At 36.4% G+C, this 57,671-nt stretch carries 60 protein-coding genes (1 of these 60 running past the window's edge); 23 read left to right on the top strand and 37 right to left on the bottom strand.

The window, feature by feature from the left end; genetic code table 11:
* Positions 1 to 537, bottom strand: the 5' portion of a protein-coding gene (locus C8N37_RS22170) for an alpha-L-fucosidase (protein ID WP_108160958.1). The gene continues 1,236 nt to the left of window position 1, outside the view; the window shows 537 of its 1,773 coding nt (coding positions 1–537); the start codon lies at positions 535 to 537; the stop codon falls past the left edge of the window.
* 304 nt (positions 538 to 841) lie between these two features.
* Between C8N37_RS22170 and C8N37_RS23015 the strand changes: the two genes are divergently transcribed.
* Both C8N37_RS23015 and C8N37_RS22160 read left to right on the top strand, forming a co-directional pair.
* Positions 842 to 1,516, top strand: coding sequence for a hypothetical protein (locus tag C8N37_RS23015; protein WP_186812869.1), 675 nt, complete (start codon positions 842 to 844; stop codon positions 1,514 to 1,516).
* A gap of 148 nt (positions 1,517 to 1,664) precedes the next feature.
* Positions 1,665 to 1,964 carry a hypothetical protein gene (locus C8N37_RS22160; protein ID WP_108160957.1) on the top strand — a complete coding sequence of 100 codons (300 nt, stop codon included), beginning with the start codon at positions 1,665 to 1,667 and terminating at the stop codon, positions 1,962 to 1,964.
* Between the two features lie 347 nt (positions 1,965 to 2,311).
* On the opposite strand, the gene C8N37_RS22150 is transcribed toward C8N37_RS22160, so the two are convergent.
* From C8N37_RS22150 to C8N37_RS22135, 4 genes are read right to left on the bottom strand one after another with little or no spacing between them, the layout of a single operon-like run.
* The gene (locus C8N37_RS22150; RefSeq protein ID WP_108160955.1) at positions 2,312 to 2,680 is read right to left on the bottom strand and encodes a rhodanese-like domain-containing protein; all 369 of its coding nucleotides are present in this window, start codon (positions 2,678 to 2,680) and stop codon (positions 2,312 to 2,314) included.
* A complete protein-coding gene (locus tag C8N37_RS22145) occupies positions 2,677 to 2,979 on the bottom strand; it encodes a DUF3817 domain-containing protein (RefSeq protein WP_108160954.1) in 303 nt (100 codons plus the stop codon). The genes C8N37_RS22150 and C8N37_RS22145 overlap by 4 nt, the downstream gene beginning before the upstream one ends.
* Before the next feature lies 1 nt (position 2,980).
* Complete coding sequence (locus tag C8N37_RS22140; protein ID WP_237682711.1) at positions 2,981 to 3,478, bottom strand: hypothetical protein; 498 nt, start codon at positions 3,476 to 3,478, stop codon at positions 2,981 to 2,983.
* Positions 3,479 to 3,508: 30 nt separating this feature from the next.
* The gene (locus tag C8N37_RS22135) at positions 3,509 to 4,099 is read right to left on the bottom strand and encodes a TetR/AcrR family transcriptional regulator (protein ID WP_108160953.1); all 591 of its coding nucleotides are present in this window, start codon (positions 4,097 to 4,099) and stop codon (positions 3,509 to 3,511) included.
* A 194-nt stretch (positions 4,100 to 4,293) separates the two neighbouring features.
* On the opposite strand from C8N37_RS22135, the gene C8N37_RS22130 reads away from it, so the two are divergent.
* The 3 genes from C8N37_RS22130 (at position 4,294) to C8N37_RS22120 (ending at position 7,590) form a co-directional block, all read left to right on the top strand.
* On the top strand, positions 4,294 to 5,415 hold the full coding sequence (locus tag C8N37_RS22130) for an LLM class flavin-dependent oxidoreductase (RefSeq protein ID WP_108160952.1): 1,122 nt from the start codon (positions 4,294 to 4,296) through the stop codon (positions 5,413 to 5,415).
* 293 nt (positions 5,416 to 5,708) lie between these two features.
* Positions 5,709 to 6,500, top strand: a complete 792-nt coding sequence (locus C8N37_RS22125; protein WP_211322330.1) for an MBL fold metallo-hydrolase — start codon at positions 5,709 to 5,711, stop codon at positions 6,498 to 6,500.
* Between the two features lie 217 nt (positions 6,501 to 6,717).
* Positions 6,718 to 7,590, top strand: coding sequence for a helix-turn-helix domain-containing protein (locus tag C8N37_RS22120; protein WP_108160950.1), 873 nt, complete (start codon positions 6,718 to 6,720; stop codon positions 7,588 to 7,590).
* A 365-nt stretch (positions 7,591 to 7,955) separates the two neighbouring features.
* On the opposite strand, the gene C8N37_RS22115 is transcribed toward C8N37_RS22120, so the two are convergent.
* The 4 genes from C8N37_RS22115 to C8N37_RS22100 are packed head-to-tail and all read right to left on the bottom strand — an operon-like array spanning position 7,956 to position 10,776.
* Complete coding sequence (locus C8N37_RS22115; protein ID WP_244914509.1) at positions 7,956 to 8,894, bottom strand: DUF5777 family beta-barrel protein; 939 nt, start codon at positions 8,892 to 8,894, stop codon at positions 7,956 to 7,958.
* Positions 8,895 to 8,914: 20 nt separating this feature from the next.
* A complete protein-coding gene (locus tag C8N37_RS22110; protein ID WP_108160948.1) occupies positions 8,915 to 9,466 on the bottom strand; it encodes a YceI family protein in 552 nt (183 codons plus the stop codon).
* Between the two features lie 12 nt (positions 9,467 to 9,478).
* Positions 9,479 to 9,889, bottom strand: coding sequence for a c-type cytochrome (locus C8N37_RS22105; protein ID WP_108160947.1), 411 nt, complete (start codon positions 9,887 to 9,889; stop codon positions 9,479 to 9,481).
* A 38-nt stretch (positions 9,890 to 9,927) separates the two neighbouring features.
* Positions 9,928 to 10,776 (bottom strand): hypothetical protein, encoded by an 849-nt coding sequence (locus C8N37_RS22100; RefSeq protein ID WP_211322329.1) that lies wholly within the window; start codon positions 10,774 to 10,776, stop codon positions 9,928 to 9,930.
* Positions 10,777 to 10,933: 157 nt separating this feature from the next.
* Between C8N37_RS22100 and C8N37_RS22095 the strand changes: the two genes are divergently transcribed.
* Together C8N37_RS22095 and C8N37_RS22090 are read left to right on the top strand one after the other, a co-directional pair.
* A complete protein-coding gene (locus C8N37_RS22095) occupies positions 10,934 to 11,497 on the top strand; it encodes an RNA polymerase sigma factor (RefSeq protein WP_206368227.1) in 564 nt (187 codons plus the stop codon).
* An 11-nt stretch (positions 11,498 to 11,508) separates the two neighbouring features.
* Positions 11,509 to 12,684 (top strand): porin family protein, encoded by a 1,176-nt coding sequence (locus C8N37_RS22090; RefSeq protein ID WP_108160946.1) that lies wholly within the window; start codon positions 11,509 to 11,511, stop codon positions 12,682 to 12,684.
* A 75-nt stretch (positions 12,685 to 12,759) separates the two neighbouring features.
* Here C8N37_RS22090 and C8N37_RS22085 read toward each other — a convergent pair whose 3' ends face one another.
* Positions 12,760 to 12,993 carry a hypothetical protein gene (locus tag C8N37_RS22085; RefSeq protein WP_108160945.1) on the bottom strand — a complete coding sequence of 78 codons (234 nt, stop codon included), beginning with the start codon at positions 12,991 to 12,993 and terminating at the stop codon, positions 12,760 to 12,762.
* A 5-nt stretch (positions 12,994 to 12,998) separates the two neighbouring features.
* Positions 12,999 to 13,640, bottom strand: coding sequence for a class I SAM-dependent methyltransferase (locus C8N37_RS22080; protein ID WP_108160944.1), 642 nt, complete (start codon positions 13,638 to 13,640; stop codon positions 12,999 to 13,001).
* Positions 13,641 to 14,406: 766 nt separating this feature from the next.
* Here C8N37_RS22080 and C8N37_RS22075 point away from each other — a divergent pair.
* Complete coding sequence (locus tag C8N37_RS22075; protein ID WP_108160943.1) at positions 14,407 to 15,252, top strand: helix-turn-helix domain-containing protein; 846 nt, start codon at positions 14,407 to 14,409, stop codon at positions 15,250 to 15,252.
* 48 nt (positions 15,253 to 15,300) lie between these two features.
* On the opposite strand, the gene C8N37_RS22070 is transcribed toward C8N37_RS22075, so the two are convergent.
* Positions 15,301 to 16,017 carry a DJ-1/PfpI family protein gene (locus C8N37_RS22070; protein ID WP_108160942.1) on the bottom strand — a complete coding sequence of 239 codons (717 nt, stop codon included), beginning with the start codon at positions 16,015 to 16,017 and terminating at the stop codon, positions 15,301 to 15,303.
* Positions 16,018 to 16,986: 969 nt separating this feature from the next.
* On the opposite strand from C8N37_RS22070, the gene C8N37_RS22065 reads away from it, so the two are divergent.
* A complete protein-coding gene (locus tag C8N37_RS22065; protein ID WP_108160941.1) occupies positions 16,987 to 17,526 on the top strand; it encodes a hypothetical protein in 540 nt (179 codons plus the stop codon).
* Between the two features lie 124 nt (positions 17,527 to 17,650).
* Here C8N37_RS22065 and C8N37_RS22060 read toward each other — a convergent pair whose 3' ends face one another.
* Positions 17,651 to 17,923 carry a hypothetical protein gene (locus tag C8N37_RS22060; RefSeq protein WP_108160940.1) on the bottom strand — a complete coding sequence of 91 codons (273 nt, stop codon included), beginning with the start codon at positions 17,921 to 17,923 and terminating at the stop codon, positions 17,651 to 17,653.
* Positions 17,924 to 18,003: 80 nt separating this feature from the next.
* Positions 18,004 to 18,336, bottom strand: coding sequence for a winged helix-turn-helix transcriptional regulator (locus tag C8N37_RS22055; RefSeq protein WP_108160939.1), 333 nt, complete (start codon positions 18,334 to 18,336; stop codon positions 18,004 to 18,006).
* 113 nt (positions 18,337 to 18,449) lie between these two features.
* Here C8N37_RS22055 and C8N37_RS22050 point away from each other — a divergent pair, with 113 nt between their 5' ends.
* From C8N37_RS22050 to C8N37_RS22010, 9 genes are all read left to right on the top strand, one after another.
* Entirely contained in the window at positions 18,450 to 19,346 is an 897-nt protein-coding gene (locus C8N37_RS22050) for an SDR family oxidoreductase (protein WP_108160938.1), read from the top strand.
* A gap of 17 nt (positions 19,347 to 19,363) precedes the next feature.
* On the top strand, positions 19,364 to 19,753 hold the full coding sequence (locus C8N37_RS22045; RefSeq protein WP_108160937.1) for a nuclear transport factor 2 family protein: 390 nt from the start codon (positions 19,364 to 19,366) through the stop codon (positions 19,751 to 19,753).
* Between the two features lie 36 nt (positions 19,754 to 19,789).
* Positions 19,790 to 20,044, top strand: coding sequence for a helix-turn-helix domain-containing protein (locus C8N37_RS22040; RefSeq protein ID WP_108160936.1), 255 nt, complete (start codon positions 19,790 to 19,792; stop codon positions 20,042 to 20,044).
* Positions 20,045 to 20,065: 21 nt separating this feature from the next.
* A complete protein-coding gene (locus tag C8N37_RS22035) occupies positions 20,066 to 20,479 on the top strand; it encodes an OsmC family peroxiredoxin (RefSeq protein WP_108160935.1) in 414 nt (137 codons plus the stop codon).
* A 196-nt stretch (positions 20,480 to 20,675) separates the two neighbouring features.
* On the top strand, positions 20,676 to 21,218 hold the full coding sequence (locus tag C8N37_RS22030) for a cysteine hydrolase family protein (protein ID WP_108160934.1): 543 nt from the start codon (positions 20,676 to 20,678) through the stop codon (positions 21,216 to 21,218).
* 509 nt (positions 21,219 to 21,727) lie between these two features.
* The gene (locus tag C8N37_RS22025) at positions 21,728 to 22,837 is read left to right on the top strand and encodes a hypothetical protein (RefSeq protein WP_108160933.1); all 1,110 of its coding nucleotides are present in this window, start codon (positions 21,728 to 21,730) and stop codon (positions 22,835 to 22,837) included.
* Positions 22,838 to 22,975: 138 nt separating this feature from the next.
* A complete protein-coding gene (locus tag C8N37_RS22020) occupies positions 22,976 to 23,350 on the top strand; it encodes a hypothetical protein (protein WP_146171126.1) in 375 nt (124 codons plus the stop codon).
* A gap of 144 nt (positions 23,351 to 23,494) precedes the next feature.
* Entirely contained in the window at positions 23,495 to 23,875 is a 381-nt protein-coding gene (locus tag C8N37_RS22015) for a hypothetical protein (protein ID WP_108160931.1), read from the top strand.
* 31 nt (positions 23,876 to 23,906) lie between these two features.
* Positions 23,907 to 24,776: a helix-turn-helix domain-containing protein gene (locus tag C8N37_RS22010; protein WP_108160930.1), complete on the top strand. Its 870-nt coding sequence runs from the start codon at positions 23,907 to 23,909 to the stop codon at positions 24,774 to 24,776.
* A 112-nt stretch (positions 24,777 to 24,888) separates the two neighbouring features.
* Here C8N37_RS22010 and C8N37_RS22005 read toward each other — a convergent pair whose 3' ends face one another.
* The 9 genes from C8N37_RS22005 to C8N37_RS21965 form a co-directional block, all read right to left on the bottom strand.
* On the bottom strand, positions 24,889 to 25,383 hold the full coding sequence (locus tag C8N37_RS22005; RefSeq protein WP_244914508.1) for a c-type cytochrome: 495 nt from the start codon (positions 25,381 to 25,383) through the stop codon (positions 24,889 to 24,891).
* 43 nt (positions 25,384 to 25,426) lie between these two features.
* Positions 25,427 to 26,392, bottom strand: a complete 966-nt coding sequence (locus C8N37_RS22000) for a transporter family protein (protein WP_307724988.1) — start codon at positions 26,390 to 26,392, stop codon at positions 25,427 to 25,429.
* Positions 26,393 to 26,521: 129 nt separating this feature from the next.
* Positions 26,522 to 27,445, bottom strand: a complete 924-nt coding sequence (locus C8N37_RS21995) for a cytochrome-c peroxidase (RefSeq protein WP_244914507.1) — start codon at positions 27,443 to 27,445, stop codon at positions 26,522 to 26,524.
* 144 nt (positions 27,446 to 27,589) lie between these two features.
* Positions 27,590 to 28,471 (bottom strand): MbnP family protein, encoded by an 882-nt coding sequence (locus C8N37_RS21990; protein ID WP_108160927.1) that lies wholly within the window; start codon positions 28,469 to 28,471, stop codon positions 27,590 to 27,592.
* On the bottom strand, positions 28,468 to 29,565 hold the full coding sequence (locus C8N37_RS21985; RefSeq protein WP_108160926.1) for a cytochrome-c peroxidase: 1,098 nt from the start codon (positions 29,563 to 29,565) through the stop codon (positions 28,468 to 28,470). Before C8N37_RS21985 ends, C8N37_RS21990 begins: the two co-directional genes overlap by 4 nt.
* Position 29,566: 1 nt before the next feature.
* The gene (locus C8N37_RS21980) at positions 29,567 to 30,433 is read right to left on the bottom strand and encodes an MbnP family protein (RefSeq protein WP_108160925.1); all 867 of its coding nucleotides are present in this window, start codon (positions 30,431 to 30,433) and stop codon (positions 29,567 to 29,569) included.
* Positions 30,434 to 30,475: 42 nt separating this feature from the next.
* A complete protein-coding gene (locus C8N37_RS21975) occupies positions 30,476 to 31,321 on the bottom strand; it encodes a FixH family protein (RefSeq protein WP_108160924.1) in 846 nt (281 codons plus the stop codon).
* A gap of 30 nt (positions 31,322 to 31,351) precedes the next feature.
* Positions 31,352 to 32,011, bottom strand: a complete 660-nt coding sequence (locus tag C8N37_RS21970) for an SCO family protein (protein ID WP_211322328.1) — start codon at positions 32,009 to 32,011, stop codon at positions 31,352 to 31,354.
* Positions 32,012 to 32,203: 192 nt separating this feature from the next.
* Complete coding sequence (locus tag C8N37_RS21965; protein ID WP_108160923.1) at positions 32,204 to 32,509, bottom strand: hypothetical protein; 306 nt, start codon at positions 32,507 to 32,509, stop codon at positions 32,204 to 32,206.
* Between the two features lie 273 nt (positions 32,510 to 32,782).
* Between C8N37_RS21965 and C8N37_RS21960 the strand changes: the two genes are divergently transcribed.
* Positions 32,783 to 33,409, top strand: coding sequence for a hypothetical protein (locus tag C8N37_RS21960; protein WP_108160922.1), 627 nt, complete (start codon positions 32,783 to 32,785; stop codon positions 33,407 to 33,409).
* Between the two features lie 54 nt (positions 33,410 to 33,463).
* Here C8N37_RS21960 and C8N37_RS21955 read toward each other — a convergent pair whose 3' ends face one another.
* The 6 genes from C8N37_RS21955 to C8N37_RS21930 all read right to left on the bottom strand — a co-directional run bounded on the left by C8N37_RS21955 (position 33,464) and on the right by C8N37_RS21930 (position 44,506).
* The gene (locus tag C8N37_RS21955) at positions 33,464 to 35,689 is read right to left on the bottom strand and encodes a HEAT repeat domain-containing protein (protein ID WP_244914506.1); all 2,226 of its coding nucleotides are present in this window, start codon (positions 35,687 to 35,689) and stop codon (positions 33,464 to 33,466) included.
* A 32-nt stretch (positions 35,690 to 35,721) separates the two neighbouring features.
* Entirely contained in the window at positions 35,722 to 37,284 is a 1,563-nt protein-coding gene (locus C8N37_RS21950; protein ID WP_108160920.1) for a DUF6850 family outer membrane beta-barrel protein, read from the bottom strand.
* Positions 37,285 to 37,286: 2 nt separating this feature from the next.
* A complete protein-coding gene (locus tag C8N37_RS21945) occupies positions 37,287 to 38,492 on the bottom strand; it encodes a DUF4876 domain-containing protein (protein ID WP_108160919.1) in 1,206 nt (401 codons plus the stop codon).
* Between the two features lie 6 nt (positions 38,493 to 38,498).
* Positions 38,499 to 41,270, bottom strand: coding sequence for a TonB-dependent receptor (locus tag C8N37_RS21940; protein ID WP_108160918.1), 2,772 nt, complete (start codon positions 41,268 to 41,270; stop codon positions 38,499 to 38,501).
* A gap of 775 nt (positions 41,271 to 42,045) precedes the next feature.
* Positions 42,046 to 42,747 (bottom strand): hypothetical protein, encoded by a 702-nt coding sequence (locus tag C8N37_RS21935; protein WP_146171124.1) that lies wholly within the window; start codon positions 42,745 to 42,747, stop codon positions 42,046 to 42,048.
* A gap of 10 nt (positions 42,748 to 42,757) precedes the next feature.
* On the bottom strand, positions 42,758 to 44,506 hold the full coding sequence (locus tag C8N37_RS21930; RefSeq protein ID WP_146171123.1) for a hypothetical protein: 1,749 nt from the start codon (positions 44,504 to 44,506) through the stop codon (positions 42,758 to 42,760).
* A gap of 648 nt (positions 44,507 to 45,154) precedes the next feature.
* Here C8N37_RS21930 and C8N37_RS21925 point away from each other — a divergent pair.
* Positions 45,155 to 45,577: an organic hydroperoxide resistance protein gene (locus tag C8N37_RS21925; protein ID WP_108160915.1), complete on the top strand. Its 423-nt coding sequence runs from the start codon at positions 45,155 to 45,157 to the stop codon at positions 45,575 to 45,577.
* Between the two features lie 501 nt (positions 45,578 to 46,078).
* On the opposite strand, the gene C8N37_RS21920 is transcribed toward C8N37_RS21925, so the two are convergent.
* Positions 46,079 to 46,354, bottom strand: coding sequence for a hypothetical protein (locus C8N37_RS21920; protein WP_108160914.1), 276 nt, complete (start codon positions 46,352 to 46,354; stop codon positions 46,079 to 46,081).
* 105 nt (positions 46,355 to 46,459) lie between these two features.
* Complete coding sequence (locus C8N37_RS21915; protein WP_108160913.1) at positions 46,460 to 47,008, bottom strand: hypothetical protein; 549 nt, start codon at positions 47,006 to 47,008, stop codon at positions 46,460 to 46,462.
* 589 nt (positions 47,009 to 47,597) lie between these two features.
* On the opposite strand from C8N37_RS21915, the gene C8N37_RS21905 reads away from it, so the two are divergent.
* Positions 47,598 to 48,740 carry an aldo/keto reductase gene (locus C8N37_RS21905; RefSeq protein WP_108160911.1) on the top strand — a complete coding sequence of 381 codons (1,143 nt, stop codon included), beginning with the start codon at positions 47,598 to 47,600 and terminating at the stop codon, positions 48,738 to 48,740.
* Positions 48,741 to 48,982: 242 nt separating this feature from the next.
* Here the strand turns inward: C8N37_RS21905 and C8N37_RS21900 are convergent, their stop codons facing one another.
* Positions 48,983 to 49,756, bottom strand: coding sequence for a beta-1,6-N-acetylglucosaminyltransferase (locus tag C8N37_RS21900; RefSeq protein ID WP_170114581.1), 774 nt, complete (start codon positions 49,754 to 49,756; stop codon positions 48,983 to 48,985).
* A gap of 398 nt (positions 49,757 to 50,154) precedes the next feature.
* Here C8N37_RS21900 and glf point away from each other — a divergent pair, with 398 nt between their 5' ends.
* The gene (gene glf, locus C8N37_RS21895) at positions 50,155 to 51,258 is read left to right on the top strand and encodes a UDP-galactopyranose mutase (protein ID WP_108160909.1); all 1,104 of its coding nucleotides are present in this window, start codon (positions 50,155 to 50,157) and stop codon (positions 51,256 to 51,258) included.
* Positions 51,259 to 51,496: 238 nt separating this feature from the next.
* Here glf and C8N37_RS21890 read toward each other — a convergent pair whose 3' ends face one another.
* From C8N37_RS21890 to C8N37_RS21870, 5 genes are all read right to left on the bottom strand, one after another.
* On the bottom strand, positions 51,497 to 52,153 hold the full coding sequence (locus C8N37_RS21890) for a hypothetical protein (protein WP_108160908.1): 657 nt from the start codon (positions 52,151 to 52,153) through the stop codon (positions 51,497 to 51,499).
* Positions 52,154 to 52,158: 5 nt separating this feature from the next.
* Positions 52,159 to 52,806, bottom strand: a complete 648-nt coding sequence (locus C8N37_RS21885) for a glycosyltransferase family 25 protein (RefSeq protein WP_108160907.1) — start codon at positions 52,804 to 52,806, stop codon at positions 52,159 to 52,161.
* A gap of 123 nt (positions 52,807 to 52,929) precedes the next feature.
* The gene (locus C8N37_RS21880) at positions 52,930 to 54,402 is read right to left on the bottom strand and encodes a TlpA family protein disulfide reductase (protein ID WP_170114580.1); all 1,473 of its coding nucleotides are present in this window, start codon (positions 54,400 to 54,402) and stop codon (positions 52,930 to 52,932) included.
* 114 nt (positions 54,403 to 54,516) lie between these two features.
* Positions 54,517 to 54,759: a hypothetical protein gene (locus C8N37_RS21875; RefSeq protein WP_108160905.1), complete on the bottom strand. Its 243-nt coding sequence runs from the start codon at positions 54,757 to 54,759 to the stop codon at positions 54,517 to 54,519.
* Positions 54,760 to 54,869: 110 nt separating this feature from the next.
* Positions 54,870 to 56,504 carry a vitamin K epoxide reductase family protein gene (locus C8N37_RS21870; protein WP_108160904.1) on the bottom strand — a complete coding sequence of 545 codons (1,635 nt, stop codon included), beginning with the start codon at positions 56,502 to 56,504 and terminating at the stop codon, positions 54,870 to 54,872.
* A 595-nt stretch (positions 56,505 to 57,099) separates the two neighbouring features.
* Between C8N37_RS21870 and C8N37_RS21865 the strand changes: the two genes are divergently transcribed.
* The coding region (locus C8N37_RS21865) for a cysteine peptidase family C39 domain-containing protein (RefSeq protein WP_244914505.1) at positions 57,100 to 57,671 on the top strand (572 nt) is incomplete at its 3' end.

The following is a 57,671-nucleotide window of genomic DNA, read 5'->3' as shown; positions in this document are numbered from 1 at the left end:
ATAATTATCATGGTGTACGCCTTGGATCATTAAGAATCTTGCTCCGGCATCCTTATATATTTTAGCAAGTCTAGCAGGATCAAGTTTGGTGGGATTCCATTTGTTAAGTATTTCCTTATAACCAAATTCGGAAGGGTGACCATAATTTTTAAGGTGATTTTTATATGCAGGCGTACCAGGTGTATATAGCTTTCTCGCATACCAATCACCACTTTCTCCCGATGCTTGAGGGCCAAAGTGAACCCATATACCAAACTTCGCTTCCCTGAGCCAATCAGGATCTCCAGGATAATTAGCCTCTATCGATTCCCATGTTGGTTTGAATGGACCTGGGAAAATAGGAATATCGAGTTTAACTTCTTCGAAAGACTTCCAATCTCCCATAGGCAAACTATCTACCGGTCCTGTTGGAGGTATTTGAGGTATAGGAAGTACTGCTGTTGCTGAGCTAACTCGAGTTTGTGCATTTGATTGATGACAAATGTAGGTTAGAAGAGCGAAAGAGAAACCAACACTTATCTTTAAAATTTTTATCATTGATCTATAATTTAAATGGTTTTATACTGCTTTTTACTAACGGCCATAACATCTATTTTTTTTAATACATGTAATGTGAGTAAATAAATAAGTGTTAAAATAACATTTATTTATTTGCTTCAGTAATATTTTGAATTATTGGTACGTTTTTGTAAACTTTCTGCCTGATTATTTATAGTTTAAGAGTTTAAATTAGTTCAAATTTGCATTACCAAGGAGCATAGTAAGAACTAATTTCTTATTGAACTAAGCCTGATATTGGGGGTAAAATTCTTTCACACTTCATACAAGCCAAGAGTACAAAATGAACGATGTAACAAAAATAAAGTATGTTTTTATAGCACTGTTTTCCGTAATGATCGGAAATGCTATTGCACAAGAAAAATCTCAAATTTCAGTCATAAATCCACCAATAAATACAGAAATTTTGGGTAGCAACAGAGGATTGGCCCTTCAAATGATCATCGATAAAAAATTTAAGACTATTCCCAAGCTAGGCTTTTTTAGTGTAACGTCTCTCGTGGGAGAATGGGACAGTAATCAGATCAACGATTACATGACGCAAGCCAGTCTGACCTATGATATCGCAAAGGGTTTCAAACTAGCAGGCGGTCTGCACGTAACCCCAGTGAAAGGTATGCGACCTATAGCAGGTATAATCTATACCGTAGCTAATCCAACTTGGTTGTTTGTGGCTAATTCTAGAATAGATTATTCTAAAGACACGAATGTCGAAGGAATGTTTTTAGTTGAATATAAACCACAGATAAATGATAATTGGCGCCTTTATTCGCGAATTCAGGCTTTGTATGAATACAGTACTGTCATCAATTTGCAAACAAGAAGTTACCTCATGGCTCGAGCTGGTTTAAGTTATAGAGAAATAACTTTTGGTGTGGGTGCCAATATCGATTATTACGGTCCAGAGAAACACAATGAAAACAGCATCGGTGGCTTCTTAAGTTTCTTGTTATTATAAGCGTAATAAAAGATACATTTTACACTAAATTAAAAATGGAGAAGTATATTATCAAAACCGCATTATTACTTTTGTCTTTTTGCGTTAATGCCCAAGGTTTTAAGTCAGATCATGTTCGGTATGCAGGTCATCAGAACTTTTTTCTGTAATGGCATTTGCACCTGTATACAGTTACCTGCTGTACCGTTATCAGTTGCAGAGTATTGTAGATCTTGTAGTATACCTGGATATGAATACTTTCGGAATGCTAAATTCACAAAAATATTCGCAGATGGAGCAACAAGCTATCTTGGTGTCTCTTAAAAAGATCTTCGGTTGGGTGATTATTTTCAGATTGCCTATTCTGTCTTTTGTACTATGGTATAATTTTGGGAAGGTAAATCTGCGCAGATTGGTATACCTCAAAAGCAGGTTTTTGAAAATCAAATCTAAAAATTATATCAGATAATCTCTAGTCAATAAAGCAGTACAGTACAAATTTTGATTTGTACTGTATTGCTAGTTACTCTTAATGGAAGTAGAGAAAGAGTTGTGAAAATTTGAAGTTTTATGACAGGCTACTTTTGACTGTATCACCTACAGGTGAGCCTTCAAGTTCTTGGCAGTCAAAACCATAGTCGCTCAAAATTTTAATTGTACGTTCAGTAATTTCGTTTATACTGTCAATACGCAAAATATTGTCGCAGTCTTCAAGGTCAAAATTCCACTTTGAAATTCCGAGATGTGTGTCAAGAAACGGTTTTAGTGTCTCTATTTCTCTTATACTTATCACACTTGTTTTAAACACTGAAATCATCAATTATCTTTTAGTTTGATTACTATTTTTTCAAGGTCAGACCAAGCACCCCCATTAAAAACATTTTTAAAACCTTTGTCTTTTAAAATGTTTTCCACTTTCACACTCCTTAAACCGTGAGAACAGGTTGTAATGTATGTTTTGCTCTTATCCAGTTCAATGTATCTCTCATTAATAGTGCCTAGTGAAATATTTATTGAACCATCAATATGTCCCATATTATATTCTTTTTCGGTTCGAACATCTAAAATTACCGCTCCATTCTCTATTTTATGAGCGAGCCCATTATCAAGTGTTGCGAAACGATAGGTTCGATACGAGATGTAAATCAATATAACTATAGCACCAATAATATATATCGTCTTCATAGTTTGCTTAATATTTTATGGTCAATGTAAAATGTTCCGAATGGAATAATGCAGGCCAAAATAACTTTCCAAGTTGTCGTTTTAAATTTCCAATTCTGCTCTACAGCAACACTTAACGTATTAAACAGGAAAAGTAAAAAAATTGCTCCATGAATCGGTCCTAATATTTCGCTTAAACTAGGATTGTGAAAATAATGTTTCAGAGGTACAGCTACGAAAATGAGCACTAATAATGATACGCCTTCAAGAAACCCAATAATGCGCAATCTTCCGATTTTTGTTTTGAATAAATTTATCATACTATCTAAAATAAGGTCTGGTAGCAAATGGTGAAAACGGCCAAGGAATGGCTATGAAAATAATGATGAGTGAAATTGAAAACCAAATCAACATTGTTTTGAATTTTTCTTTGTCGGTTGTTTTTCTTTTTGCTTTAGCAGAACCAATGGTAATTAAAATGATCGCTATTAACATTAAAATTAGGTGAAGTAGACCAAAAAAGGCAAGATCAAAATTTTCAATGGCCTCATTAAAATTATTCCAGAAGTATTTGATGATGGGGCTTTGAGTGTACAATACAATTCCAACTAGAAGCTGAATGTGTGCAATTGTTGCTGTCCAATGACGTGTAGCATTGTCTCTTTTGGAGAATACAGCGTTAGAAGAATAACCTTTATATGCCCGATAAATAGCATAAACTATACTTGCTAGCACTAGCCAGCGTATTAAGGAATGATAAAAAGTAAGTGTTTGATACATCGCAAATTTTGTTTGTCGATGTAAATATAATAAAAACATACTAAGTAGTATGTTTTTATTAAAGAATATTTAAGCTAAATTGTTTAGGTAAATTTTCAGTTCTTTTAAATAGGAGTGATAGCATGCTGTACTGTTATACACTTTTCCGAAATTTCTAATTCCCCAATACCCTGACATAATAAAATACGCGACTTGCTGCGGATCCACATTTTCCCTTATGGTTCCATTTTCTTTGGCACTTTTTATACTATTTTCAATTGTTTGCTGCCATTCTAGAATCAGCTCAGATAGTGCCTTTCCAAAAGCTGCATTCCAAGGTGTCATTTCCTGTGTTAAATTTCCTGCGGGACATCCATATTCTAACTTCAAAAGAGGATTTTCCAGAAGTAGCGCTTTTGTCATATCATAAATTTCCTGAGTAGGATTTTTTGCATTTTGTAAAGGTTTAATGAAATCATTTTGCATTGTTGGTTTTAAAATTTCATTAATTATAGCCAAACCCATTTCATCTTTGGTCTTAAAATGATAGTAAAATGCTCCTTTTGTAACTTTTGTTGTCGCAATAATTTCATCAATACTTGTCGTTTGATAACCTTTGGTATAGATAATTTCAAATGCTTTTTCAAGAATTGTATGCCGAGTTGCTGATGACTTTTTCATAAAAAATACTAATTAGTATGAATACAAAGAACGTAATTCTTTATTGGTTTGACAAGTTGTGGTGAAGGCTGTTGGCTACTGACAAGGTTGCCTCTTTATTTTCAGTTATCAAAAAGATAGTATTCAGATTATTTTTGGTACCCTATGCTTTTTTTCTGTTTGTAATTTTGCATCATATTCTAAATTAATAGTTTATGAAAAATAAAAATAAAGACAATCCCAATAATATACCCGTTTCTTTTCATTCGGTTAAAAAGCAAGGAAGCGCTCCGGTGCCCTTGTCCATCCTTGATGTGGCTACAACGGGAAAAGGTTATTCAAGTATGGAAGCAATTAATAACAGTATTCAGCTTGCTAAACTTGCAGATAAACGGGGCTTTGCCCGCTATTGGGTAGCTGAGCACCACGGCATGCCCGCTGTTTCTACCTCTTCACCCGCGATGTTGCTCTCCCGACTGATCGGCGAAACACAACAAATAAGATTAGGATCTGGTGGCATGATGCTACCAAACTTTCCGCCTTTGGTCGTTGCCGAGCAATTTGGTATGCTGGAGGCGATGGCTCCAGGGCGTATCGATCTTGGAATAGGACGTGCACCGGGGACCAATGAGCTTACAGCCTCAGCACTCCGTCGTGAGCAGATCGGAGCTGAAAATTTTCCAGAACAGTTGACGGAGTTACTCCATTTTCTTGAAGACGATTTTCCTGTAGGACATCCTTACAAAGGCAAGGTATTTGCAGTTCCTGGGCCCGGTCAAGATCTTGAAAACGGTATTGCACGATCTTTTGAAAGTCCATTAGTTTGGTTATTGGGATCTAGTGGTTATTCTGCGCAATTGGCAGGGAAGTTAGGACTACCATTTGCCTTTGCTGCGCAATTGGCACCTGAAAACATGTTGGCCGCATTTGAACTTTATAGAAAGTACTTCAGACCTTCAAAAGTACTTGACAGTCCTTACACCATTGCTTGCTTTTCAGTTTATGCAGCAGACAATGAAGAAGAGGCCAAATCACAGTCATATTCGCTATCACATAGTATGCTCCGAATGATGAACAGGCAATCATATATAATTCCATCTCCGCAAGAATTAAAAAATTATAAGTACAGTGATTCCGAAAGGTATATATTGGACGGTTGGAACCATAAAATGATCTATGGAACTGCAGACCAGGTCGTAAGTAAGCTAAATTACTTTCAGCAGATTTCAGGGGCAGATGAATTGATGATAGCCAATTTAGGTCATTCTCTCGAAGGGATACTGCATTCTGCAAAACTGATAGCAGATGCATACCATATGCCCAATCTGAGTCTGTAGCAATCATTAGTTTTAGCGTAATGCCATCTAGAAAAATGAAATCTATAGAGTGGGTTATTTTTGCTGAAATCTTTTTGAAAATTGAAGTTATAAAAAATACAGTAAAGAGAACGGTATCAAAATGGTAGTAACCAGTGAGATTATGGTAGCAGATCAATAATATAATATAGTGACTTTTGTAATAACATTACTACACGAACAAGTCAATTAGTGTGGTGTCTTAAATAATAATAAAGAAAGAAAATATGAAAAAAATATTTCTGGCAGTTACGTTTACGTTATTAGCCGCAATAGTGTTTGGACAATCCAACGTAGGCACGAAGCCAACAATTCAGTTAGTTAGAAATGCCACTTTACTTATAGAGTATGGTGGGCAGAGAATTCTTGTTGATCCGATGTTATCTCCAAAAGGAGCTATCGATTCTTGGGCGGGAATCCAGCGCAATCCAACGATTGAGCTGAAAATGCCAGTTGAGAAGATTGTTAAAGATGTTAATTTAGTGCTTGTTTCCCACAGCCATGAAGATCATTTTGATAAAGTGGCGAGTAAAACCCTTAACAAATCGATTGAATTGATGATCCAACCTGCGGATAAAGATTTCTTTGAAAAGGAAGGTTTTAGTAATGCAACCGTTCTCAATGACACTAAACTATGGAATGGGATTAACATCCATCGTCTAGAAGGCCAACACGGAAGTGGTGAGGTATTGAAGATGATGGGCAAGACTTCTGGATTTATACTAGAAGCTAAAAACCAACCTACGGTATATATTGTCGGAGATGCAATCTGGACAGATGATATCAAGCAAAATATTAAAAAATATAAGCCAGATTACATCGTTGTTAATTCCGGAGGAGCACTTATAAAAGGATTTGAAAATGTTCCGATTATTATGAACGAAGAACAGACAATGGCTCTCATCCGTGAAAGTGGTCATGCAAAAGTTATTGCAGTACACATGGACGCATTGGACCATTGCCGTACAACAAGAAGTTCTTTAATTCAGAAAGCTTCCGAGTTGAAGATCGGCAAGGATAAATTGATAGTCCCTCAAGATACAGAAGTTATTACGTTGTCACTTTAGGTGACATAGCATTTTGTTAAAAAAGAATCAGAGTCTTATCAAAAGGCGTAAAGCCCAAACCCACTCAATAATGTGGGTTTGGGGTTTAAATATATTTTTTTTAAAGGTGTTCTTCACCGGTCTTTTTTTACACTACATTATACCATGTTGTCAATTCTGCAATGTGTGAAAAAAATTGGAAAAGAACTTTTAGTACATTTGTTTAAAAGAAAATAAATTGAGAACCGTAAAATTTCATAAAACAGAATGTGGCGTTGATTTTCTCATTAATGTTTTGCCTTCAGATGAAGTTAAAGAAAGCTATCTTAATAGTGGAATATACGACACCGATTATCTTGAAATCGCTTTTATTAAAAAGGGAAGTGGTCATGTTATTTTGAATCATCATAAAATAGAGATCAGCGACAACAGTATTATATTTCTGTCTCCTTTTCAAAAACGGGAATGGAACCTAAATCCAGAAGGTTTAGATTTTGTAATTTTAGTTTTTCAAGAGGACTTTTTGAATGATTTTTTTTCAGACAAGTTATTTGCCTATCGTTTATTATACTTTTATCAGTTGGAATGTCCCCTGAATATGCAGATCGATGATGCACTTATGGAAAGGTATTTCTCTCTTCTTGCTGAAATAAAATCAGAATTGGTAAGGACTAGAATTGACAGTGTACATATTATCCGTTCATTGATTTATTATCTGCTTCAAAAACTAAACCGAGAATATAGTCAAATAAATCATTTGGCAGCAGAAAAAAATGAGCAAAATGATGCTTTTGCGTTTAAGCAATTAATAGAAATTCACATCAAAGAAAAGCAACGTATAAGTGATTATACCGAACTTCTTCATATTAATCGGATTGCTCTTAATAAAGCGGTTAAAAATCAATTTAATGTTACAGCGACTCATTTGCTGAAGCAACGTTTATTGATAGAAATCAAAGATTACCTAATTCATTCCAATCTTACCGTTGCAGAGATTGCCTATCAGCTTAATTTTTCAGAACCCAACCATTTAATGCGTTTCTTTAAAAAACAGACTGGACTTACAACAAGTGATTTTTTACATGAGTATCAAAATGGTATCAGTTCATAGTTTTTTTTGTATTCGCCATGTTATTGTACTTTTCTTCATTCAAGAGCAGCAATAAAATAATGAGGAAAGCATTATTATAGACATGCAGCATGAAAACATTTTGAGACTGGTGACCAAGAACCCAAAAGGCGGTAAGAGCTGGTTAGCAAGTAAAAAGTTCTTGACTTATTTTTTTACAAATTGCAGTTATATTCAGCACTGCGTTATTTGTGTTTTGATATTATAATTTTCCCAAAAAGTATCTGACTTTTCGGGAAAATTATAATAACGGTAAGCGCCTTTCGTATTTATGAGGCTTATATTATAAGCAAATTACCTATTTTATTCACTGCAAAGGCTGCCTACAAGATGTAATAGATTAAAGCCTATTCTTTAGGTTTTTTATCAAAACTAAAACGTCTTGCAATACTAAATCCCCATCTGAATTGTCCTTTACCCCAAGAACTGATTGTTTCACTAATAAACTGAGATTCCTGCATAGCTGTTGCATTTGTAAAGTTTAAATGGAAGATATGGCCACCTGTATCCATTTCCAGTCCCACACCTAAAGCATTATAGTAGCGTTGACCCGTTATGTTTTCTCGATATTGCTTTTTAGACGACTGACGAAAAGGAAGAAAATAATCTGCAACGACCGCGATTCTGTTACTAACCTTTGCCCGACCTCCGATTCCGATAGCAAACATATTATTCTGTTCATTAAAAGCTGTAAAATTGCGATGAAGATAGGTGGGGACCAATGCAAAAGAAATACCTGAACTAAACTTCCTAGCTATGATCAATTGACTTACATAACTCATACGGTCACTGAAATCATCAAAATTAGCTGCCGAATTTTTATCTTCCGAGGCTTCCATCGCCGATACGGTCGTACTTCCAAAAAAAGCGATGGATACAGGTACACTGTTATCGACAGTTTGTTCCAAAAAGCGGTATTTTAGATTAGCCTCATAAAGCTGTCTGATTTCTGTTGCTCCTTTTGCTCTAGCAATTCCAATTGTTAGGTTATCCAATAAACCATAATCAAGACCAATTCTGATATCCGAAGAGTTGTCTAGACCAAAGAAATTTTTGGACCCACCAGCACTTCCTGCGATATCTCCAAAACGATGATCCACCTTAAAATCCAGTTCATTTCGATGAATGGTCTCCGTAGTTTTAAGATTAATCAAGCTGCCCGACTTAAATGTTGCAGTAACTTTTTCATTCTTAGGGTTTCCTAGATCGATCAGTTTATCAAGATCCTCCTGTGCAAATGCACCTGTCGTGATACCACATAGAAGTGTACATATTATACTTTTCATATTTCCTTGCATGCTTTAGATTAATGTTTATATGTGGCATTTATTTTTACCTTGACAACTTCTGCAATTTTTTTCCCAACCACAGATGGAATGGTGATCTTATGATCTGCTAGTCTGACGTCGAAACTAGCTGCAGCAGTTATAATTGAGTTTTTGACTATAAATGTCGCCATGGTAGCGTAAGCTTTGGTGACACCATGAATTTGTAATGTACCCGAAACCTTTGCGGTATAATTCCCATCTTTGGTTAATTGTCCACTATTTTCAATTTTCCCTTTAAACTCTGAAATAGGATACTTGTCACTTTCCATATAATTTTCATTGAAATGTTCTTGCATCAGTTTCTTATCAAATTGGAAAGACGTATTCTTTACCCGAAATAAGATATCTCCAGTTTTTATATCCAAAGCTGATCCCGCTAAGTTGCTCTTAGCCTCGATGTCCTCGAGCATTGCACTACTGAAAAAGCTGATGGATGCACCTTTTGAAATAAAGGAACTGCTCTGTTGTGCAAAACCCTCAAGGCTCAGAAGCAGAAACAGGAATACACTATAAATAGTAATTTTTTTCATAAAAGTTTACGTTTAATTTTCAGGTGTATTACGTTTAAACCAAGCATCTAACAATTCTATCTCTTTCGCGGACAATGTTGAACCGATCGGCATTGTTTTGGTGACCAATACCACATTATTAATTCGGGCAGCATGATCTTTAACAGAACTAAACCCGTTAAAAGTCCAACGTGCGCTCGCCGATCTGCCAGTGGCATGACATGAATTACATTTTGTTTCGAAAAGTGCCTTCGCAAAATTAATGTAGGTCACGTTTTGTACGGTTACGGTTTCAGTCTCATTAGGTAGCTCAGGAGAAATCTCCTGAGCCTGTTTTTTTGTACAGCTAAATAGAACAGCGATTCCAAGCAATACTAAAGAAGCCCTGAACTGCCTACCAATTCGTATATCGTATGATGGTTTTTTAAATTTTAATATTTCCATAATAAATAGGAATAAACCAAATGGGATTAGATTTAAGATTAGTTTGCGGCTGCGACGGTTGTTTTATCATTCACAATTGGCCATACACCTGGACGCGGATAGCTGATCCCTCTGTTGTCGCCTCTTTGTTGATCTTGACCAAAATAATATAACGGCCATCCTTTATATGTCAATTGCTTCTTTCCAAAAACCGTAATAACGGCAATATCTGTAGCAGAAACCAAGGAAGGTAGTGCACCTTTTTCTTTTTGGAAGATAGGCCACAGAGCATCATTGCTAAAATCAGCGGCTGTATAGTTGTTTTTATTAAATCTATCTGGTTTAAAGGCATATAATGTCCTTCCTTGATCGTCGGTCAGATAGGTTGTATTGCCTTGTCCTTCGGTATAGTTTTCTAAATAGTTTTTGGTGTCATCTCCTTTTAGTTGCCCGTTTGCGACCATAAGTAAGTAGTCGGGTTTTGCAACATACCAGATTTTATTTACGGCATCACCTTGTACTTCGCCAGATTTGCTATCGCCAACATAATAGTAAAGAGGCCAACCTTTATAGGTACTTTGTTTTTTACCGTCAGCCCGCGTGATTTCTCCTAATTGGCTCTTATCAATCTTCACATCGCTACTTATATCACCACTATAATAAATTGGCCAGACTGTCAAGCAGTTTCCGGTACAACTTGAAGAGCCCTTGGTATCACTTGAGAAAAAGTATAATGTTTTTCCATTGCTGTCAGTAAGAATTGTGCCGAATTTAGCATCTTGGAATGTCTGCATACCTTTCGTATTATTTTCAGGATTTTCAACCTTGTCTTTAGAACAGGATGAAAAAATGGTTAATAGCGCGGTTGCCATCATGGCTGTTTTCATTTTGGTTTTGTTGAATCTCATGATCAATAGTTTTAGTGTAGTTTATTAATCAATACGGTGCAGTTCTGAAGATGGTTGCCTGAGATCTAAAAAAAAATAATTTACCAAGGCAACCTTTTTTATTTCTCCATCGTAATATAGTTAACACTATATTTATCAAAGAAAAGCAGCATCTCGAGTGACGATAAACGAACATGACGAAAACACGATCCAAATCATAAAAGGATGCATCATAGAGGACCGGAGATCCCAAAAAGATCTTTATAAACTATATCATGCCCTGGCATTGGGAATATGCCTACGGTATTCAAACGATAAGGAAGAAGCATTGGCAATATTAAATGACGGATTTTTTAAGGTATTTAAGCACATAAAAAAATATAATTTTGATAAACCTATATCAGCATGGATCAGAAAAATCATGACAAACACAGCAATCGATTACTACCGGAGCAAGGTTCGTATGGGCGCTGTGGTTGATATAGCATCTTATGAGCATCCGATTACAGATGAAACAATTACACAAAAGTTGCATTATGAGGATCTGTTGCTGATGGTACAAAAATTGTCGCCTACTTACCGGACTGTTTTCAATCTCTATGCCATCGATGGCTATACGCATGAAGAGATCGGTAGTATGCTTGGCATTGCAGTAGGCACTTCAAAATCCAATCTACATAAGGCACGACAACGGTTGGCGGAAATGGTAAGAAATCAAAATTCAATAGCAATTAAAAGTTAGGAACATAATTGATGGAAAAGAACAAGATCGATGAACTTTTTAGAAAAGGATTAAGTGATCCTAAACTAGACTTCGATGAAGATCATTGGCAAGATATGCAGTCACTTTTGGAGAAGAAAAGTGGTAAAAAAAAAGTTAGAAGATTGCTTATTTTAGCTGTAACAAGTGCAGCTGCTATTGCAACCGTATTCTTTATTTTAGACAGAAATATATTGGTTACAGATGAAAATGAAAGTTTCGAAACTGTGAATACTGACATTCCTGTGTTACGGGAAAAATTCAACGGAAAGCTACAAGGAGAAGGCGGTGCGAAAGAAAAGCAAACAACATTAATCTTTAATGAAGAACTAACCGAAACTTTCTCATCAGCACAGCATCCACAGGCTTGGCAACGTACTGCGTCTATTGAAGTCGTTAATTCAAAAAACAGGATACTGTCAACAGGTTCATTGAGCGAAATCTCGATCCCGACAATAAAACCCATGACAAGATCGAAATATCGCTTTCACCCATCAATAGAAACTTTTCAAAGTTTCACGAGTGAATCCACAATGGCGCTACAGCATAAAAATGAGTACAATGCAGCTCCTCGTGATGCCCGCTCCGTATTAAGTATATTAGCCGGGCCAGATCTATCTAGTGTAAGAGGATCTGATCAATCGACTTTAAGTGAAAATGTTGGCGTATTGTATTCTTATCCCGTAGTCAATAGATTAAGTATATCCTTAGGAGCCACTTATGCAAAGAAAAATTATAGGTCCGACTACAGTCTATATTCACCTGCAAATCCCCCAACCTTAACCGAGATGCCAAGTATGGTGAATGCCGAGTGTGATGTCATTGATATTCCTCTAACGGCCAATTATACTGTTTTAAAAAATAAAAAAATCAAGTTCAATGTTAGTGCAGGTCTTTCAAGTTATTTCATGTTAAAGGAAAAATACACTTTTGAATATGGAGGATCAGGCAATTCAGAAAATAAAAGAAGCGCCGTATACGAAATCAGTGGTGAAAATCAGCACATATTTGGTGTAGCTGATTTTTCAATCTCATTAGAGAAAAAAGTGAGTGATAAGATCAATGTCGGCATAAAACCTTTTCTTAAAATGCCCCTTACCGGTATCGGTTATGGAAGGGTAGATCTAGAGTCAAAAGGAATAGCCTTGATGGTTGGTGTGACGCTGTAATGGATACTTTAGTTTAATAAGCGATAGCCTGCAGGTGCACCAAGAACTAAACCTGTTAGGGTCAATGTCAGTTTTTTAGCGCACTTCTTCATACGTTATTTCATCTGTTTTTTTGTTGCTTTTTGGAAACGATGTACTGCAGCTCGAAGTACCACAGCAACCTATATTTAGCAAGGGCATTAGTGAAAATAAACCACCTAGTGCTACGAACATCCACTGATTATCCATAAACCCTTGTATGATGATCATAATACCCATTGCCAATCGAAGCAACCGCATGAAGTTCCAGTTTCTAAAGTAATTTTTCATTGTTCTTATTTTTTTCTTCCAATAAATCTGATCACAGAACCTGTTCCGTTATGGTAAAGTCCTTCCTTTAATTCAATTTCCTGTTCTACTAATTCCACAATTTCATAATTCGGGAAGTCTGCTTTTATTTCCTCTATTGAAAATAAACTTTCAATCTCTTTCGGTCCGCCTACTTTTTCGTTTGTCCTTACATAATCAATGTGTTTTTTGCTAAAGGATTCAAAGATTACGGTACCGTTTTTTTTCAAATATTTGTCTAGTGCCTTGTGGTAGTTAGATTTTATATCAGCTGGAAAATGTGCATAGATTAGGGCGATTGCATCAAATTGATCGGGTTCAAAATCTAAAGTTTCCAATTCGCCCACTTTGTAGTCGATGGTTACCTCATTTTTTTTAGCAAGTTTAACCGCTTTATTTTTACCCTCAATACTTATGTCAAACGCAGAAACATTCCAACCGCTTTTGGCTGCAAATACGGCATTTCTTCCTTCACCTTCTGCAGGAAAAAGAATGGATCCAACGGCTAATTTTGCCAATTGCTTTTTTAAATAATTGTTTGGTTCTTCACCATATGCAAACTCCTCGTCGCTGTATCTGTCGTCCCATCTCGTAGTCCATAGCTCATTTGCTTTCTTATTTTTTTCCATATTGATGTCTTTTTATTCTAATTTTAGCAATTTCAGATCCAGCAATCGGAAGTTTTACCTTTTGCTTCCTATCGTTCTTTTATTCCGAAAAAAACTTTACGTTTTCAAAACCATTTTTTGAACGAAGATTATATGCACTAGTTGGGCGCTGGTCTGCTTGACGATGAAGAATAACATCCTGTTGCTCTTTGCTCATTTTATAGCTCCACCACCGATTAAACCTACCTGCAATATCCATCACTTTAAGATGGTTTAGTAAATATGCATCAATTTAATAACAAGTTCAGCTACTTTGGTTACATAAGCGATATATTGTTTCTACCGAGTTGAACAGACCAGTTGGATATTAGACAATGCAATGGGTTTGTCGGACTTATTGATGTTTCAATGTTGACCACATTTGTATTTTGGTTATCTTTGTATAGGTATATTAGATGGTTATAGCTGCATACCAAAAGGTAAGAAATACTGATAATCAGTGGATATAAGCAATATTAATATGGTGGCAGAAATACTACTTTTTCCGAAATTCCTACTTTTCTTATCGGAAAGTGGACGTTGGTGCTTTTATATCCGATAAATGATATAATAGTAAGCTATATAGAGCTATGGAACAATTAGCAACTTTTGGATTGAGTTACCTAGTTTAGTAAGTGCACTGATGCAAAAAAGACAAATGATGTGTTTTGAAAAACTTGACCGTCATTTTAGAATAAATAGTAAATACAGGATTTTCTTCCTGTCCGATGTTTAGAAGAGTAACAAAATGGATTGTATATTACCCAATTACAGTATAAATTTCAGGGATGAGTTTTCATTGATTACAGGAGAAGAATTGGAGCGATTTATGAAGTTAGATTCAGATGCTCACACCCATAATTTTTATATCCTGAGCTTTTTGTATGAGGGTTATGTGAGTCATCTTTCTGACTTTGAAAATAAGCAACTCTCAGGGCCCGCGGTGCTAATGCTGGATGTTGATCAAGTACATACGCATCCTGACATGAGCAATTGCAAAATAGTATCAATCGCATTCTCTAGTCATTTTATTGCCGATCAGACTCATCAATTTCTTCAAAAAGTAAGTCTGTTGTTCTCACGGCCGTTCATTCAAATTTCTTTTGAAAAACTTCAAGAATTGGATCATATCATCAAAATTATTTCGACAGAAGTTGATAAAGAAGATGCCGATGAAGAATTGATTAAAGCCCTATTGAATGCTTTGATCGTGCAATGTTGCGGACTTTCGGTAAAGTATCCAGTTAAAGATCACAATGTCCAGGGAATCTATGATAGTTTCAAAGCGTTACTAAAACAACATTACCATAAACAACATCAGGTAAAATTCTATGCAGATCGGCTGAATGTTACAACGCGGACATTAAATCAAAGTGTCCGTAAATCAACCCTTAAAACACCTAAGCAACTAATTGATGCGCATTTATTACTAGAGGCAAAAAGACTCCTGTACTGGTCAAAAGTTCCAGCAAAGGAAGTCGCATGGGAGTTGGGATTTGAAACGGATAGTTATTTTAACCGCTTTTTTAAGAAATATACTGGTGAAACTCCGAAGGAATTCCACAGAAAACAGTTTCACGATAAATTAGAATAACTGCTGACAAGTCATATGTCAACAGTTACTTCATTTGTTATTTTGGTGTTATTTTTTAGGTAAAAATTCCATCGTATTATAACGGTCATAAACCATTCCGAGTGCGATATCGTCAGCAATTTCTTTACCGTTTATCAATTCAATAGCTTGAAGAGCCACATCCATACCAGAAGTGACACCGGCGCCAGTTAAAAACTTGCCATCCACTACAAATCGAGTTTTTTCCTGCACTTTTATTTTAGGATGCGATCTCAGTTCATCAATTGACCAGTGATGCGTAGTTGCGGAGCGCCCATTGAGCAGACCCGTATTTGCCAATATAAGTCCACCAGTACAGACAGACATTGTCATTTGGGTCTTTTCATTCTGTGAGACAATCCAATTCATCATTTTTTTATCTTCAGAAATCGTTTTGACAATCTCAGGAGATGTTCCAGGGATAACCAATATATCTGATTGTGGAGCATCGTATATGCTGTATTTAGAAACTAGGTTTACTGTTCCACCGTCCATGATTATATTTTTATTGGCTGTTGCCGATACGGTGTAAATATTATAGTTACCATTCCAGTTATTAGCCTTTACAAAAACATCAATAGGACCACCCGTATCGACAATCTCTACGCCATCATAAACTAAAACTCCGATATTGATCTTACGATCAGTAGGGAAATTGAATGTGCTTTTTGCGCTTTCCTGTGCATTACTATTTAAAGAGCACACTAAAAGAGGAAGAGTGAGTAAAGAAAATTTTATGAATTTCATCTTAAAAAAATTATGTTAAAATTATTTGTTATAGGTGCTATATCTTATGCCGGCTAAGCTATCGTTACACCGATACAAATGTAGCTATGGGTATATCAATAAAAATTACACTTTTGAGCTCTTTAATTACACTTTAAGGTTCTGTTTATTCAACACCTTTTATTTTAACTCATCTATGAATTTGACAATTCAAACAATGAATAACTTAGGTAGAAATGATTTGATTTTAATTCTTTTTTTAACAATGAGAATGGACGCACCATTGGATAACCAGCCCGTTGCCCAACATTCTTTCGTATTCATAATTTTTGGTATAAAATTTTCATGAGCTTGCAAGTAGTAAATTGAATATTAATTTAGGTTAACTATAAAATCACCTATTATAATCTTGGGAACCATTTAAATGAACCGAACTATCGCGGGAAATCTCATTACTATATTCTGAAAGTGCCTTTTGGCAATACTGAAAATATCTCTCAAAAATATCGGCTATAGGGTCTTCGTTATAGTCGTAAATGTCTGCTACGTGAATTGTTTTTGTTGTAATTAGCTCAGCTGTAATTTCTTTGTAGTTATTACATAATAGTGTAAATCGGTTAAGTATAAAAAATAGTAACTCAATTAATTGCAAATCTATCTTAAAGAGGTTTGAATGATTTTGTATATTTTGAATTTTGCTGGAAAAAATCAAATTTTGTAACAGTTATTGAAGTCAACGCCGAATTTGCTAAATATAATAACTCATTATACTTCTAATTCTTTGCGTCAGATTTTATTTAAATATTTTTTTTAAATTAATGATATCTTAAGAAAAGTTTGTATTTTAAGTTTTAAATTAACCAATTTTTCTTAACTAGAACCATATAATATGAAAGCAAAAATTTTACAGATGCTCTTCTGTCTCATTATTTTCATGGGATGTTCCCGCAATGATATCCCCTTCAACTGGTACTTGTAATTAAGGAAGATATGAATAGATTTAAAAAAGTAATTGATGAATATTTTGACTGGGACTTTTTCTGGAGACCATCTGAGTCTTCAAAACAGAGCAAGTTGGACGAACGGGGTGAACGTTTTCTTGCCAATCATCCAGATCTTTTTAAGAAGGTCATAACTGACTTTAGATCAAATTTTCCACAGTCAGAAATTTTAGGATTCAGTCCATTTCCTGTCGAAGACCGATGCTTAAGTTTTGAAATAAAGTCTAAAACTGAAGGTACTTTTGTTATTTGCATTAGTATTTTCAAGTATTTGCTGGTGTGGAAATTGTATGATGGTGAGCCATATACTCCTGAAAATTATATAGAAACTGATGAATCGGAACTAATTGACAGAATTTACCAACTCGTAATAAAACCACATGTGGAGGTCGAGTGGTTGTATAGAGATGAAGCGTTCCTAGAAGTGAAAGAATTTAATTATGCTTCAGCCTCAGGACCATTTAAAGACGAGGAGGAAGATTTTGAAACACCGATTTTCTTAGCAAATCTATTAACCCGTTTTCGTTAAAATTTAAACTTTGTTTAAGCCTTTCGCACAGTATGGCGAAAGGTTTTCCAAGCTTTATATATTTTGCTCGTTGGCCAGATATTACAACAGGAGAGTTGGAGCCATTTAAGAGGAGATTGGTTGATTAATTTGTCGTAATAGGAGTGTTTTCTTCGAATTGTAGTAGCTTTTCATATGGACAATATTGACACCCGACAGTAATTTTTGCTAATAAAGCTTGGTAAAGTTTATAACCAGTAACACCATCTTTGAAATAACCGGCCCTAAGCCAATTTTCTAATATTTCTAAGATCAATTCTTGGTCTCTGGCAGATATATCATAATCTGGATTTACAGGAAGGGAGTATGACTCAATTTCTGTAGTCTTCTTATTGAATATGCCAGTTCCTTTATGCATAGGAGTCTTTTTTTAGTAAAAAGGAATTAAATTACTTCCTTTTTCTACGTCTATGGTAGTCGTGATCTCTAAATTTATTCTTAAACTAAATTTTCGAGACCAAATTGAGCCAGTTGATCAACTATGGGCAGGGTTTTCAATCCTAATTCGGTTAGTGTATATTCCACTTTAGGAGGAACTTGATGATATACTTTTTTAATCACCAATTTATTCTCAACGAGCATATTTAATTCTTGAATGAGCATCTTTTCACTGATGCCGGTCACTGTTCTTTTTAGTTCGCCATACCGCACTGTGTTTTCGTTGATCTGAAACAGGATCATCAGTGTCCATTTTCCAGCCAACAGAGATAATGACGCTCTTACAGGGCACCTCTCGTCACAAGGAGCAGTTGATTTTAATTTTTTTTCCATTGATATTCAGCTATTCTAACCATTTGGTAAGTACCAAACTGTTTGGTAAGTACTTGTGCAAAAGTAAGTTAATTATTAGATTTGATCAAGATATAGAAAAAAAATATTAGCAAATGAGAATTTTAGTATTTGGAGCTACGGGCTCACAACAGTTCAATGTAATTGGCGAAGCGAAGAAAAAAGGTGCAGAAGTATTTGCTGCGACCAGTTCAGAAAAAAGTTTTGAAAAATTAACTCAAGCAGGTGCAACACCGGTATTGGCAAACCTGAATGACGCAGCCAAAATCCTAGAAATTACGCAAGGTATTGATGCTATTGCTTTTATGATTCCTGTTTCATTGCCGAATCCATTTGATGGTTTACAATATTCAAAAAATGTGATTGATGCAGCGAAAGCAAATGGAGTTAGTAAAATTGTTTGGAATACAAGTGGTTGGTTAGAGTCTCAAAAAGTAGGTTCTCCGGTAGATGACGTGAAATTGGATGTTCGAGATTATTTGAAAAATAGTGGAGTGGACTATGTTATCATCGAACCTACTATCTATATGGAAAATATGATGGGTGCATTTTGTGCACCGTTTATAACAAATGAGAAAAAATTGGCTTATCCTACTCCTGAGGCCATGCCAATTGGGTGGATTGCTTCTAGAGATGTGAGCGCTTTTGTCGTTGAAGCTATTTATAATGTTGATTTAAAAGCAGATGCTTTCAAAATCAGTGGTATGGAAAACCTAAAAGGGAATGATCTGGCGACGCAGTTTTCTAAGGGAGTAGATGAAGAAATTGTGTATTATCCTCAAAAACCTAATGAATTTGGTGATATATTAAAACCGTTTGTGGGAGAAGCAGGTGCAGCTAGTGTTGCAGCATATTACGAGAGTCTTCAGAACGCAACTGAATATCCACCTAAGTTTAATTCGAAAATGAATGAAATTTTGGAAAAACTTCCTGTGGAAATGACTTCGTTAGCGCAATGGGCACACGATAATAAAAATTATTTCATTAAATAGTTATTAAATTCCAATATATGGAAGCGAAAGAAGTTGTTGCATCATACTTTGAGGCATTGGGCAAGGGTGAATTAGAAAAAGCACTTTCATCATTTACGCCAGAAACTAGATGGTGTCAGCCGGGAGACAATAAGTTTGCCGGATTGAAGAATAATCTCAGTGAAATTATCCAAATGTTTCAGGGCATAATGAGTCACACATCGGGGAATATGGTTGTGAAACCCAACGGAAAGATGTTGGAAAGTGGAAATCTGATTGCAGTTCCAGTTTGGTTTACCGCAAAAACGGAAACTAAAGATATGGATTTGGGCGGTCTTGACCTTTTCGAAGTAAAAGACGGAAAAATAATTCAGGTTTGGACATTTTCAGATGACCAGTCTGTGGATGATGATTTTTTTGGTAAGTGATATCTTAAATAATTTAAAATCGAATCTACAATCTATATGGAAAATATGGTGGGCGCATTTTGTGCCCCGCGATTGCTTGCCAATACAGATCTTACGGTAAAGGAGATTGCTGTCCAGCTTGGATATGATGACCAATCTTATTTTGTCCGTTTTTTTAAAATACAAACAGAAAAATCACCTATTGAATTAGAAAAATACAAAGCAAAAACTAAAGAATGGGCAAAATGTCCTATACAATGTGCCCAATATCCATTGTATGAAATTCTAAGAGCCGGTAACTTTGTACTATAAAATTTTATTAAAATTAAGTTTATGGAAACAAGTGTTAAAGCCGTTTGGCAAGGAAGTTTTAAACAGGGAAACGGACAATTGGATATTGAAAATTCGAAATTGAATAGCATAGCATTTAAACCTTCTTACGCTAAAAATGATGGCAGTTTTAGCAATCCGGAAGAATTGCTGGCTTCTGCTCACGCTTCGTGTTATACAATGACATTGGCTTATATCCTCGGAGAAAACGGACTTTCTGCCGACACTATTGAAACAAGTATTTCGCTGGTGATAAGCAACAATGTTATCAGCAATTCCAATTTGACATTACAAGCTAAAATTCCTGCAATAACTGAAGAACAGTTCCAAGTTTTTGCACAGAAAGCCAAGGAAATGTGTCCGATCGGCAATGCACTTAAGATTGATATTTCTTTAGAGGCTATACTGTTAAAATAAAAATTGGTTAACCAAACAGAATACTGTTCAGCCGTTTATTTTTATCGAACCAGCAATATTACCGATACTTTATTATTGCTAACTGATGCGGTGGTTAAATGTTTTTTTATCAAAATGGTAGTTTAATAATTCATAATGGTATAAGCTAGACCTAAGTTTAGCGTTAAATTTGACGAATAATATAAATAAAATAGTTATGAGTAAAGCTTTGATTATTATAGACGTTCAAAATGATTATTTTGAAAATGGTGCTATGGAATTGGTTAATCCTATTCCTGCTAGCGAAAATACAAAAAAATTGCTTGAGCACTTTAGAAAGGAAGAGTTGACTGTCGTACATGTACAGCATCTATCTCCGGAAGGTGCACCGTACTTTGCGCCAGGTACAAGGGGTGTTGAAATTCACGATAACGTGAAGCCATTGCAAGGTGAAAAAGTAATTACCAAGCATTATCCAAATAGTTTTCGTGACACTGATCTGTTAGCATATCTGAAAGAGAACAATATCACAGAACTTGTGATTACAGGTATGATGACCCATATGTGTGTAGATGCTGGTACTCGGGCTGCATTTGATTTTGGGTTTGATTGTACTGTAATCAGTGATGCTTGCGCAACTCGTGACTTGGAGATCAATGGTCAGCATGTAAAAGCTGCTGATGTACACCATGCTTTTTTAGCGGCATTAACATTTTTTTACGCTAAAATTCAGGATACTGAAGAATATTTGTCAGCATAGGTTTGTTAAAAATATAGTGCAAGTACCGTTTAATAAAACTCAGAAAAGGATCCATTAAAATGAATCCTTTTCTGAGTTTTATTATTGTAAATAATGAGGTGTTGGAAGAGGATAGTCATTTTGGCATGATGAAATTACAAAAAACGCATGCACAACATGGTATGTAAAAAAGAAGGGGATTTCCTATAAAGAGGTCTTATCTGCAGATGGATAAAGCATAGTTTTTAAGGGATACTATATTGTTTTTTTATTTTAGATATAGGCATGAATATCGTCAGATGGGTAGTGATAGCAATTATTGTCGAGTCGTAGAAAAATAGCCGTTTTGGTTAGTTAAAAGACATTTCGGTAAAGACCACATCAAGTGTTTTTGATCAATCTATACATCGATTTGAATAATAAAACTATGTGCACGAAAACCGAAATCTATATACTCCAAAAGCGTATAATTTTGCGATTGAATCTGATTTACGTAAATCAACTATTTTTTATTTTTTAATTGAAAAAAAATGTGCAATCTTAAAACGTTATCGCTATTAAAATTAGGAGTAATGACGCTATTCTGTTTAGTTGCGATATCCTGTACTAAGGATACGATAGTCAATGGCTATCTACCTCCATTACCTATACCGGATGGCGTTTCCGTAATCTATGGTGACACCCTTTCTTATCAGCTTCCTGAAGAATATAGCGCCGATGATATTTCTTTGGAAATAACTGTCGACCATCCTGGCCAACAGGTCGATAAGGATCACTCTTTGTTGGATCTTGTAAAACAGTCAATTAAATTTGATCGTGAGCATTCAAGGATGTTTATTTATTCTGGTAAATTATATCCAAACAATACGTTTTCATCCGAATTTCAGAATACGATCCCAGAAAATTACCCTATTATCATTACTTCTAAAACTGAAAATGGTTTAAAGGGGTTTTCAAAAAAAATTAATCTGGTTGTAAACCCTGCTCAGCTTTATTTAAAAAATGAACCAAATGCCACAGCGGTACTGACTCCATATTGCCTGTACAACGATCCCCAAAATACATTTGATCTGGTAGTGGATAACTTCAATATGGAAGGTGCAAATTTTCAATTTGATCCTTCATACGGCAATAAAGATCAGCATGTCAATATCGTCAATAATCAGATTGTGGTATCTGATAAAGCTGGTGATCCGAATAAAAAGAAAGAGTGGGTATATACTTTGAGACCAATACTTTTCAAAAACGGTTATAAATTGGCAGAAAGAGATCTTAAATTATCGATATTGCCAGAACCTAAACTGTTTTATGGGATCTATTATCAGGACTTTGACTTAACAATCATTTACAACCGTTTTGTTATCCCTTTGGGTAATTCTTTTAAATCTGATGCCCCGGTGGTAAATCCTGGACGGTTTAAAGGCAAATTTAGCATTAAAGCCATCACTCTAAATGATAATGGTTTTAATGATAGTAATTCGATTTTTTCTATTGATGAAACTTCTGGAATCATCCAGGTAAAGAAAAACAGTTCTTTAGACGAGGGAACATATAAGTTGATTATTGAAAGTAAATCTCCAGAAGGAGTAATGCTTAGTACAGATTTTAATTTAGTGATGCAAATTCTGTCCGATAATTAACAACGTAGATCAGGATCTATATAGCCTCAGAAGTAGGCTATATAGATTTTAAACATCTACTGAAGTACATGAAAAAAGTACTGCGATTTAAGTCAAGATGTTTCTAAATTGCTTAAAAATAGCGTATATTTGAACTTTATGAAAAGAGTACTTTTATATTTCCTATCTGTCCTCATGCTGTTTCAGGCATGCTGGGGAGTCGTGGTTGTAAGTGCTTTTTATATCAATCGTGATTATATAGCGCAATATCTCTGTGAAAATAGAGATGCTCCTCAGTTGCATTGCAAGGGCACATGTGTATTGATGAAGAAAATGAAAAAAGCGCGAGAAGATGAAAAGAAAAATATAGAAAATAAAATAAAGGAAGCGCAAGCCTTTGTTTTAATACCATCTACCGTGCTTAATATGCCTGCGATTTTTGTCGATCATATGACAAATACAAATTTTGATATGCGCCATTCTCATTATACTTTTAATCGTATTAATCGTATTTTGCGACCACCTAGCTGCTAATATCCTCATCTAGTCTTTCTGACTATTTATTTCGCTATCTCATTTTGAAATAAACCGATAGCTATACCCTTATTTATTTTGAATTTCTCGTGCTTGATAATTAATATTCAAGACTGTAGAACGTTATTATTTATTAAGTTTTTAATGCGCGCTAAATTATCGATACTCCTTGTCTTAGCCATTTTCATACAAGCAACGAGCTGTACCTGGATCTGTATGGGTTTTGAGCTCAATAAGGATTATATTACAACCCAATTATGCATCAATCGGTTTGAGCCGGCAGTGACCTGCAGTGGATTCTGTTATATCGATAAGCAGTTGGAAAAGGAAAGAGACCAACAAGATCCTGCTCCTAAAGCGAAGCAGATCGATCTGAATATTTATCTTCCTTTGACCTGTTTTTTACTGAAGTCTGACGAAGACTTTACTGATTTACGTGCTGCACATTTGTTTTTTCAGCGCTATCTTGTATTGGAGGGGACGGATAGATTTATTTTCAAGCCACCCATTTTGTTTTTTGTATAGTCGATTATCTCACTTTGCAATTACATTAATTATGGTTATAAAAACAGAAAATATTAACACAATATCATTAAACAATATTGATCCCGATCATATTGGCTTAATTGTATACAATCTAAAAGATGACTATAGTTGTCTTCAAAATCTGCATCTACCAAATCGAAGAACATTTTATACGGTTATTTATTTAACATCAGGACTTATTACGTTGAATATTGACAAGTATAACTGTCAATTACAGCAACAACAGGTTATGTTTTTCAGTCCTAGTACAGTATTGAGTTTGTTGACAGAAAATGATCAAAAAGACGGTTGGGTTATTTTATTTGAAGAGCATTTTTTTACGCAACGGTACAACGATAATGTACTGCATCATTTTTCATTTTTAAAAACGCAAAAGATGCAAGCCCAAAATGTTGCTGTTGAACAGCAGTTAGGTTGGCCTATGATTTTAGAAACAATGCATCGCGAATATTTATTTAGCCATCCTGACGCTAAAAATATACTGCGTTCCTACTTAAATATTTTTTTGGGAACACTCAGCCGCAATGTCAATATTGAAGGAACTGAAATACCAAAAAATGAAAAAGAGGAGAAGGTGATCTCTTTTGAACGCTTGATCAGCGAGCAATTTGCGCATGAGCGCTTGCCTTCATTCTATGCTGATCAGCTTTTTATTTCCACGAATTATCTCAATCGTTTGTGTCAGGAAAGGAGAGGGATATCTGCTGGCCAACTGATAAGGGAGCGCGTACTGATGGAGGCTGAACGCCTACTCATTCATACCTATAAGAATATTTCGGAGATCTCTTTTGAACTTGGTTTTGAAAATGTATCCTATTTTATTACTTTCTTTAAAAAGAAATATGGTGTAAGTCCTGAAGAATTTAGGAAAACGCAGTAACCATTTTGCAGTACAGAAAAGGGATGAAACTGATCAATATTTCATCCCTTTTTTTGTTTTTATCAATTCTTACCGCCAGCTTTTTTAATGAGGTCGGATGTGAAATTTCTTTCTATTTCGAATCTTCTTGTCTCAGGTATTCCAGAATTGCGATTGCTTCTTGAGGGTTTAACCCTAGAGCCGCCATTGCTCCATCGTAAGTTTTGCTGAGTGCTATTGCATCTGCATCTTCTGCTAGCATCTTATCAGGGGTCAAGATCATGTTCATCATCCATTCTGGCGTTCTTTTTTTTGTGACGCCATAAAGTGCTGGACCTATTTTATCTTCCTTGATTTCATGACACATCGTACACTTGACAATGAATAATTTATTGCCCTCATCGGCTAATTTTTGATCGAATGGTTTGTGTTCAAAACTCGTGATGCCGCCTACACCTTTATTTCCTTCTTTTAGAAAATCATTTACTTGAAGCGTTACTGGAGTGGGTTCTTCAACAGCAGGTTCTTTTTTTTTTGCACCTGAGTCTGCAGAGTTGTTAGCATTACATGCAACCATGCTGAATATACAGCATGATACGAGTATGGATATGGAGCTAATAGATTTCATAGTATGTTATTTTTTTAGAGTTTAAGACAATCTTTTTGCTTTTTTAAAAGCTGTAGGACAAATGGGTAAGAAACCGATCGCCAGCTTCTACACGCCCGCCAGCAAGATTTTGGCTTAAAGGGGATTGATAGTTACCGCCGAATGATATTTTTCCGATATTGACTTCTATACCTATAATTCCTGTGGTGGAGTTTCCGCCAGACTGTGCGACATCATATTTTCCAAAGACGACATCTTTTGGCTGTGTCTCATAAGTGACACCAGCATTAGGTGCTATACGTACCTTATCGCGTATATTAAATTTATAATATGCGAGTGCATTGGCAGTGAATTTATTGGCGTATCTGTAATCGTATTTGTTTTCCGTATTCAATTTGTATGTGGTATTGACATTCAGACCTAGATCCATCAACCTTACATCATATGCGAGATTGAACATAAAGTCTGTACTGGCGGTACCCAATTGAAAGTTATTTGGTGAGTCCTGAGCCGCATTACTGCGTTCGCTTGCATCGTACTTTCCCGTAGGTGCTTTTACACCTGCGCCTATCCATAGCGAGTGGACGAGCATTTTGTTGGATGCTGTGCCTTTCGCTTCTTCAAATATTTTGAAATAGCCCATTGCTACGACATCACCCATTCCATTTTTCTTCCCCTGCTCTCCGCTGCCCTTTATAGTACGCGTGTTGAAGTTATAGGGCAAAATTGCCATGACCCGCCAGCGCTGACCGATGTTCCATGCTCCCCACATTTCCATGCTTTGATAGGTTTCATCGGCGGTAATAGGCGTGCGATTGCCGGTAGGTCCTAGGTGTGTGAGAAGCGATTTATGTTGATAGCGAAGCCCAATAAAGCGTTTATTGAAGTCTGGTAATATACCAATGTAATAACTGCCGACACCACATCCACAGATATCACATGCTTTTGAGATAGGGATCATCAGTCCGCATGCTAATACGGTCAATAGACCGTATATCGTATTTTTTTTAAGGTGTTTGTATGTATTCATTTGTCGCTGTTTTTATGATAATATGTCGAAAATTGTATATGCCTGTCATCTGTGCTTACTGTTGATCTACATGTTAAATCCGGTATAGGAATGTAAGAAGAGGACCAGTGCTGCTTGAAAATCAGATGATCAATTGACAACAAAGCCCGAATTTATTTCGGGTTCTGCCAATAGCTTATTGGTCAAGAAATCCCGGTCATCTAAAGTTTTTAAAAATGCTATCAGATTATCTTTTTCAGTATCGCTCATTTTTATACCTAACGATCCATCCGCTTGTCTAAAAACGGGGTCAAGGGTAGGGGAATCAACCATTCCTGTCCGGTAATGTTCAATAACCCGATTTAAGGTCAGAAAACGTCCATCGTGCATGTAAGGGGCAGTATAGGAAATATTACGAAGGCTAGGCACTTTGAATTTATATCTATCGGCGGGATTTAAGGTCACAGAATCTCGACCGGTGTCGTTAGCTCGATTAGGAGAAAGTCCATTATTACGGTAGCTTCTATCGGTAAACAGTGGCTCGTTGTGGCAGGATGAACAGTTTTTTTGGTAAAAAAGATAGCCTTTTTGTTCTTGTTCAGTAAAGGCATATCCTGCTTCTTTGCGCATCACATGATCGTATTTAGCATTGTTGCTTACAGCCATTAGCATATATTGCGATAGGGCTTTGAAAAAGCGTGCATCGGTTATTTCATCAGTCCCAAAGGCTTTTTTAAATAGCGCAGGATAATCGGGATGTGCTCTTAATTTTCTAAGCACATTGGGTACTGTTTCATCCATTTCAACAGGATTTGTGATCGCGTTGACTGCTGCAAGATCTAAATCAAAGACGCCTCCGTCCCAAAAGAATTCTTTTTGCCAAGCCATGTTCATAATAGGCATAGGATTGCGTATGCCTAGCCGATCATCAATACCGTGACTCACATCGTGACCATGATGGGTAAATGCTGCAGACTGGATGTGGCAACTGCCACAGGCAACGGTATTGTTACGGGATAAGCGCGGTTCGTAAAAAAGACGCTTGCCCAATTCAAAGCCTTCTTTTGTAATCATGTTTCTAGAAAAATTATAAGTTGGCTCAGGAAAATTATTTGGTTTCAAGAAGCCTGTGAAGAGGTCAGGAATTGAGTCTTCACCTTTTTTGCATGCCCATACGAGGGCAACAATTCCAATTAGCACAAATATTTTTTTCATCAGTTATAATTCATCTTCACTTTTCACAAAATTTTCGGTATGATCATGTGTGAAAAAATGCGGGAAATTGTTGGCAATATTCACACTGTATTCACTGAACATGACATTGGGATGCTCTACAATACTGAATGTGTGTGGACCATTGAATATTTTCATGATATCCACAAATAGGTGGACGTTACTGCGTAACCCTTTTCTCACTTGTGCTGTTCCTGCAGTTTTCAGATCTACTGTAATGGTCTTGATATTGTTCAAGGTAGGGGCATTGTAACCTCCAAATCCACCGATATGATATTTGAACTGTTTATTTCCAGTGGGATCTCCCTGTTGATTGTCGGAGATCAATTCGCAGTAACCTTCCATCTTAAAGAAGATATAACCGCTGTTCCATCCCCAATACATACCGCCACCTTCGTGTCCTTCTTCTGGATTGAAGGACAATACACCAGTCCGTTTTTCTACAGGCATCGAACTTCTTGCACTGTCTACACCGATGACAAATTCAACTTTTTCATAGTTTCCTTCGGGCACTTTTACTTTGGTGAAACGTGTGGTACGATCGGCTGCGTTTACTAAAAAATAACTGTCATCCTGAGGTACTGTATAGCTACTGCCATCTGCTTTATAGAGCTTGATGTTGCTGATGAAATATTGCAACAATTTAATTCTAAAGGATTCTCCCTTTGCATTTTTATAAACTCGGGGTTCGAAACTCAAAGTTTCTTCGCCCATTATATTGTCAAATTCGATAGAGAATTGTCCAGTTTTTTCTTCATCGGGGGTAGGTGCTTCAGTTTTGCTGCATGCTCCTGTTATTGTTAATAGCAGGATTATCATCGCTGTAAGAACTGTTCTACTGCCTACATTGGTTTTGTCTTTTTTCATTTCTTATTTGGATTAGAAAAAGTTATTTCATTTAAAAATATATCGTCTGTCAATGCTTCTAGAAATGATTTTATTTCTGTCATTTCTTTATCGCTCATGGCTATGCCAGGATTTTCATTTTGATCGTAAAGAAGTCGGTCTGTGACCGGACTATGCTTAATACCAGATCTGTAGTGCTGCAACACCTGATCAAGTGATTTGAATCTTCCATCGTGCATATAGGGTGCAGAGCGTGTTACGTTTCTTAGTGTTGGTGTTTTAAAGGCACCCAGATCTATCGGATTAAAAGATATACGATAACGTCCGCGATGTATCCATTCGTTCGAGTCATCGGTAAAGTCATCATCAATACCGTTATTATGGAAAGCATTATCTGTGAACAGTTCTCCACTATGGCATGTCCCACATTTTTGTTTTACAAGATGCATTCCACGTAGTTCCCCTGCGGAAAGGGCTTTCAAATCTTGCCCACTTCGATAACTGTCATAACGCGAATTGCTCGATATCAAGGTTCGCTGAAATTGCGCCAATGCTTTTGCGGCACCTTGTGCTGATGGTTTTTCAGCAAAAGCTTGCTGAAATAAGTTGACGTAAAATTCACTAGCCATCAGCCGGTTGGCCAAAGTGACTAAGGACATTCCCATTTCGTCAGCATGCGTAAGCGGTCCAAAGGCCTGTGATTCTAGATTTGTTGCACCACCGTCCCAGAAAAATCCTTGATCAGCCCATGCTAGATTAATCAATGTCGGAGAATGCCGCTCAAGTGTTTTTCCTGATACACCTGCAGCCGTAAGTGCCACTCCATCTGCAAATGCTCGTTCTTGATGATGACAGCTTGCACAGCTTACCTGCATATTTGCAGATAACAAGGGATCATAAAAAAGATGACGACCTAGATTTACTCCTTCAACCGTCAGGGGGTTGTCGAGCATATTTGTTGGTGCCGGAAAATGGCCCGGGACTTTTAGCATCAAAGGAGTAGGAGTTTGATCCGGTTGCGGAGTGTCAACTTTTACTTTACTACATGAGATCGTGCACAAGCTTAATACTATGCTTGTGAAAACTCCTACTTTTAGTCCTTTGTTTATCATCATACTATTTTGCTATAGCAGTCGAACTTGTGCTTTTTAAGGTGATGGCTTTGGTAAGCAGATTGTCTTTTAACTGTGTCATCAGCTCCTTTTTGGATGCGCTGATCAACCTGTTTGACCATGGGTTTTCAATATCGATTACTTTTTTGACATCCAATTCTAATTTGATATTTGATTTCATCTGCGCATTAATAGTGATCGCTTTATCTAATTTAATTTCTTTCTCCGTATAGAGATTGTTTGAAGCGAAGTCCCAAAAGAATGTTTGTGAAGCAGGAGCTTCCGGCGCTGCTTTTACCCAGGTCATTTTTCCATTTACCACAAAAAACTTATAACTGGTGAACCACATCCAATTTTCAAAAGCCATACCATTTAAGGAGGATAATTCGCCGGCACGTAGGGTTAAATTATCGTTGTATTTTGAATCTACTCCGACAGCAAATTTTATAGCAGTATAATCACCTGCTGGTATAGAACTTATCTGCACCTGTTCTCTTTTATTTGCAGGATATTTTTTGTCAAATGATCCCTCTTGTACAGGAATTTCGACATTTTCTTCGATGAGGTAGTAGGATTCTGGCACTTTGAATTCTTCGCCCGCAGCATTGACTAAGCGAACGTTGCTCACCCAATAACGAAGCTGGCTGAACTCATATTTTAGATCAAACTGACCAGTAGCATTGCTGAGTTTAAAATCATATGCTTTGTTCAATTCGAAGTCAGCGTCACCATATCGTGCATCAAAAAACAATGTTGTACTTCCTGGGCCAGAATCAACCGAAGTTTGAACAATTGTTTCTTTTTCACATGCTGTCAATAATAGGATGCAGGAAAATAGGCTTAATGCTCCCTTTTTTGAATAGTTTTTCATTTTATTCTGTTATAATTTGTTTTGTTAAACTTTTAATCGCTTTTATTTGATTTTGATTGGATAGACCAAACTATCTTGTGATACTGTTTCTCCATTTTTTAACAGCTTAACTTTGATCACCCAGTCTCCAGACATTGTGAAATTGACTAAGCCGGAATAACGGCCATTTCCCTTGCTTTCGGCATCTTTATTCTCTGGAGAGCCATGTTTCATTGCAGGCATAAAAGGTTCTACTGCTATGGTATATCCATCTAGATTGGTGAAGGTCTCTTTGTCCATTTTGTGTAATGCAAATTCGATATTGTGCTTACCTGACTCGACCTCATTAGGAATTAAACAGGACACGAATACGCGATCATCTGTCGTTGTTCCTGTAGCTATAGTGCGGGGTATAGTCGCTTGTTGTACTGGGAGGGCAAAAGTCAAGGTATCTGTTTTATCTTTTCCTTTGAGTAAAGTTTTGAATAGCCATCCTCTCCCCATATCCTTCATATTGGCCATGATAAATACCATATCAGCTTGAAAAATCCCGTTTCCTTTGTTGACTAGAGCGTCATAAGGTCCACCATGGGACATCATTCCCATATCCATTGTGATTTCGTAATTTACCTCTTGGTCATTTATTGGATTTCCTTTTCCATCTTCTAATCTCAAGTATAAGCTTTCAAATTTATTGGTTAGACTATCTGGAGTCCAGAGTGATACTTGATAACCTGCAAAGGTGGTGTCTCCAAGCATGATCATATTGGAAAGATCTATGCTATTTGAAGCATGTTTATTTTCTGACTGTGTTGCAGTTGATTTAGTCATATTATTGCAGCCGTAGAACGATATCTGCACTAGTACGAATAGAATATAAAGGATGGTTGTATTTATGATACGCTTCATAATTGTTTTTATTAATGTTGTTGAAATAGGTTATCGCTTATCCAATAATTGTTGAATATCTTGTATGGCAACTTTTACGGAGTCCATCTCAATACCACTGTAGACACCTCTTATATGCCCTTTTCCATCTACGAGTGTAAATACACCACTATGATCAAAACCACCTGGTGCATCTGGGCTTTCTGTGGCAAATGAGAAATAACCTGCGGCTCCCGCAATGTCATATACTGTTGCTTTTGGGCCATTGACAAATTTCCATAGGTCTGGTGCGCCCAATTTTTGAGCATAGGTTTTTAAAACCGATGGCGTATCATGATCGGGATCTATGGTATGCGAAAGGATGGCAAAACGTGGCTCGTTCTGAAAATGTTTGGCTACCTCAAGCATGTGTTTGGACATGATCGGGCAGATGGTAGGGCAGCGGGTGAAAAAGAAATCGGCAAGGTATATTTTACCTTTTAAATCTTCATTGCTGATCCAGTTACTATCTTGATCCACAAAACGAAATTGGGGTATACGATGATAGCTTGTATCACTTTGTGCAATCCCATCTTTTGAAGTGGAAATGATTTCTTTCTCCCCTAAAATGGGCAGTTCTTTATTTTGGCTAGATGATGCGCATCCTACCATACCCATGAACAGCGCAATAGATGCACAGCCAAGAAATATATGCTTATGTTTTGATAACATTTATGTTGATGTTATGATTAATGGTTCTGTATATGGCTAACCTGTGCAACACTTGTAGCTCATAAATGAGTACGATGTAGCGGAGCGATTCAAAATAATGAATAGCGTGTACTGGATAGCCTGTTCAGGTATCAATTAATGCTGAGAAATGAAAAATCTTTGATGACAGATGATGTCAATTGTTTTGTACAATTAAGCGGAAAAGAGGGGTGGGTGGAAGATTGTTTCTGCGAAAAGGAAAGTATAGCTCATATCTTGAGGGTAGTGCTTAGTAATACGTCGTGCAATGCGATTATTTTTTTGAAACTCGAAGGTATCAAGATGATGAATTGAAGCTAACTGTTCTAAGTTAACAGTTGCCTGTTTTGCTTCTTTTTCAGCCTGCTTCTTCAGTTTTTTCATGAGCACACATTGACCTTTACAATGCATGGTAGGTTTATCAATGTTTTCACAAGATTTGAGATATTCTTTTGTGTTTAATTTGTAATCAACGAGCATACCTATTCTACTAAACGTCTGGAATAAGAACGTTAGCAGGAGTAAGAATATCGTCAATTGTTTCAAATCAGTCTAATTTTTTACAAATATACTGCCCTCTGATCGATTGCAGTTTTGATTTTCGTGCACATATTATTGTATTTCGGCACGCTCTTAATATAAGCAAGTGGTCAATTGCTAAAACTATGATGAATTATAACAAGTATAAGCAAGAATCTATGCAGAAAACCTTATCTTTGTTTAGAATCAATCTACATAAATATCAAAACAAAAATGAAGAAAATTATCGTTCTATTGTTGTTAGCGCTTGGTAGCGGAAGTGTTAGCATGGCACAACAAAAAGCAAAGAGAGAAGTATTGCCTGCAGCGGTTCAAATTAAGATAGCAGTACAGGCTGCACCTACCGAGTTTAGAGAAGGGGCTCAAGTATATGGTTATGATAGTGAAGGAAAGTTTGTTGTTTTAAGAGCTGGTACCAATGATTATATCTGCTTAGCACCAGATTATAAACTTCCGATGCTATACGCGTATGCGTATCCAAAAAGTTTGGAACCATTTATGGCTAGAGGTAGAGAACTGATCGCAGAAGGAAAACGTAGAGAGCGCGATGATATTCGCGAACAGGAATTTAAAGCTGGTAAATTGATCATACCACAACAGCCGACGATGCTATACGCTTATTGGGGTTCTTTGGAACAGCTTAATAAAGAAACGGGAGAGATGGCCGATGCAAAACGCCGTTATGTCCTATATGTTCCTTTTGCGAAAGCTGCAGATCTAGGTATGGCAAGTAAACCAACTGTTCCGGGTATTCCATGGTTGATGGATGAGGGTAGTTACAAAGCACACATCATGATTAATCCCGCAGATATGGGACATTCGCACGGACCTGCAAAATAAATTTTTGAGCATAAAAAAGAGCAGCCTGACAAAAGGCTGCTCTTTTTTTTTATGTTACTTCTTTTCTTTTTTCATGACATGTTTAGTCTTGAGTGCTTGATCTTTTACTGCTTGAGGAACTTTATCGTCCTTCAGGAGCTGATCGCAAGTAGTGAAGATGGCTTCTCTTTGATATGAAAGGGGAAACCAGCTCATTGCTTCTAATGCTGTGATGCGGATCGTTTCGGATTCAGTTGGATCTGCAATCAGCGTGAGCACCGTGGGTACTAAACGATGGAAACGGTAAAGTCGTAATGTGGTGATCTCGCCAATACGTTCTTTCTCGGTTTGTTTTTTGTCGAGTATGTTGGCTTTCATTTTCTCTACCTTGGTGCTGTTATAATCAATATCTTTCAAAAGCTGATCACTTAAGTTGGCCGCATTATAGATGCTCTTATTTTGACGCACTTGATTTTCAATTTCTTTTTTCAGCAATTCGGGATTGAAAAATGTCATGTTTGTTCTCAATCGATAGTTTATACGTTCGGAATGCGGGTCACTAACGTAGAATGCAATCAGATCTTTTGCAAAATCATCGCCACCAAATTCTCCTAAATCATAGACAGCTCTACGTCTGATAAATTCGTAAGAATCATTTTTTGCAGCATGTAATACTTCAAAATATGGCTCGTTTTCAAAGTTTCTAAGCAATGCAAATGCTTGCATTCGTGTCGTTTCGAAAGGTGAGTTAAAGTAGGTGTTTTTTAAGATCTGCGCCACCTCAGATTCGGGCAACGTTTTTTGTAGATAAACAAGAGCTAATGACTGGAGGTCGGCATCATTTTCTTTCAATAAATTTTTCCAGTATGCCCTTTTTCCTCCGCTAACGATCGCATGATTGAGCTCTTGGCTTCTTTTACTTGTAAAATGAAAAGTAGGGTCGCCGAGGATATGGGTCTCGAGATAAGCAATGTGTTTGAACCAGTTGCCTACACGGACTCCATGTTGCAAAGTACCCATCAGCTCTGCTGGCCACAAATCTTGCAATACGCCAATACTATTGGCAATGGCAGCAACATTTTTATTGTCCGAGAAGGGGTAATAGCCCGCTAAGTAATTGTCCAGGTGGAAAGAACCGGTCAAACACGAATTGAGGTATACCAATCGTGCTTGTATATCGGCATCTTTGACATCCCATATTTGAACGTCCAGGTTGTCATTGAAAACCGAGTCTGAATCCATTACCGCTTTTTCAAAGGCATTGGTCATCCATTTATCTGAAACTCCCAATGAGGTCTTAAAACTTTCCTTTACTTGTTCGACATCTCTTCCATCTTCTTTTGCAGCTCTAATTTTAGAACGTAAATAGCGTCCAACGTTTTCCATAGAAGGCTGTGGATTGGATGCCAATGGATAGCCATTGATCAATTGCAGTGTTGCTGTTCCATGTCCGGTCATAAATGCGAAATCAAGTCCTTCACGTTTTAATTCGCGGAGTAAATTGTATTTCATAAAGTCAGCGTTTCTGAAATTCAAAAACTTGATGGAATTTCCGGGTTTGTACAGATCTGGAAATTGTGATTTCAGCGCCAGTACATCACCTGCAAATGAGTTCATCGAATTGGAGTTATAGCCATGACCGGTAGAGGCTACCATATCATTAAGCGGGTTGTTCTCTTCACGCAATGTTACCAATTTATGGAGGTAAGACTTGATCTTTTGCGTGGCATCTTCACCTTTTTCAACAGGTGGTTTGATACGGGCAGAGTAGATGTCCATCTCGATGTATTGTGGCGATGTACCATTGAGACTGTAGTAATAATAGTGGGTACGTCCTTTTGCTGTATCTTGTTTTACGAAATCCAGCTGTAAATCAAAATCATCGTAGTATCGGTCGGACGGTACGGATGATTTATCCCATCTTATTTTTTGATTCATCTTGAAAGCAGATGTCAGGTACTGTGCATCACGGATCATGACGATGGGAATATCGCCAATTAGGACTGTTCCTTCAAGTGGTTGCTTACCTTTATAGAGCTGCTGCAGCTGCTCGCGGATCTGCTCGGGTTTGTCCCAGGTATGTGCTATAATGTAGGTGCCCAATCCATCTTTTTCGATGGATTGGCGATAAGCCATAACTTCAGCACGTGCATGTTCAAAAGTTTTGCTGTCAATAACAATTGCAAAGCTTGTTTTTGATTGTACAGATGGACGGATCAGCTCTTGGCCATAGCTACACGTAACGGCAGCGAAAGAACTGAGCAGTAAGACTGCTTTTTTTATTTTAATGGTATTCATCATGTCTATTTTTACAGATCTATTTTGAGTGTAAGTTAAAATGTATTAATGCCAATTGATAATTGTGTCAGGTATCGGTTGTCTCCTTTTTGAATAATGCCGCTGTTATTCATTGCGCTGCTGATCAGTCCAGAAGCTTTTATGTAAAGCTGATTTTCTCTTTTTCCAAAGGATTTCAACTGGTACTTGATTTGGGCTTCATTTGTCCAGGTATTGACCTTGTTGTAATCGTGCATGGGAAGAAATACTTCATGGGCAACAAAATTACTGGAGTAGGATTTGTCGGTGTACAAAATGTCATCATGAACAAGAAAGTCATAGGCAGATTTAAGCTGCAGGGACAGGGCTCTTTTGTTTGACAATGGATAGCGTTTATCAAAGCTCAGATCCAGATTGATTTTATCGATCAGCTGTTTGTTCTTTGGGTTGGCATACCTATTATCGAGACTATGATAAGCGGCAGTACCTGTTAACCACCAATCTACCTGTCCATCTTTTCTTTCTTTACTCAATAAATAGGAGAGACGGGTATTGTTTCTTAGCATGGTGCTCATGATACTGGAGTATACGGTCTCATACTGTTTCGTGTCGGGGTTTTGTATTTGATGGTACTCGGTATTGTCCATGTCTTTTAATGTCCAGGTTACCCCGATCTGATGGGAAGTTCTATTTATTTTCCAATCTAAAAAAGAAGATGCCTGATATTGTTTAAAAGCGTGTTTTCCTGCTTGCTGTAAGTAGATGCTCCCATCTGTGACGTCCTCGTATCCATTGCGGTAGTCAAAGTTGACCGTCCATTGTTTTCCGGCACTGCGATGAACGTAATCCACTGCTCCGCCCCATGTGCGGCCTTCATAGGTGCGATTATAACCTACCGTTAAGATATAGGGCGCACTATTCTGGTACTCACCGGCTCCCAATAAGCGGTATAAATTGAACTGACGGTTTTTTCCAACCGTTTCTATGCTCAGATCTTCTTTATAGAAAAGATAATGACCTGTAAGCCCAACGATATTTTGATCATCAAGTTTATACGTGACACTGGGCGAAAGGCTGAGGTTGCTCGAATTGTCAAGTGGCCGTGGATCTTTCTGCCGTGCTCCGGTCTGCATATCGTATTGAATACGGATACCCGCATTCATCCGATCATTTGCAAAAGTCGGCGTGGCGACCTGAAGCTGTAAGCCATATTTTTGTTTCTTCCAATCAGCAGATAGTGAATCGATCAGTTGATAAGGGTTGTCACGGTAGGGTTCGGTATGTGCCGTGAGTCCTACTTCTTTATCTTTGCTGGACTGAAAATTGAAATGGCCATAGAAGGTCCAGTCGTTAAGACGCTGATAGCGGGCTGACGAAAAATTGACTCCCTGGGTTGACTTTGAGCTGTAAGGCGAACGCAAGTCTCCACCTTTATAGTACGCACCAATTTCATTTTCTCCCTCTAATGGAAGGGTCATATAGCGTAATAGTGCCGCATTGGAACTTTTGAGTAGGGGTTCTTTGATTTTAAAATAATCGTATGTTGGTACTGTTTGTGCCGTAGCAACATGACCAAGACCGAGTATCAGATATATGCTGGCAAATAGGTTCTTTTTCATGATTAGTATTTAATTTTTCTTGGTGTTGGATTGTTGTTTACTTCAAAATCTTCGGATGAATTGTTGGTATCCATCAGTACAGCCCGCTGTCCGATCGTACTTTTGACTTTCCGGATCACCGATCTGCCGGAATTAGCAACACCGACGTAAGTCAGTCCTGCATCTACCGTTTCGGGCAATCTTTTCTTGTCCATCGTAATGGTTGAATTGCCGACACAATCTACGGCATCGAGCACGGCGCTGACGGGTACTTGCAGAAAACGTGTTGTGCCACTGACATTAGGCTCTGTCATCGAGGGAAAATCAGCTACTGCAGCATCTCTGAATAGAACTAATCCTGCTCCGTTTATACCAATATTCCAGTCAAATCCAGCAGTGGTGTTATAATATTGATGGATCATGTTTGGGACATCGGGGTTGTCGGTATCCCGAATATTAGTACCGGTAGGATTGAAGTAGGTCTCAAAGTCAGCCATACCTTTTCCAAGGTCGGTAGGGGAATTGGGGTTGCCGTTTGGATCTGTTTTGTGATTGAGTGCTGTTACCGCAATGACAATAGATGCTCCAGGCTCTACTGGATAATCTTGACCTGAGCCAGAAACCATCCAAGCTTGTGCGAGGTAAACATAGTTTTTGTCGGGATAGAATCCATAGACTGAATTGGCAGATGTTTTCGTATTTCCTACCACCAGACTATCGGCATATAGCAACGCTGTGCTATTGTTGTATATTTCGATGAAGCCATCATAGAGATAGTTGGTCCCTGCGGGAGTTTTTGATCCGGTATAGTAGAATTCCTTGATCACAAATCCACCCGCTATACTTCCCGTTAATTGGATCGTACTGGTTGCCGCTTCGGTGATCCGAAGGGTCGGGATGTTGCCATTGCAGAAGATTTCTTCGGCAATACCTACCAGTTGTTCTGCTTCTGCAGGGGTGATGGTTTTGGAAGCAGTGACCGTATAGATACCAGGGGTGATATCCGTAATACGGATACGTCCTTCACTATCGGATCTGTATTCTTCACTGGCGCCAGTAATGGTATTTTTAAGTGTGACTTTGACCTCGCTTGCCAGCTTTGTACTGTAATTGTCGGGATAATGTACGGTAAAATTATAGTCCAATGTCTCGTAGCTGTAATAGTCTTTACGACAGGAAGTCAGCAAGAATAAGAGGCCGCTTAGGATCAGTATGTGGATGTTTTTCATGTCAGTTTAGAATTTAATCGTTATTTCTGTTCCATAGAACATGCTGATATTACGTTTCGAATATTCTTGTGGATATCGCGTGCTCGCTTGTAATGGACGATGGTTGAATACATTGTTGGCGTAGAATGAAAAGCCCATATTATTAGCAAATTCTTTTGTCATCTTGAGATTGAAGAGCCATAGTGGTTTCCAGCTTTCGGCTTTGAAATAACCATCATTTAAACTGAGGTAAATATCGCGATCTGCTTCTGTGATGGATTGGCGTTCGGCTTCTGTAAAATAAGTGATCTGAGGTGAACTGCCGGCAGCACCTACGGGAATGTAACCAACAGGAATGCTGGAATAATGGAGATATTGATGTTTATCTTTCCAGATGGTCTGTGCGGTGGCGGTAATGATAAATCTAAATTCTGGGATGTTATGTATCGCCCTTAAAGTGGTGACAAATCGCTCTTGCTGCACACCTCTTGCTTCAAATACACCAATTCTCTTGAGGGGCATATTAGGCGCATTTTGCAGTAGGATGTAGGGATTAGCGGTCGTTAATTTCGTGGACAGGTATGCCCCATTTAAAACAAATGAAGTACGGATATTGTCGAATCGGCCAAAATCAAAATCAAACTCGATTCCTTTATTGAGGATATTACGATCATTGCTCGGGGCGTTGAATGTGGAAACAATGACGCTTTCACCAACATCGGTGCTAAGCACAGGAGGCTGACCTACGGGCGACTCGACGACAGTATAGGTTGGAATGGAGAAAAATTTAACACTATTGAGGTTGGTATTCATCTCATAACCGTTCTTGGTCTCTTCGTAGTAGCCCGTCACTGAAAATCGTTTTTTACCGCGCGTATAATCCAGTCCTAATTCTTTTTTTGTGGCTTTTGCAATCTTCAAGTCTGGATTTGCGGTATCAAAAACCCGTGTGCTGATGATGGCCATTGCCTCTGCAGGATTTTCCTTATAATGATTTAAGCTGAAGGCGTCATAGTAAGCGCGATCTGGATAAAGGTAGAGGAGGGTTGGCGATTTTGCAGTCATACCATATCCACCGCGAATGGTAAAGTCTTTGATGAATTCATACGAAGCATTGATTCTTGGAGCCAATACGGATTGTGAGAAACTTCCGAAAGGCTGTATCTGGTCCCAACGTACTCCTGCCTGTATATGTAGGTCACGATCAAAAATCTGCATGGAATAGCGATCTTCCAGATATACTCCGAATTGATTTAAGGAAGGGATATCTTTGTAAGAACGGGGTCTAAATCCTAATGGATCGGCTGTTCGGTAAGGATTGTTTGGGTCCACTGTTCGACCAGAGCCAAAATTGGCATCTAGGCGATAGTCTGCTCCAAGAAGAAAACGGTGTGTACCTTCACCTGTTTTCAGGTAAAAATCATCGGACAGCTTGGCAAAGATGTTGAGAGGCTTGCCTTCGATCCATAACTGATTGAGGAATGTTGCCGGTAGATAAGGGACTTGCTGCGTTACATTTTCGGTTGCCGTACTATTAGCGGACACACTGAGGGTGTTCAAGCGCTGCTGATATCCTTTTTGTAAACTGTAGTTACCCGATAGGGTATAATTCAGATTGCGGGCAAACTGCTTATTTAATTTCCATTTACCATTGGTTGAAAATTGGTAAGCATAGTTCTGTGCCTTATTGATGATCTGTTCTGCCTGGTAATCTGGATCTACTTTGTTGTCATCCAAATTCATACCGAAGGAGAATGTTGTATTGGAATATAGCGGACGTTCTTTTCCAAAGGTATTGGTATACTGCATGGACCCGGTCATGCGTTCGTAAGCAGAATAAGCAGTTATCTGGTTGTCGTAGGCCTTTGTAAAATCCAGATCGACAAATAAATTGCCTTTATCTTTTCCTAAGCTAAAACCTTGACCGGCCCAGAACTGCGTGAGTTTGGGATTGAGTCTGGCTTTTACCTGTAAGGGTTCTACACCGGCTTTGGTACTGACAAGTATAGCTCCAGAGGTCAGATCGCCGTATTCAACAGACGGAATACCACGTATGACTTCTACCGATTCAATGTTGTCTGCCGAAAGCTGGCGCATGTCCGTACCCATACCACTGGATGTAGAAAAACCAGCAAGTACACCCGAAGTGACCGTGTTCATGGACTGCAGGTTGGCATTGTTAGACTGCGGAGCACCGTTGACAATGACCGATGTACCCATGGAACTCATATTGTCGCCGGGAGAAGCGGCATCGCCTGAATATTGGCGAATACTCGTCTTATTGGGATTTGTGAAGCTCGGATTGGAAACTATAGCTCCCGGTAGCAGCTGTAAGATCTCGCCCAAATGTGTTGCCTGCATATGCTCGATAGCCTTTCGGGAGATCACGGTTGAAGTAGCGCCATCTCTGCGCTGCTCTTTTCCAACGACAACAACATCTTTTAGGGTAATGCTGTTTTCTGTCAACAGAAACTGAAGCTCACCGGTTGGAAAACTAATTTTTTGCTGTTCTTCAAGCATACCGAGATATTGTACGACTACGGTATAAGTACCTTTTGGAATTTTAGAGAAAGTGAATGTGCCCGATGCATCGGTTTTACTGTATAAACCCAGTTCTAAAATTTGAACGGTGGCTCCGTCTAGAGGATCTTTATTGCTGTTTCGTCTCACAGTTCCTGTGAGATTTTGTTGTTGCGGCGATAGCTTTGTTGCTATTGATGCGGACTGTTGGGCCATTGAATCATCAATAAGCGTGGTTTGCAAAGATAAAAGCGCAAAGAAAAGGATAGGTTTTCTCATTGTACTCGTAGTTCAGGATAAGTTAATATTGTGCATGTTAGTGCAGATTATAGGTGATGTTCCAGCAAAGATAGGTAAAATCTTTTTATTTAGAAGCTGTCTAAATAAAAAGATTTGTCATTTATATGTCGGCTTTACATTTCTCTGAGGATTGACAAGAAAGCTCTGAAAGGATGATTCTAGATGGTGTTTTTATCGTTTAGTTGTTTAATCACAAATAATTCATCGAATAGGCGAACAACTGCTATGAAGCATAAACTTTTTATATGCAATAGGAACTTGCTTCTTATCCTTTAAAATACTGATATTTTTGAGGTTCTTTGCATGGATCATTCGTGATTATAATAAAAAACTATAGGAATTATTAAAGTCCCTAACATCATTTTTGCAACTTAAATTAAACAATTTAGAGGTCATATTTTTCTTTTTCATAACATGGAATCAAAAAAAAATCTTCCCAAATTTTTTTGGGAAGATTTTTTATAACCGTATTTATTTTTAAATATTTTATAATGTTTCAACCTCCCATTTTGAATAAATAATGACGATGACCATAGCGTTAATTAAGATGTTAATATTAATCTGTCTTACATTGTTCATGATAAAAGGTAATTTTTGACCTCCTCTAAACAAAAGAAGCCGTTCTACTTACGCAAAACGGCTTCTTTTGATTTATATAAATTCTTATATTGGCGAATTTAAGAAAGATGTTATTTACTGTAAGCAAGTAATTTTATGTTTCATTGCATACATTTAAATGTTAACAAACCATATCTTATGGTATGAGTTTATAACGCAATCCTAATCCCATACGAAGTCCAGTCCAATCAATTTTACTATCTCTCATCTCACTGCTTTTGCCAGGTATTTCAGCATGATAACCAATACCAAGGTTAGCACCCAAAGATTTTATAAAATTCCATTGTAGACCAACATAAGGTGTAACCGAAAAACCCATTGATTTGGATTCGACAATATGCTTTTTATCCATTTCCTTTCGACCCGATTGAGTTTCGTAATATCCATCTGAAGTAATATTATTGATGGTTACTGCAGGAGAAATCTCCGCAAAAAGGGATAAATTCTTGTCTTGTCCTTGATTGGTTTGGAAGAAGTAATTTCGATATAAAGCTCCGATACCATAAGCGTTTGCATTCAAATTATAAGCAATCTCGCCGGAATAATCCGAATAAGCCAATCGACCTCCTGTTGATAAATATGTGATATTGATACCATAGTCACTATTTTTGACGGAATATGTCACTTCACCATAATTGGTATAATGATTGGGGAAATTGTCGGTAACTGAAATAGGTACGGGATAATCTAATTTAATTCCACTTTGAATGACATTCAAGAATGAACTCATTTCGGACATTTTATAATTACCAATGCCAAATCTATAGCCAAACCCAATTTGTGCCATTGAGGTTATAGTCATCAGTAACAATGTAATACTTAATATTAGTTTTTTCATGATTTTTAGGCTATTGGCCAATATTGACATAATTGTTGTAAAGAATAATGTTGTTGTTTAAGAGTCTCGCTTGGTAAGGCTGGAAATAAAGGCCTGTTGTCAGGCTAAAAACAATACTGCTATATTTACTATCCATAACGTTGATAAGCGAATTAGAAGAGAAATTCTCATCTTTAAACAATATTTTTCCAGTAAATTTATCAAAACATATAAATTCTCCAGGCACCTTTTTAATTACTTTTAAACTTGGTAATTCACAAATTGAAAAATAATTATCAAAGGATTGAAGAACAACCTGGTCTTGGATTAATGGGTGAAATTCAATAGCATTTCTCGTACGGCTCCCTGTTTTTTCGGCTATTAATGTATATTGATCATTTTCATATCTATAAATTTTGTACCAACCATTATTATAGCTCCCAGAACTTGTGGTATACCTGCCGTCCTCGGAAATACCAGGAAAGAACTGTCCGTTGGCTTCTCTTTTTTCACTCAACAATTTACCAGAGTTTAAATCATAAATTTCATAGTGATATAAATTATTGTTACCAACAAGGATTTTATCATCATTGGTCAAATAATAGACTGGAAAATCATCGCTAACATAAGTTCTAATTTTTTTGCTGAAAGTAAAATCTGAGTACACTTCGATTATTGGCTTAGTTTCATAAACTTCGCTTCTTAAATGAACTGCAACTTTTCCTGTCGCTTGAGAAACTTTAAAAGAACTGATATAATAAGGATATTGGACAAGATCCGGATTTTTACTTTTCATCACAAGATCATCAATTCCATAATTTCGAATTCCAAAACCATTTTTGTGACCTCTCATAGAAAGGATTGATTTGTTTTTAACGTCACCTTCAACCAAGATCAGATGCGCATTGTCTACTTCGGGATCACCGTATTTTTGCTCCTTAAAATAGTTGATAATCTTCGGGTATTTAGCGTAATCCCAGGTATCAGCTTTTTCTGGTAAAATATACAATTCATAATACTGTTCTTCTTGAAAAGGGAATGCTGGTCTATATACCTCCGTATTATTTTCACCTAACGATATGGTTTGTGCATTTCCCTTCCATATGAGAACGTATTTATTTTCAATGCCATCCGGATGGGTCCATTGTATATCCAGATTTAAATTTTTTAAGGTTTTTGTCTTGAAGTAGCTACTGGTGAAAACTTTATATTTCACAGAGTAGAAATCCTCTTTTGGAGCAACTTTATTGCCTTTATATCTTGTGATTATTTTATACGTTCTAGCTCCATAGGAATAGTCATCATCGACAAAATTAGTTTTGCTTGGATCTGAAATTTTGTTAATAAAAATCTGATCTAAATTGTCGAAATTATAAATTTCATAACTTTCAATTTCAGCTCCTTCAAGATTTGGTTTGTTCCAATAGATTTCTAATTTCTTAGAAGAATTGATTCGTTGGTTAATATTCAAATTTATCTGGGGATTTACATATTTTATTGGATATATAAATTCAAAACTTGATTTCTCCTCGCCTAAAATTTCAGCTAAACTTCCAGTTCCTGAAGAAAGATTTACTTTTACTTTCAGTACATCAGAATCGTTTCCTGTAAGATCTGAGGGATCTAAACGCAATACCTCATTTTCACCATTAATCAGTTTATTATTAAGATAAAATTCTTTTTTTGTAACAGCTCCAGGAGCGGCATTGATTGAATACATTAAATCAGTCGCACCATAGATGTAAATAGTTTGACCATTTGGCACGTCTGCGATATTCATGGTGGCCTTGACATCCTTGTCAGGTTGTTTAATTTCATGAAAATTTAGGTCTTGACTTTCATATTTACAGGAAATAAGACATAATAAATTAAAACATATGTATAGTTTAAAGATACATAGTAAGTTTTTGCGAAGCATATAGATTAATTGATGGTTTTTATTTGCTGCCAAAAATAACAAAAAATATTAACTTATTAATTCTATTTTTAATAAAATTTCACCTAATGATTTAAAAAACACTTTAGATTTAGAATCTTTCTGAAAATGCCAAGTTTCGATTAGAATAAATAACAGTAAAGAAATTGTCAAGCTCTTGGCGGTCAGTGACTATGGTGGACCTCTTCACATTTGGTGTCAAAAATGTCCGCAAGGAACAACTTAGCGCAGTTGGCTATACATTTCACAGATTAATGACAATAATCCTTGGAAGCTCTTTTTTAAACCCACTCGATTTGTCAGGTTGAAGTAAAAACCAATTGTATTGCTACAAACTATATTGTGCACAATATAAAATAGTGTACATTTGTTTCAAGCAATCAGATGTGAACTAGATCGTCCAGATGATCGAGCAGAAGGCAGAGGCTATCGTTGAAAATCTGGTTTGCTGTGTATTGGCATAAAAAAGTAAAAACTAAAAAATAAATAAAGATGAAAACATTGTATACAATTGGTGCCCAAGCTACTGGCGGTAGAAATGGTCAAGTAAAAAGCGAAAATAATATCTTGGATCTGGAAGTGCGTATGCCAAAGGCACTGGGAGGAGCTAACGATGATTATGCTAATCCTGAAATGCTTTTTGCGGCGGGCTATGCAGCCTGTTTTGACAGTGCGTTGAATCTGGTCATCAAACAGGCTAAAGTACAAACCGGTGAAACTTCGGTAACGGCAAAAGTAAGCATCGGCCAATTAGAAAACGGTGGTTTTGGTTTGGCTGCAGCATTGCACGCCAACATCCCGGGGGTGAGTTTGGAAGAGGCACAAGCTTTGACCGAAAAGGCACACCAGATCTGTCCGTATTCAAATGCGACGCGTGGAAATATGGAAGTGGAAATACAGGTATCTAATCAATAGTTTGCAATAAATAAGAAATGGTCTAGAATAACTACATCAAGCGCATTTCAAGGTGCGCTTGATGTAGTTACTTATCCCAGTCTAATTATCATGACAGCACATATTCGATGCAACTATATCGTTTAAAGGATAAGCATGAATAACAAAGGCATTCAAATTTTCTGCTTTTTTAGCGATTAATTAGGAACGATAGCTGTACTAAATTTTCCATCTGTCAATGTTACCTGATCTAAAGTTGTAGCACCTTCGACACGAACTAATACACATGCAAATCTAAAAGAATGCCATTGTTCTATGAAATTAAAGCAAGTGTTATTTTAAAGACTGGAGATGGTGTGATTTTTTTTGGTATGATTTGATATGAAAATTAAAATATAATCAGTTTAAAGAGCTGTATTGAAGTCAAAAAAATGACTGAACTTAATTTTTGATGCTTTACTTTTTTAATATTGCTACTGTGGAAGTGTTGGTGATGGTAGTCATTTTATAATCGATGTTGATCTATATGATGTTCATAGCTTTAAGACCTAGGAAAACCAGTGCAATGACTGCCCAGATAATTCCCCAATATTGTACTCGAATAAACCACATATCATGATGTGATTTCCTGTTCATCCATATACCCACCATAAATACCACAGGAGCGGAAGCTAATAAACTGTATAGGAATACTTCTAGACTTGAATTTCCATTTGTTCCAAAAAAGTAAATACCAAGGAGTATGGCGCAGAGGGGAATAAGAAGCGCAATAAATCCCCAACCTTTATAAATGATCATGATGAATGTTATCTATGAATATACTGTGTGACTGTGTGGAGTACAATAGCATCCCGATCTGATTGTGGGGATGCTATTATTTTCGTATTAATCGTCAATATGGATCTAGTCCCAGTTGACATTGAGGTTGTTTTCTGTTGCAAATTCTTTACCTAATGCTAATAAAACCGTAATTCTCTGCTCAAATTCGGCATTGTATTTTTGCTCGATAGCTGTTGAAATTTCATCTTTCTGCTCCTGTGGAGCATGGGTATCACAAAGTTTTGCATAAGTTGTATATTCATTTTTATATACCGGTAACACAAATTCATACAGCGCTATCGCTTGTTCTTTTATTTCTTTTCTGCCATCATCATTGGCAGATAATGCGTGCAGGTCTTTCAACACTTTTTCTAAATAGAGTATTTTGTTTTTCACAACTTCTGATGCTTCATTGCCATTTTTTTTGCTGGATGGGATATTTGGATATTCCACGCTATGGTCATGAAGCTGCTTTGCCAATGCTGGTGTACCAAAATCTGTTATGGTATTGGTATTTAAAATAGCTACACCAAAGAATTTATCTGCAGGTTCGGAACAGGATTGAAAGAAAATAGCGGATGTCAATAGGAGGATGCATAGTGGAGCAAATAACGATTTTAATGTGCTTTTCATGTACTTGTTTTTTAGTTACGTAATAAAATGATCTGTTTTTAAACAGGATTGTCTGCAGTAAATCAAAAATTGAGCCATCAAAGACTATCATAAGGGTCCGATCCTGTTAGGGCATTCATTCTCTGTGTCTTTCATCGGAAAGATTTTTTAAAAAACTCTTGATCTCCAACAAATGACCCTTAAAAAAGGCATACCAATAGCTAATAGTGCAATGGTAGGGTTGCTACTGATGGATCAATCGTGCAGATGCGGATCATACCGAAGATCTGAGAACTTAAATTTTAATGCCTACCGTCATTTACTTGTTCAATTTTTCGCCTCAGTTCTGATTTTTAATGCTGCCTGTATCTATTGCGTTCTAGGCTATCATGTTGTCGCGAGGTGTTGTTTTAAGATTATGACCATGATCATCGGTAATAATGGTAAGGGAAACAGTAATTTATATACGGATTTTCCAACTGATACTCCCGATTTTTGATAAACATAACTTGAACCTTTCACAAGAGGCAAGTGGTCCAGGTAATTTAACTTGTAGCACAGGCTTAGGCGGGTTAAGACTATAAATAGGAAACGTAATCATGAGAACAATATGGAACAAAACAATCGTAGGGACTTCTTGAAAAAAGGAGCAGTATTTGGAACAACCTTATTTGGAACTTCTACTTTCGGTATCGCAGGATGTACAAGTTCTTCCAACAACGTAAATGCGAAAAATGAGAAGGCACTTGATCCAAAGCAATCAAAAACGCGCACTTTAGGAACAGGGGAGCATGGTATAGCGGTATCTGCACTAGGTCTAGGTTGCATGGGAATGAGTTATCATAGAAGTTTTATTCCAGATAAAAAGGCTATGATTGATCTATTGCGAAAGTCGCCCGAACTGGGCTTGAATTTTTATGATACCGCCGAAGCTTATGGTCCCTTAACCAATGAGGAGCTTTTGGGTGAAGCAGTTGCTCCATTCCGTCAGGATATCATCATTGCAACTAAATTTGGTTTTAAAAATGGAAAACCGGCTGCAGGATTAGACAGCAGTCCAGCACGGATCAGAACTGTCGTAGAGCATGCCTTAAAAAGTCTGAAAACAGATTATATTGATCTGCTTTATCAACATCGGGTAGACCCCAATGTAACGATCGAAGACGTAGCTGGAACAGTTAAAGATCTGATTGCAGAAGGTAAGGTAAAGCATTTTGGAATGTGTGAAGCCAGTGTCGACAACATCAGGAAAGCGCATGCCGTACAACCGCTAACCGCATTGCAAAGTGAATATTCCTTATTTACGCGTCAGCCCGAACAGGATGTGATCAAGCTTTGTGAAGAGTTAGGGATTGGTTTTGTACCTTATAGTCCCTTGAGCAGGGGTATGATTACCGGATATTTAAATGAACGCTCCAAGTATGACTCCAATAATGACAACAGATCTACACTGCCCAGATACCAACCCGATAATGTGATTGCCAACTGGAAATTGATCGATTTACTCAAAGAGTTTGGAGATCATCGTGGTCTAACGGTTGCACAGGTGGCATTAGCCTGGTTGCTCGCACAGAAACCTTTTATTGTACCGATCCCAGGAACAACTAAATGGGCTCATCTGCAAGAGAACCTAAGTGCTGCTGATTATGTGTTTTCCAGTGGAGAATTAAATAATTTAACTGCAAAAATTGATCAAATCCCGATTGTAGGAGATCGTTTATCCGGGTTATCTGCTGAGCAAACCCAGCGATAGCTATAATATGCTAAAGTTATTTATTGTGAGCGAAAAGCATAAAAAATTGTGTGTTTAAATATCTTTATTTTCAATCGTTTATATTTTATTGTATAATTATACAATAAAATATAAACGATTGAAAACGAATTTAAAGATTCAATTTTAAAATGCAGACCTTTAAAAATTGCGAGACTTTTTTAAAAAAAATTAATTATTGTCAAGTATAAGATATGTGTCTTTCTACTATTCTTAATTTTATATTAAATCCAGTTAGATATAATATCCGAAGATTGTTCTATAGTAAACTTTCTAGCAAACAGATTTTTTGATTTATTTAATTCTGTGATGTCCATAGCTGTTAATATTCTGGGGTGTATGTATGGTTCGTCCCATTTGATATAATGAAGATGCTGATTTTTCAAATTTTTCAGGATATATGGATGTTCGCAATTTAGAAATAATGTTTGAAAGAAACTTTCGTCTGGAATTTGTACGTACTGAAAATAATCTAGAAAATCGGGGCTGTCTTTCAGAAATTTAAATATAATATTGATAGCTTTACTGGGTATAGAAAACCATTGGGAGCCACCATAAAATTTAATGTATTGAGATACTTCCTCATATAAAGGGAAACGGTGCACACCACCCGAAGACCATGTTTTTCTTGGGATTGGATGATAATCTATAAATATAGTATCAGCATGATCGTCAAAATACTGATTGATATAAAGATTACTTTTAATTGGTAGGTCAGCGCCACTAAGTAAAATAATGCGCTGATTTTTCTTGATTTTTTTTTTGACAAAGTCAAAGGCGTGTAAAGTAGCTTCAACAAGAGCAAATGACCCCCATTTACTTGCGTACCTTTTGGGAGTAAAGTAACAGTTTTCAGTTCCCTGTACTGCCCTCACAAAGGGTTCAATATCTTGTTGTTGGTCTATGTGTATAATAAAATAATTATTTTTATCCCTTAATTTTTCAATGAGCAGACTTAACATTTTGGCTGAATCATGAGCAAGTATAATGTAGATCATAAAATACATTTGATTTATTAAACAATATAGTAAAAACAATCTTTAAAAAGATAATTTCACTTTTTTAATTAAAAATAATTATCTTAGGGTAAAGATTAGCTTTTTGTCACAGATTAATTAACCATACAGATAAATGTCGATTGAATAATTTTTCATTATGACTTACTGTAAGAATAAACCTACCTATCAATTAATAAGATGTTGGTAATGTGGTCTTTGGATCGCCGTATTCTATTATAAATAGGATATCACTGTTTGTTGTCGGTAATATGACTATTTTTTTAATATGGCGCCCACAGATGATGTACTTGTTAATTTGTCAATGGTTATACGGTTAATTGCTGATTGATCTGTGTACGTAATATGGTGCAGTAAATAAAATAAATAGAATATAGTTGATGAAAAAATATTTGATTATTGGAGCTGGTTTTTCTGGATCAGTCATCGCAGAGCAATTAGCTCGAAACGGAAATAGTCATGTTACCGTGCTAGACGAACGTGAAACCATCGGTGGAAATTGTTATTCTGAGAGGGATCCTGAAACTGGAGTTATGGTACATAAGTATGGGCCACATACGTTTCATACAAACGATAAGGAAGTGTGGCAGTATATTCAACAGTTTTGTGAAATGGTACCCTTTGTTAATCGGATCAAAACGGTACACCATGGCCAAGTATATTCATTGCCCATAAATTTGCATACCATAAACCAATTTTTTAAAAAATCTTTTTCTCCAAGTGAAGCTGTCGAATTTGTAAACGCAGTGGCAGATAGATCAATTGTAGAAGCTCAAAATTTTGAAGAGCAAGCTCTTAAATTTATTGGGAGAGATCTTTACGAAGCTTTTTTTTATGGCTATACAAAAAAGCAATGGGGCTGTGAACCTCGTGAATTGTCAGCAAGTATATTAAAGCGGTTGCCCGTTAGATTCAATTATAATGATAATTATTACACAAGCTGTTTTCAAGGGATGCCTCGAGATGGATATACAGCAATTTTTGAGAAGATGCTTGATTCACCTTATATAGATGTTCAATTATCAACTAAGTTTGATTCAACTTGGGAAAAATCAACCTATGATCACATATTTTATACCGGTCCCATAGATTCTTTCTTTAATTATAAATTCGGTAGACTGTCCTATAGAACTGTTTATTTTGAAAAGAACATTGCTATAGGCGATTATCAAGGAAACGCTATTATTAATTATCCCGACCAGGATGTTGATTGTACAAGAATTCATGAACATAAACATTTTACTCCTTGGGAGCAGCATGAAAAAACAGTTTATTTTAAAGAATTTAGTAAAGAAACCGAAGAAAATGATATCCCATTCTATCCTAAAAGATTGAAGAAGGATATGATTACCCTAGAAAAGTATTTGGAAGAAGCGAAACTAAATCCATTGATTACATTTGCGGGAAGGCTTGGGACTTATCGCTATATGGATATGCATCAGGTGATAAAAGAAGCATTGGATATAGCAAAAATGCATCTCTAGCTTTGATCAATTTCACTGGAAGCGACAGCTACAACATCTGTGACTTAACAACACAAAATACTGACATTGGGTATGCTTCATTTTCAGTTGAATGCATACATCCTTATTTAAATACCTCAATTTAGTGTCTTACCTGATTTTTTTTGCATAATCAAGGCAGCTTTCGTGTCCGACGGGACAATTTATAATATTATGCATGTTTATAAATGGATGGAGGTTGATCGATTTCAGCTATCCTTCACTTCATCCGTGCTGTATGTCGATAAAATATGTGATGAATCTTTTTCATTCTCACAGCATACTCTTCTATTTCATCCATAGAATGGCAAGCTGGATTATACTTTTCATATACATCAACATTACTGATATCTTTTTTTGTAGAAATCATCGGATACATTACAAACTTATTACTTGTCATTTCAGATAGTTTATTTTCGACAACATCGGTTTCATAAAAATTTTCGTCTAGTATGGATCTATAAAAAGACCTAAAGATGATAATAAATGAACTTTCCCAACATGCATCCAACCATGAAACACCTGAGGCAAGTGGTAGGATATGATTAAATCCACCGACTATACCTCCAAATAACAATGTAGCATTCAAACGATGAGCTTCGTAAATTGCTGCTATCAGTTTTATTTTGTTGTAATCATCACTAAATTGATGATTATCTTTACATATAATGATCACATCTTCCTTTTTTTCTTCCGCAATAGCTATGATTTCACATATATTGTTCCATAATGCCCAGTGACTGTTTGAATGTGGATGAGTTTGAATGATATTCATATCGAACTCAATTTTGCCTTGAAATTGTTGTTTTATATCGTGTAAACTTTCAATTTGCTTTGACGTATTAATAATGTAAGTTGGAATAGTAATATCGTTCATTTGATTTATTTTAATTCTTCAAAATATGTTTTTAAATAAGATAAAGTGGCTAATCGTTTCGTGGTAGTATGAAAATAATCATTTACAGTACCACTACCTTCATTTTTTTGGGTAACATCAGAATATCCAAATTCTTTCTGAATTGAAATAAAGGGATAAAGACAATATATTTGGTCACTGATCTCATTTATTTTTAGATCAATATTATCGTCATCATTCAAGGTAATATTTAGAAAAATATCAAAGAATCGTTTATAAATTATGAAAAATTGAGTACCTGTAAATTTATTTAGCCAAAATAATCCTTTATCAAGTTCTACTGCATCTTCAAAATAACTTACTCCACCTAGTAATAGATCGGCTTGTAATTTATTGGCATCGTGGATAGTTTTTATAAATAATGATTCGTTGTAATTGTCCGTAAATTGATGATCATCTTCGCATATCAGGATATAGTCATAGTTTTCCATTTTTGCTTGCTCGATAATGTTGCGCATTGTTTTCCAAAGTCCAATTGCGCCAATATTATGTTGTGTTGCAGAAACTATTCTAAAATCAAATTCGTTTCTTTTTTCAAATTCATTTTGGATATGAATTCGTCTATCATACCGCTTTTCTAAGTTGATTATAAAAGTTGGGATTTTAGTATTCATCGTTATGGTAACATTTTTTTTATGAAAATTTATATATGTAAACAAGACTAAGTGTTGTGTGCTTTAATTTTTGATAGTTAAGATTAAATTAATAATATACACCATTTATCTTCAATGACCTATTTATTCTGTTAAGGCTTTATTAATCCAACTTTTTGTTTTCTCATTACCCATATATCCTCCGACGTTAGCATTAGACAGTTCACCCTTTTTATTAAAAATCAAATAACTCGGAATATATTTAATACCATACTTATTGTATAAAGCTGAGCTCTGATTATTGTATAGATAGTAATGTTCGCCACTTAAATTCTGGACGTAATCGTTCCAAAGCTTAAAGTCTGATGTTTCATCAGTAATATATATAAATACGACATCATTCTGAGCGCTATATTGAACCTTTAAATCTTTGATCTCCTCAAATGCAGTTATACAAGGACCGCACCATGTTGCCCAGAAATCTACGACAATAACTTTTCCTTTGTATTTTATCAAAATATCCTCCATGACCAAATCTTTTGCAGAGTCAAATGGAAGGTGATATTTTCCATTAACTTTTTTATCAAATTTCAGCTTGTAAAAATCATTTTGATAAAGAATATAATTGCTAATTTGGGCATTTTTAAAATATTGGATTAGTTCATATTGATTCGTGAATGACAGTAAATTTCCACTTCTGATCTGTTCCATATAGGCTATTGCAATTGCCATATCATAAAAGAGGTTATGATCTTGTTTGAAGATTTGTCCAAATTGCATTTTTAATTTGCTGTGGTAGGCATTAGGACCTTCCTCCACGATAGAGGGTAAGTCCAATAAAGAATCTTTAATGATACTACTTAGAATCATATTATATCCTGTATGAGTTAAAGAGTTGGTATCGGCATGGATAGGGGTAATGATCCCCTCGTAGTAGGAAAGATCCCGTGTCGGAACAATGAGTGGTTGAGTTATTGAATCGAGCCCCAAAGCTTGGTAGTAGTTCTGAATCGCATTGCTGTAATTATCTGTTAAATAGATTGTTTTAAGAAAGTCAGTATAGGAATTAGTGTAATAATTATTGATAATATCAACATTGACATTTTGGCTGATTTCGTCTGTCAGACGTTTGATACCGTGCAATCTGGCATCACGATAAGAATTTGCGGTTTTAAAGATTGCTTGAGCTTTTTCTATCGATTTAGCCGGCGACCTGTATTCATATGACTTGCTAATGAGTTCCGAAAGTTGATTTGATTTGTCAAACATTTCCTTAAAATATCCTTGATAATCTATTTTGTAGTTTGTACTATCTATATAATGAATTTTGAGTAAATCAGCGTGATTCGGTAATAATATTGTCATTAAATTTTGATTATTCAAGCTCGTAAAGACGGTCGTGGGACCGAAAGTATAATCTGACAACAAGTATGTGGAATCGTTAATTTGTTTGACTTCTGCTGGTTTTTTTGATAGTACATTATTGACTCCAGGATTTCCTAAAGGAAATTTTTTAGGAAATTTTCCAGATAATCTAATGGTCAGTGAGGTATAACCACTTTCTGTAAAAATACTTTGAGCTGTAGCATGCTCGATTAGAATCGTTAATAAAATCATTATAAGGAGCATTCTAGACATATATATAGTTGTTACTGGATACATATTGCAATTCATATTTCTTGTGCTATTTTGATATTTATGGAGCTTCAAAAAATGTGAAGCTCCATTCAATTATGTGTTTACAAGACAACCGTAATTCCACCCATTATCGTAAGGTGATTTACAAGTTCCTGGTCTACAGTCGGTGGTTACACAAGCATCTCCTGGTCCTCTTCCTCCAGTTCCGCAAGCTCTAACGCAGCTTCCACTTCCGCCACTTCCACCACTTCCAGTAGATCCACCCAAAATCTGTTTCAATTCTTCTCGGGAAAGGATATCATTTACACCTTTTACCCCTAGTTTTAATTTTTTCATTATTTTTGTATTTATATGGTACTATTCACTTACACCCGAATAGCATAGGAGGGACTTTTACAGGGATCCTTCTGTTGACCGAGATCGTTTGCAACCGGCTCGGTCTTCTTTTAAAAGAAGTTTTTAAGTTCTTCTATGAGATAGCCTTCCGGCAATTCTTTTCCATTGATATATATCGTTGGTGTAACTCTTATTTTCATACGGTTACACCACTCATGCATTGCAAATACTTTATTATTTTGCTCTTTTAACTCGTTGCCCAGCGGGTATTTTTTTGCAAATGAACCATAATCTTTTTCCGGGGATGAATACCATTCATCTAATGCTTCATGACCTATTTTGGATCCTAATTTTTCCTGTATTGCTAATAAATGTGAAATAGGTTGGTTGATGATATCTCCTTCGTTAGCAGAAGCATTAAAGATGATTCGGATTTTTACATCAGGATTAGTTTTGATGATCTCTTTCAGTTCGGGATGTGCCTTCGAGCAGGGCTCACAATAGGGACTACATATTTTGATAATTTCATTTTTAGCATTTGGATCTCCAACGATTATACCTAGATCCTCGCTTGACGCAACTGAATCTCCTTTGTTTAATAGAGCTTCAAATATTTCGGGATTATACCGTAATTTTTTCCATTTCTTCTCGAAATTTTTACTGTTTCGGGCATTTTTTAATAATGGAACGACAAGTATTGCAGATGATAAAAATAAAATCCCGAGAAGTGAAACGATGATCATGCTGAAGTAGTCGAGCACGATCTTTTCAATAAAAATTTCATTTATAAAAAATAGCGCTAAAATCATATTCGCAAATAGAAGAGCCTGTATCGCCAGGCAAAGTGGACACCATTGTTTAACAATATATGCTTGGTAATAAATGGAAAATATGATATAAGGTGTACAGGCGATAGATAAGCACGAGAATAATAATAATTGACTGAATTGGCCTGGATATATAATTTGAGCAACGAGCACTGTCGTCATATAAGCAAATCCCCACTTTGACCAGCTTATATTTAAAAACGATGATTTTTTAGAAGACAGTATAGCATCGCAATTAGCTTTCTTCCCGGAGCCTCCACATACTTCGCGCAAGAAAGTATTGTCATCATCAACCTCGTGCCATAAAAGTAAGGTTGTGATTATGACACCAAGTAAAGCGGTTAAAAGAAAACCAAATCCAATCCAAGAGTAAGCGGTTAAACCTCGTAAAAGATAGATGCCGGTCGTTACAACGATCAATAACATCGCCAATATAGGTGTGTATTTAATTATATTTTTTCTTTGCGTGGTCTTTCTGTTGAAGTCGTAATTAGGCTCATCTGTTTTAGAACTGGTGTCTATTAACAGTACAATACCTTTATCAATCAATTCGAAATGTTCAATTGAAATTGTTTCTGTACGATTAGTAATAGGATTAAGAAATGTTATCTGTTGATTAGTGACGTCTGTAATAACTGTAAAGTTAGGATAGGCCCAATCTTCTTGTTGGATGGAGCTTAAGAAAGGCAACTCAAAGTCAGTATAAGAATAATCACCTTTTCTTATTGCTGCACTATCTATGCCATATTCTTGCAGGCAGTCCTTTATCGTTAGCAGGGAAGGCGAGTCAAGGTGATCTTGTAGCTTTTCTGCTAGTATTTGCTGATTAAACTTTATTTCTGAGATATTTAATAAATATTCACAAGTGTTAAAAATATTATTATTCCTGTTTTTTTTTCTTGTAAAAAGATTCATCATCTAGGTTCTATGGTTATTTCAATTTTTTAATTATTATTTTCTCAAATGTTGAATATATAATTCAATACGAATTATATATTCAACATTTGAAGTCAAATTTCCTGTTCATCATTATTAATCTGTTGGTTTATAAAGAATTTTTATTTAATAGTGCATGAATAATAAATATATACTTATTGTGATGCCTCTATATATTGTGTATTAGGTTTATTTTTAATTGTCCTAAATATAGGAATATTATAATTTAAATAAAAAATAAATTTAAATTTTTGTTTTAACTATATAAGGGAATTCTTTCACGTTGGTGTTAATCTGTCTGTCTAGAATTAAATTATAGAAGTATTGTAAATCGTAAATAATAATCGTTAAAGGTTGTTGTTTTTACAATAAAAGATCAATTATTATAAATATTGTTCTAAATAAAGTTACATTATCATTAATATTTATGATTTTATTTCATAGATTGCAGTAAAAAAATAAACTAAACAGATTATTTATTATAAAGTGCAGTTGGTCATTTGTATGATAGCATTTTTCTAATGTATATTTTATAAGGAAGGCTTCGTGTTTAATAAATTAAAACTAATTATAAATTTTGATTAAGAGATTTCCCCATTATAAGCAGATGGACGAGATGGACTGTGGTGCCACCTGTCTCCGTATGGTATTCAAGCATTATGGTAAATTGGTGCCCATCCATAAGATCGGGAAGCTCTGTCAAACCACGAAGAATGGTGTAAATCTTCTGGGCATCAGCGAAGCCGCAGAGAAATTGGGATTTCGTACTTATGGTGTACGTCTGTCGCTTGAGCAGTTAAAAGAAGTCGAACTGCCTTGTATGCTACACTGGAACCAGAACCATTTTGTTGTACTCTATAAAATTCGTCAGGGTAAATACTTTATATCAGATCCAGCCTCTGGACTGCTCAGTTATGATGAGAAAGAATTTTCCAAGAACTGGTTCTCAACCAAAGAACTACATGCGGGACTTTCACTCGTATTGAGCCCCGGACCAGATTTTTATCAGATCGATGAAGAAGAACCTGAACTGAAATTAGAGTGGAGCAAGATCTTCACCTATTTCTATAAATATAAAAAGCTGTTTGTCCAACTGATCTTAGGTATGGTACTAGGGACCATTCTGTCGCTGATCGCACCCTTTTTGAC

This window comes from Sphingobacterium faecium (assembly GCF_003054045.1).
In the GTDB taxonomy this organism is placed as follows: domain Bacteria; phylum Bacteroidota; class Bacteroidia; order Sphingobacteriales; family Sphingobacteriaceae; genus Sphingobacterium; species Sphingobacterium faecium.
The sequence above is the reverse complement of the archived record's forward strand: the minus strand, read 5'-3'. Positions and strand labels throughout refer to the sequence as shown.

Excerpts from the sequence above, each read along its gene's own strand:
- C8N37_RS22005 (WP_244914508.1), bottom strand. The coding sequence starts at position 25,383 with ATGAAATCTATTAGCTCCATATCCATACTCGTATCATGCTGTATATTC.
- C8N37_RS21915 (WP_108160913.1), bottom strand. The coding sequence starts at position 47,008 with ATGAAAAGCACATTAAAATCGTTATTTGCTCCACTATGCATCCTCCTA.
- C8N37_RS23015 (WP_186812869.1), top strand. The coding sequence starts at position 842 with ATGAACGATGTAACAAAAATAAAGTATGTTTTTATAGCACTGTTTTCC.
- C8N37_RS21965 (WP_108160923.1), bottom strand. The coding sequence starts at position 32,509 with ATGCTCGTTGATTACAAATTAAACACAAAAGAATATCTCAAATCTTGT.
- C8N37_RS22110 (WP_108160948.1), bottom strand. The coding sequence starts at position 9,466 with ATGAAAAAAATTACTATTTATAGTGTATTCCTGTTTCTGCTTCTGAGC.
- C8N37_RS21920 (WP_108160914.1), bottom strand. The coding sequence starts at position 46,354 with ATGATCATTTATAAAGGTTGGGGATTTATTGCGCTTCTTATTCCCCTC.
- C8N37_RS22025 (WP_108160933.1), top strand. The coding sequence starts at position 21,728 with ATGTGCAATCTTAAAACGTTATCGCTATTAAAATTAGGAGTAATGACG.
- C8N37_RS21875 (WP_108160905.1), bottom strand. The coding sequence starts at position 54,759 with ATGAAAAAATTAAAACTAGGGGTAAAAGGTGTAAATGATATCCTTTCC.
- C8N37_RS21935 (WP_146171124.1), bottom strand. The coding sequence starts at position 42,747 with ATGAAAAAACTAATATTAAGTATTACATTGTTACTGATGACTATAACC.
- C8N37_RS21905 (WP_108160911.1), top strand. The coding sequence starts at position 47,598 with ATGGAACAAAACAATCGTAGGGACTTCTTGAAAAAAGGAGCAGTATTT.
- C8N37_RS21900 (WP_170114581.1), bottom strand. The coding sequence starts at position 49,756 with ATGATCTACATTATACTTGCTCATGATTCAGCCAAAATGTTAAGTCTG.
- C8N37_RS22015 (WP_108160931.1), top strand. The coding sequence starts at position 23,495 with ATGCGCGCTAAATTATCGATACTCCTTGTCTTAGCCATTTTCATACAA.
- C8N37_RS21885 (WP_108160907.1), bottom strand. The coding sequence starts at position 52,806 with ATGAATACTAAAATCCCAACTTTTATAATCAACTTAGAAAAGCGGTAT.
- C8N37_RS21970 (WP_211322328.1), bottom strand. The coding sequence starts at position 32,011 with ATGTTATCAAAACATAAGCATATATTTCTTGGCTGTGCATCTATTGCG.
- C8N37_RS22010 (WP_108160930.1), top strand. The coding sequence starts at position 23,907 with ATGGTTATAAAAACAGAAAATATTAACACAATATCATTAAACAATATT.
- C8N37_RS22040 (WP_108160936.1), top strand. The coding sequence starts at position 19,790 with ATGGAAAATATGGTGGGCGCATTTTGTGCCCCGCGATTGCTTGCCAAT.
- C8N37_RS21950 (WP_108160920.1), bottom strand. The coding sequence starts at position 37,284 with ATGAAAAAGAACCTATTTGCCAGCATATATCTGATACTCGGTCTTGGT.
- C8N37_RS21945 (WP_108160919.1), bottom strand. The coding sequence starts at position 38,492 with ATGAAAAACATCCACATACTGATCCTAAGCGGCCTCTTATTCTTGCTG.
- C8N37_RS22035 (WP_108160935.1), top strand. The coding sequence starts at position 20,066 with ATGGAAACAAGTGTTAAAGCCGTTTGGCAAGGAAGTTTTAAACAGGGA.
- C8N37_RS21870 (WP_108160904.1), bottom strand. The coding sequence starts at position 56,504 with ATGATGAATCTTTTTACAAGAAAAAAAAACAGGAATAATAATATTTTT.
- C8N37_RS22115 (WP_244914509.1), bottom strand. The coding sequence starts at position 8,894 with ATGAAAAGTATAATATGTACACTTCTATGTGGTATCACGACAGGTGCA.
- C8N37_RS21985 (WP_108160926.1), bottom strand. The coding sequence starts at position 29,565 with ATGATGATAAACAAAGGACTAAAAGTAGGAGTTTTCACAAGCATAGTA.
- C8N37_RS22085 (WP_108160945.1), bottom strand. The coding sequence starts at position 12,993 with ATGAAAAATTACTTTAGAAACTGGAACTTCATGCGGTTGCTTCGATTG.
- C8N37_RS22135 (WP_108160953.1), bottom strand. The coding sequence starts at position 4,099 with ATGAAAAAGTCATCAGCAACTCGGCATACAATTCTTGAAAAAGCATTT.
- C8N37_RS21990 (WP_108160927.1), bottom strand. The coding sequence starts at position 28,471 with ATGAAAAAAGACAAAACCAATGTAGGCAGTAGAACAGTTCTTACAGCG.
- C8N37_RS22100 (WP_211322329.1), bottom strand. The coding sequence starts at position 10,776 with ATGAGATTCAACAAAACCAAAATGAAAACAGCCATGATGGCAACCGCG.
- C8N37_RS21955 (WP_244914506.1), bottom strand. The coding sequence starts at position 35,689 with ATGATGAATACCATTAAAATAAAAAAAGCAGTCTTACTGCTCAGTTCT.
- C8N37_RS22020 (WP_146171126.1), top strand. The coding sequence starts at position 22,976 with ATGAAAAGAGTACTTTTATATTTCCTATCTGTCCTCATGCTGTTTCAG.
- C8N37_RS22145 (WP_108160954.1), bottom strand. The coding sequence starts at position 2,979 with ATGATAAATTTATTCAAAACAAAAATCGGAAGATTGCGCATTATTGGG.
- C8N37_RS22150 (WP_108160955.1), bottom strand. The coding sequence starts at position 2,680 with ATGAAGACGATATATATTATTGGTGCTATAGTTATATTGATTTACATC.
- C8N37_RS21930 (WP_146171123.1), bottom strand. The coding sequence starts at position 44,506 with ATGAATATCGCAGACGTGCCAAATGGTCAAACTATTTACATCTATGGT.
- C8N37_RS21960 (WP_108160922.1), top strand. The coding sequence starts at position 32,783 with ATGAAGAAAATTATCGTTCTATTGTTGTTAGCGCTTGGTAGCGGAAGT.
- C8N37_RS22105 (WP_108160947.1), bottom strand. The coding sequence starts at position 9,889 with ATGGAAATATTAAAATTTAAAAAACCATCATACGATATACGAATTGGT.
- C8N37_RS22090 (WP_108160946.1), top strand. The coding sequence starts at position 11,509 with ATGGAAAAGAACAAGATCGATGAACTTTTTAGAAAAGGATTAAGTGAT.
- C8N37_RS21925 (WP_108160915.1), top strand. The coding sequence starts at position 45,155 with ATGAAAACATTGTATACAATTGGTGCCCAAGCTACTGGCGGTAGAAAT.
- C8N37_RS22140 (WP_237682711.1), bottom strand. The coding sequence starts at position 3,478 with ATGTTTTTATTATATTTACATCGACAAACAAAATTTGCGATGTATCAA.
- C8N37_RS22000 (WP_307724988.1), bottom strand. The coding sequence starts at position 26,392 with ATGAATACATACAAACACCTTAAAAAAAATACGATATACGGTCTATTG.
- C8N37_RS22065 (WP_108160941.1), top strand. The coding sequence starts at position 16,987 with ATGAATAGATTTAAAAAAGTAATTGATGAATATTTTGACTGGGACTTT.
- C8N37_RS22080 (WP_108160944.1), bottom strand. The coding sequence starts at position 13,640 with ATGGAAAAAAATAAGAAAGCAAATGAGCTATGGACTACGAGATGGGAC.
- C8N37_RS22030 (WP_108160934.1), top strand. The coding sequence starts at position 20,676 with ATGAGTAAAGCTTTGATTATTATAGACGTTCAAAATGATTATTTTGAA.
- C8N37_RS21890 (WP_108160908.1), bottom strand. The coding sequence starts at position 52,153 with ATGAACGATATTACTATTCCAACTTACATTATTAATACGTCAAAGCAA.
- C8N37_RS21940 (WP_108160918.1), bottom strand. The coding sequence starts at position 41,270 with ATGAGAAAACCTATCCTTTTCTTTGCGCTTTTATCTTTGCAAACCACG.
- C8N37_RS21995 (WP_244914507.1), bottom strand. The coding sequence starts at position 27,445 with ATGATTACAAAAGAAGGCTTTGAATTGGGCAAGCGTCTTTTTTACGAA.
- C8N37_RS22050 (WP_108160938.1), top strand. The coding sequence starts at position 18,450 with ATGAGAATTTTAGTATTTGGAGCTACGGGCTCACAACAGTTCAATGTA.
- C8N37_RS22075 (WP_108160943.1), top strand. The coding sequence starts at position 14,407 with ATGGATTGTATATTACCCAATTACAGTATAAATTTCAGGGATGAGTTT.
- C8N37_RS21880 (WP_170114580.1), bottom strand. The coding sequence starts at position 54,402 with ATGATTTTATTAACGATTCTAATCGAGCATGCTACAGCTCAAAGTATT.
- C8N37_RS22070 (WP_108160942.1), bottom strand. The coding sequence starts at position 16,017 with ATGAAATTCATAAAATTTTCTTTACTCACTCTTCCTCTTTTAGTGTGC.
- C8N37_RS22055 (WP_108160939.1), bottom strand. The coding sequence starts at position 18,336 with ATGGAAAAAAAATTAAAATCAACTGCTCCTTGTGACGAGAGGTGCCCT.
- C8N37_RS22060 (WP_108160940.1), bottom strand. The coding sequence starts at position 17,923 with ATGCATAAAGGAACTGGCATATTCAATAAGAAGACTACAGAAATTGAG.
- C8N37_RS22130 (WP_108160952.1), top strand. The coding sequence starts at position 4,294 with ATGAAAAATAAAAATAAAGACAATCCCAATAATATACCCGTTTCTTTT.
- C8N37_RS21980 (WP_108160925.1), bottom strand. The coding sequence starts at position 30,433 with ATGAAAAACTATTCAAAAAAGGGAGCATTAAGCCTATTTTCCTGCATC.
- C8N37_RS22160 (WP_108160957.1), top strand. The coding sequence starts at position 1,665 with ATGGCATTTGCACCTGTATACAGTTACCTGCTGTACCGTTATCAGTTG.
- C8N37_RS21975 (WP_108160924.1), bottom strand. The coding sequence starts at position 31,321 with ATGAAGCGTATCATAAATACAACCATCCTTTATATTCTATTCGTACTA.
- glf (WP_108160909.1), top strand. The coding sequence starts at position 50,155 with ATGAAAAAATATTTGATTATTGGAGCTGGTTTTTCTGGATCAGTCATC.
- C8N37_RS22045 (WP_108160937.1), top strand. The coding sequence starts at position 19,364 with ATGGAAGCGAAAGAAGTTGTTGCATCATACTTTGAGGCATTGGGCAAG.